The sequence below is a fragment of the Peribacillus sp. NPDC101480 genome (assembly GCF_050277335.1).
Taxonomy (GTDB): Bacteria; Bacillota; Bacilli; order Bacillales; family DSM-1321; genus Peribacillus.
The window spans coordinates 1,270,906-1,328,576 of the sequence record NZ_JBNNSB010000001.1; the positions used below are offsets into that span (position 1 = coordinate 1,270,906).

Here is a 57,671-nt window from a genome sequence, read left to right on the forward strand (position 1 = left end):
GCAATCCTAACGAGGGATGAACAAAATGCTTACGCATTTTTGAATAAAGTAGATGCCGCAGCAGTTTATCACAATGCTTCCACCCGTTTTACAGACGGCTTTGAATTCGGTTATGGCGCAGAAATCGGCATTTCCACACAAAAGCTGCATGCACGTGGACCAATGGGGTTACCGGCCTTAACATCAAGCAAGTACTTCATATACGGCCAGGGGCAAATCCGGGAATGAAATTCATTTCTTTCATGGAAGGTTATTAAACCTCAATTAAGGGTATTGTACAATACATTACTTTTAAAGGAGCAGATACCATGGACAAGAGGTTTATAGCAATATATGATAATGAAAATGAAGCGACTACAGCAGTCAAAAATTTAAAGGAACAAGGATATACATCCGATCAAATATCAGTAGTGGCAAAAAATATCGATAAATTACCAACTGAAGCCGAGGAAGTCAGCCCGGCAAAAACTGATGGATTAGTAGCTGGGGCAGCAGCCGGCGGAGCTGTCGGGTTGACAGGCCTGCTTATTGGAATGAGTGCATTGGCCGTACCAGGAATTGGTCCGATATTGGCAGCGGGTCCGATTTTCACCACATTTGGCGGAGCCGCAGCCGGGGCAGCATCGGGAGCAGGCGGATTGAGGAAGCCATTATTGGATCTTGGACTGGAGGAAGCCGAAGTCGATCAATATATGGAGGATATTAAAGCAGGGAAAATCCTTGTCATAGCCGATCCTTTTTAAGTTCGCAAGTAAAACCACCTTGAATGAACAGACTTATGATGTTTGAGAACTAAACTCCATAAAAACTCAAAATTAAACAGCTCTTATTTATTTAAAAACCCCGTTCAGAATTCTTGAACGGGGTTAATCTTTTTGTAGGCTAATTTTATTGTCACTAACGATAAAATCAAAAGGAATTCCACATTGGTATGAAGAATAAAGGAATATAGTCCTATTAGCGAGAAAGGGAGGGGGATTATGGTGAAAAAGCAGAAGCCGATGCCACTTTAAGAAATTATAGATATTTTATTCATGATGATTTTCCCCTTGAGAATCATTATACTGATTATAATGTTAAAAAGCGTTTTCCAGTGATGAAAAGCAAGTTTTATTGAGAAGAATTGAATGACCATTCTTATTGTGATATTTAATACCAATCGAAATCCTTGTGATGAAAAAACCCACGATAACAGGGTTTTTTATTTTTAAAAGTGAAAGATGGAATATCTTGATAAAATGGGGAATTAATCTCATGCGTACTTAAGGCATTAACTTTTCATATTCTGGCATTGAAAAACTTTACGGCATTCTTAGCTAACTCGAACTATCAAGACCTTGTATGACCAGGGCTTTGAGCTTTATCCAATAAAGCAAAATGATTTTAGGTTGGAGGTGGGTGTTTTGATAAAAATAAAACTCGTTGTTCCTCGAAAAGGGTATATTACGGACGCCTTTGAAAGATTTGAGGAATTCAACAAGTTGGAAGCATCGGAAAACAATGATAACGGATCGGTGAAGTTTGTATTAGAGGAGGTAGTTGAGGATGCCGATAAGATTGGAAAGCTGAAGCTTGATGCTGATGTAATCATCTCAAGGGGGTTAATCACGAAACTTTTAAAAGAAAGCAATGAATTCATTCCAATCGTTGATATACCAGTGCAGGGTATCGATCTCATTCGTTCCCTGTATGATTGCAAGGCTCGTTTTGGCAGTAAAAAAGTGGCTGTCATAGGTGCGTTAAATATGATTTATGGTGTTGAAAACCTTTCGGATATCGTTGATTTGCCAATTCAGTCCTATATATTAAATGATATCGAGTCCTCAGTCAGTTTAGTGGATTTAGCAGCCAGAGATGGCTGTGAGGTTGTGTTAAGTGGTTTAAGTACATGTAAATATGCCGAAGAAATAGGGTTGGGAGCCATTCTGGTGGATACTGGAAAGGAATCATTTCGGCAGGCGTTGATTGAGGCGAAACGAGTAGCTCTTGTCAGCAGAAGGGAACAGGAGAAGACCAAGCGTTACCAAACGATTCTTAATTATGCCTATGAAGGGGTTATTGCTATAGATTTAAAGGGACAAATATCCGTATTTAATACGGCGGCTCAGGAGATTTTGTCCATTGCCAAGGGGAGCTTAATTGGAAATTCCATATACGATATAATAAAGCCCGGGAAATTTCGTAATATGCTTTTAAGCGATGATGAATACGAAAAAGATACGGTTGCTTACCAATCCATTCAATTATCGGTAAAAAAAGTCGGGATATTTTTAAAAGGTAAAAAAGTGGGGGATATGGTCGCCTTTCAAGATGTTACCCGCATTCAGGAGATGGAAGGGAAGTTCTTTAGAAAGCTTCATTCACGCGGACATGTGGCGAAGTACACATTTGATGATATATTGTATCGGAGTTCGGAAATCAAGAGGACGATTGAAACGGCTCAACGTTATAGTGAAGTAGATTCAAACATTCTTATAATTGGAGAAACTGGAACGGGCAAGGAAATATTCGCCCAAAGCATACATAATCATAGCAACCGTAAAAATAACCCGTTTGTAGCCATTAATTGCGCAGCCCTTCCCGAAAATCTATTGGAAAGTGAGCTTTTCGGATATGCAGAAGGAGCTTTCACGGGAGCCATGAAAGGCGGAAAGCAAGGATTTTTTGAACTGGCCCATAGAGGTACGATTTTTTTAGATGAAATCGGAGAAATCTCCCCGAAAATGCAAAGCCGGCTGCTACGTGTCCTGCAGGAGCGGGAAATCATGCGCATCGGTGATGATAAAGTAATTCCGGTTGATGTGAGAATTGTGTCTGCAACGAACAAAGACCTCATGCAAATGGTAAAAAGTAATGACTTTCGGGAGGATCTGTATTATCGCTTGAGTGTGCTGGACCTTGTATTGCCTCCGCTTCGGGAACGCAGAGAAGATATTCCGTTATTGGTGAATGCCTTTATTCGGAAAGGTCATTCGGAACAAAAACAAATCAAGATCACGGATAGTGCCATGAAAAAGCTAAGTGAAGGGAATTGGGAGGGGAATATTCGCCAATTGCAAAATTTTTGTGAGCGATTATGTGCTCTTTATAAGAACAAATTAATTGATGTGTACGATATCGAAATGTATTTTCCGAATATAGTTAAAAAGAAAATACCGCTGTCGCAAACTGACGGAGAGAGCGATATGTCACCCGGAATACATTTATCCGAGCGTGAAAGAATTGTTCAAACGTTAACGAAGGTTAATTTTAATAAAGGAAAAGCCGCCTTTGAGTTAGGCATGAGTCGCACGACATTATGGAGAAAGATGAAAAGCTTGAAGATTGAAATAAATTGAAACGTATTGAAACAAATTAATTCATTATGAAACAAATTGTTTACTTTATTTATCTCTTAATTTGAGGACTAATTGGCTTCTTTCTTGAATAAACGGATGTTTTTTATGTTGGCACAATAATTGTATATAAACAATGTAGTAGGAAAGGTTTTTCCTTCAAGGTTAACATGAAAGGTTGGTGGGAATGTGAGTCATTTAGTGTATATTCCTCAAGATATTGAGAAAGAGGGGAAAAGTTATTTAGTAGAAAAAGGCTTTAAGATTAAAGTAGGGTCTGATTTGTCGCAAGAAATTCTTATGGAAGAAATCAAGGGTTGTGATGCAGTATTAACGAGATCAACGGCTGTAATAAATAGAGAAGTTATTACAGCAGCTGAAAACCTCAAAGTAATAGCTAAGTATGGAGTGGGCTTGGACAATATCGATATCGAAGCCGCTACAGAGCGTGGCATATATGTAACAAATACCCCAGAGGCGAATGCGAATTCTGTAGCTGAACATGTAATGGCATTAATTTTATCATTGTCCAAAAACTTAAGCTTGGCTGATAAAGAGCTGCGCAGCGGGAATTTTGCTATCCGTAATCAACTTTTTGGCATGGACTTGGAAGGCAAGACTTTGGGGATTATCGGACTAGGGAGAATCGGTAGAATACTGGCAAAAAAGGCTTCCGAAGGCTTCGATATGAAAGTGATTGGCTACGACCCTTATGTTACAGCCAGCCCGAATTCAGAGCTGGAGATAGCAACAGATTTAGAACGGGTATTCAGAAACTCTGATGTTATTAGTCTACATCTGCCGTTAACGAAAACAACAAAAGGAATAATAGGAAGCCGTGAGTTTTCCTGGATGAAACCTTCCTCCTTTTTTGTAAACGCTTCCAGGGGCGGAGTGGTGAAGGAAATTGATTTAGTAAACGCTTTGCAAGCAGGCGAGATTGCCGGAGCTGGAATAGACGTATTTGAAGTTGAACCTCCTGATAAATGGAATCCCCTTTTTAAATTGGATAATGTGATTGTCAGTCCTCATAATGCGGCATTGACGAAGGAAGGTTCCGTACGCATGGCTGTACATGCAGCTATGCAGGTGGAACAAGTTCTTACTGGCGTAAAACCGAACTGGGCTGTAAATGAGCCCTTAACTAAAGGGGTGTCAATGTAATAATACAGTGATAATTATCTGTTTTTTCTGATAAAAAAGGTTTGGAAGATTCGAGTTTAGCATTTGTTGATAAGGATGATTATGCCAATTTATCAAGTAATCATCATTTTTTCGTTATTTATTGGTTTTTCTGCGATTCTCCAAGTTCCGAATTTACAGGGAGCGGAAGCAGACTTAGCTTTATTTAAAATGGCGAAGATGTCATTTGATCCCTGGTTTGTCGGAGTTATTGGAGCATCAGGGGCGATGGCCGCCCTTATACCCAGTTCACTCGTGTTGACGGCTACGGCCACGATCCTTTCAAAAAATGTATATAAGGTGTGGAAGCCGAATACATCAGATGAGCAGCTTCAAAGACTGAGCAGGATGTTAGTACCTGTCATTTCTATAGTGACTCTATATTTTACGTTCAATGGCGGGGAGTCGATTTTTACGTTATATCTTATGGCATATAGCTTCATGGCACAGTTGTTTCCAGCACTTTTTTTCAGTCTGTGGAAAAAGAATCCGATTACCGTTCAAGGAGCTTTTGCCGGAATGATCGTTGGAATCCTAATTGTCATATACTCGACTACTTCAGGTACGACGCTTGCTACTTTATTTCCATCTCTACCGCAAGGAATACAAGATCTTGATGTGGGGTTAGCTGTATTATTCATCAACATTGCAGTAACTTCGGGAGTGAGTGCCGTTACTGGAAAAACTTCAATTCGGATGGAAGAGAAAAAACAAGTTTCCAGTATGGAAAAACTTATTAAATGATAGTGGGAATGAGTTCAATATTAATATAATCATAAATTACGAGAACAAAAACACGTACTTGAAAGCGGGAGGCTTGATTATGAAAGTCAGTGGAGGAAGAGCAGTCGTAGAAGTAATGGCTATAGAAGGGGTGAAAAAAGCTTTTTGTGTACCAGGTGAAAGTTATCTTAGTGTAATGGATGCACTATATCAACATCCTGAAATAGAACTTATTTCCGCCAGGCATGAAGGCGGTGCCTCTTTTATGGCGGAAGGTTATGCCAAGGCTTCAGGGGAGGTAGGAGTTTGTATGGCAACGCGTGGAGTGGGGGCTACAAACTTAGCTATCGGCATTCATACTGCTGCTCAAGATTCAACCCCTTTGGTTGCGCTTATTGGCCAAGTCGAACGCCCTTTTAAAGAGAAGGAAGCATTTCAGGAAGTGAATTTGACGGGTTTTTTCAGTCATTTATGTAAATGGACGATAGAGATCGATCGTGTGGAAAGAATCCCGGAATTATTGCAGCGGGCTTTCCATATTGCGCGATCGGGTCGGCCGGGCCCTGTATTAGTGGCTTTACCGCATGACATGTTAGAAGATGAGGCAGAGTTGAACATTAATCCATCTTATCGCCCGCGTCCTCCTCAACCACATATGGAAGATGTGAAGCGGGCGATGGATACGATACGAAACGCGGAGCGCCCCGTATTGATTGCAGGCGGAGGTGTGATTCACGCTAAGGCCAACAGGCTGCTTGTACAATTTGTAGAGACAATGAAACTTCCTGTCGTTACAGCTTTCCGTCGATTTGACGCGTTTCCGAACTCACACCCTTGCTATGCAGGATGGCTTGGGTTTGGGACACCTCAATATTTACTTGATGCAATCCGTGACGCAGATGTAGTTTTGGCATTAGGGACACGATTCTCTCAAGTAGGAACCCAAGATTACACCTTGCTTTCTAAAAATACTAAACTGATCCATGTGGATATTTGTCCGGAAATTTTTGGTAAAGTGTATGCTCCTTCCCTTGCCATTGAAGCAGACGCCAAGAGCTTCTTGGAACAAGCAATGCTAACGCCAGAATCAGAATCTATTTCAAGCGAGGATCATTTGAAGGAATTGCACGATAAATATATGGAATTTTCTGAACTCAAGGCCGACTATACAGAAGATTTCGTGGATATGGACGGATTGATGCATGATCTTGCCGTCGGTCTGCCGAAGGATACCATCATTACAAATGATGCAGGAAACTTTTTTGGATGGCTATCCAGATATTATCGTTTTGAACAAGAAAACACATACGTGGGGCCAACTTCGGGTGCGATGGGATATGGACTGCCTGCTGCTATTGGGGCAAAGCTGGCGAAGCCTCACAAACATGTTGTTTCTATTTCAGGAGACGGCGGCTTTATGATGACTCTCCAAGAGATTGAAACCGCTGTACGGTATAAAATTCCGACTATATCAATTGTTGTGAACAACAATATTTACGGAACAATTCGTGTACATCAAGAAAGGCATTTTCCAAATCGGGTCGTTGGAACTGACTTGTCCAATCCTGATTTTGCTGAATTGGCGCGTTTATTTGGAGCACATGGTGAAAAGGTTGAAAAAAATAGTGATTTTGCGCCAGCGTTGCAAAGGGCGATTGCTTCAGGGCTGCCTGCTGTAATCGAAGTTGCAGTCAATCCAAAGATTCAATCTGTAGGCCAAGACAAGAAGGAAGTCCACGAAAAGCTAATGTCGAACAATTAACATTGGAAGTTAGCAGGAACCAATAAAAAGAAGATAATTAGGGAGGTTTCATAGTTGTTAAAACCATATTTAGTAGTGGAATGGAATGATACGGAAACAGATGCTAAAGGCTGGCTGGTCGTCCATAACTTTGTCAAAGGTTACACAGGCGGCGGTACTAGAATGCACCCAACGGTTACAAGAGAAGAGGTCGAGAGGTTGGCCGAGGCTATGGCTTATAAGTATGTAGCCTGTGAGTCTGAGACGACTGGCGGTTGTAAAGCGGGCATTGCCTATGATTATAAAGCGCCAGACGCATATGCAGTGTTAAGAAGATTTCTGATTGCGATGATGCCTTATATAGATATAGGGGTATCGTTAGGAAGTGATTTAGGTACCAAGTATGAAGATGTGCTCAAAATATTTAATGAATTTGGCATTGATATCCCATTAACGAAATCAATGAAGCAGAATCCGGATGTTCTGCAAGGGATAAAAGACTTCGATGAATTATTGACGAAAAAAATCGACGGGTTGTTTTTAAACGATGTCGTAACAGGCTATGGTGTGGCTTTTTCCGCAGATGAGGCATGGAAATTTAAAAGCGGAAAAGGTGGAGCGAGAGTTGCCATTCAAGGATTCGGCTGTGTAGGGGCAAGCTGCGCATTGAAAATGTCCCAGTTAGGATACAAAGTTGTGGGAATTTCCGATGCAGCCCTTTTGGTTACGTGTGAAGAAGGATTGGATGTCCAAAAGCTTATTGATCATAAGAATATGTACGGGGAAATGGATAAGGCCTTTTTTGAACCGCATTATGATGTAAGGTCAAACACGGAATGGCTCGACATAGATTGCGACATTTTAATTCCGTCAGCATTGGAGGATGTCATCCACATATCCAATGCCAAAAGCGTAAAAGCGAGCTTGATCGTTGAGGCGGCAAACATTCCCCTTTCTTCAGAGGGAGACGAAATCATAAAACAGAGAGGAATAGATGTTGTCAATGATTTCGTTGCCAACCTTGGGGCGATAAGATTTTATGATGTGGTTATTTTCGGACTGGTTAAACCAAATCCACAAGCTGTCGTTGATGATATAGAAAAACTATGCAGGAAAAATACGTATCATTTATTTACACAAGCTAAAAAACAAAAAAAATATCAAAGAGAAGTAGCCTATGAAATATTTAAACCGACAATCAGCGACCTTCCAGAATATGCAGTGCCTTCCGAAGCGTTATCGTGGAACTCTAGTTAACTTGTGTTAATCATAAAAGTGTTTAAGCTGATTATCGATCAGAAACGGGGGGGAAATCATGCAAACAGAACATGAAAATCAGCCAAAAGAATTACAGCGTTCAATGAAGAGCAGACATTTATTCATGCTCTCCTTAGGTGGGGTAATTGGAACAGGTCTTTTCCTGGGCTCAGGATATGCCATAGGTGAAGCTGGACCCTTAGGAGCGATTGTTGCCTATTTGGTCGGTGGTTTATTAATGTACTTGGCGATGATTTGTCTCGGTGAATTATCGGTAGTGATGCCGGTATCCGGATCCTTTCAGGTTCATGCAACGAAATTTATCGGTCCCGCCACTGGATTTGTCATTGGCTGGATTTACTGGCTGAGCTGGGCTCTTTACGTAGGCCTGGAATTTGTAGCGGCCGGTTTGCTCATGACTAGATGGTTTCCCAATACACCAGTATGGATATGGTGTGTGATATTTACGGTACTTTTATTCACTATAAATGCATTAACAACGAGAAGTTTCGCTGAGACAGAGTATTGGTTCTCCGGGATTAAAGTACTTGCCGTCATTCTATTCATAATTATCGGTGCAGCAGCGATGTTTGGATTGATTCATATGGAGGATGCACAGCCTGCCCCGTTCTTTTCCAATTTTATAGGAGATGGACTATTCCCTACAGGATTCACGGGTGTGTTTATATCGATGATGACAGTTGTGTATGCTTTCCAGGGATCGGAAATCATGGGTGTTGCAGCAGGAGAGACGGAAAACCCGCAAAAAAGCATTCCTAGAGCGATTAGAAATATCGTAATACGTGTGCTGCTTTTCTATGTACTGGCAATCTTTGTTCTATCGGCCATCGTTCCTTGGAAAGAAGTTGGGGTACTGGAAAGTCCATTTGTTACCGTGTTTGAAATGGTAGGCATTCCTTATGCAGCTGACATTATGAATTTCGTAATTTTGACGGCGGTCCTCTCTGTAGGAAACACGGGTCTGTTTGCTTGTACAAGGATCCTTTTCTCCCTTTCTCAAAACGGTATGGCGCATTCTGCATTTGGAAAGCTCAATCGGCGCGGTGTACCTTTTAACGCCTTACTTGTCACCATGGTCTTTGCCTTGCTGTCCTTACTTACTAGTGTAGTAGCGGAAGAAACGTTATTCGTTGTACTACTTTCCGTAAGCGGGGTTGGAGGGGTGCTTACTTGGATGGCGATTGCGTTCGCACAATACAAATTCCGTAAGCAGTATATCAGAGCAGGCGGAAAGGTTGAAAATCTGAAGTTCAGAGTACCTTTTTTCCCGTTTGCCCCGATTCTCTGCATCATTATGTGTCTAGGTATTTTCGTGTTCACCGCTTATGATCCGACACAGCGAACCTCGTTGTATTGGGGATTAGGTTTCGTCATTGCTTGCTATATCTTTTACTATTTTAGATATGCGAGAAGGAAAGTGGAGGTGCCAGCCTTAACAAATGATCAGCCCAATGATTTTGTTCAATAGGAGAATATTCCTAATGTGCCCGACAAAAGAAAACGTTAGGGTATGCAGGAGTCGTTGAAGAATCCATTTAGAAGTTACCAGTTATAAGTAATCCTATTATTTAAAAGTAGAAAAATAGAATACGGAGGAAATCGTATGCGTTACTTAAATTATATTAATGGAAAATGGAAAGAACCCACTACAGGTGAATATAAGGAAAATCTTAGTCCTCATAATGGAAAAAATTTAGGGGAATTTCCATCAAGTGCTGCGGCTGATTTACATGATGCAGTGGCAGCCGCAAAAAATTCATTTCCTGACTGGAAAAAGCTGTCGTTTCAGCAACGGGCTTCATACTTGCAGAAAGCAGCTGATATTTTGAAAAAGAATATTCAGGAAGTAGGTCAAGATTTGATAAAGGAAGAAGGAAAAACATTCTTGGAAGGGATGGGGGAAGCCAATCGTGCTGCCAGCATACTTGAATATTATGCTGCTGAAGCCCGACAGCCAATCGGGGAAGTAATTCCTTCAGCAAATGCCAATACATTTTTATACACTATTCGCACGCCGCTAGGTCCGGTGGGGTTGATTACCCCATGGAACTTTCCTATCGCCATCCCTGTATGGAAATTGGCGCCGGCCCTGATTTACGGGAATACAGTCGTGATTAAGCCGGCTGATTTTACACCTAAGTCGGTCTACCATGTGATGAAAGCCTTCGATGAGGCGGGTCTTCCGCCTGGTGTCATCAATTGTGTATTCGGAAGGGGCTCCGTCATTGGTGCTGCTTTAGTGGAACATCCGGATGTGAAGGCCATATCTTTTACCGGCTCGAATCAAGTAGGTCAGCAAATTCAAAAACAAGCCATTGAGCATGGAAAGAAAGTGCAAGCGGAAATGGGAGGGAAAAACCCTCTTGTCGTCCTCGCCGATGCTGATCTTGAAAAAGCAGTGGAAATAGCTATAGGCGGAGCTTTTAAATCCACAGGGCAAAAATGCACAGCCACTAGCCGGGTGATTGTGGAAGAAGGAATTTATGAAGTATTCCGGGAACGGCTTGTCGCGCGTACGAAAGAATTAAAAGTGGGCGACCCGCTCAAAGAAGAAACATATATCGGTCCCGCGGTTTCTAGATCACAACGTGATGGCGTGCTTGAAATGATCGATGTTGGGAAATCAGAAGCTACGCTGTTGTGTGGAGGGGAGATTCCGGCAGAAGAGGAATTGGCGAACGGTTTTTATGTCCGGCCGGCTATCTTTGAAAATGTTCCACAACATGCCCGCATTGCACGTGAAGAAATCTTCGGACCAGTCATCGCCCTTTTTAAGGCCGTAAATTATGAGGAAGCAGTTAAGATGGCCAATGATACAGAGTATGGATTGAGCGCAGCAATTTGTACAAACAATTTAACGTTGGCTCAACGGTTTATTGAAGATGTGGAGGTGGGTCTTGTTCATGTCAATTCGGAAACAGCAGGAACCGAACCGCAAATGCCATTTGGCGGATGTAAAAATTCAAGTGCAGGCAGCCGTGAACAAGGGAAGAGTGCCGTTGAATTCTATACAGAGGTCAAGACAGTCTATATGGATCGGGTATAACTAAAATGGTTCCATGCATTTTTTAAACTTTTAAATTAGATGATAATCAGGAGGGATTTTCAATATGTCTATTAAAGAAAATGTACAGTTCAGCCCTACACTCCCTTATTCACGGTATGTCGAACCAGAGGCATTCAATGAAGAAAGAAAAAAAATCTTTAGAAAGAGTTGGATATTAGCTGGTCATGCAAGCCAAGTTGAAAAAGTAGGCGATTTCATGACAATAGACATCGCCGGAGAGCCTATTATCGTTTCTCGCGGTACTGATGGTGAACTGCGTGCTTTCTATAATATTTGCCCTCATCGCGGAATGAAAGTAGAAAACTCCGATAAAGGAAATAAGAAAATTTTACAATGCGGTTACCATGGATGGACGTTCAAATTAGATGGAAGTGTGCATAAAGCTCCTAATTTTAAAACGAATGAACTGGGAATACACAGTTGTATGAAATCCATTCGCTTAGAAGTTCAGAATGCTATGATTTTTGTAAATCTAGATAAAAATGCACCTTCTATGGCAGAAGCATATCAGGAATTTTTAGAGGAAATGAAAGAGTATCCCTTCTTTGATTCACTGAAACTAGTTAGGGAAACTAGACGTGTAGTAAAAGCTAATTGGAAAGCCGTTGTTGACAATTACCTTGAATGTGATCATTGTTCCATTGCTCATCCTGGCTTTGCAAAATCCTTTGATATATCAAACTTTTGCACAACGACACACGACAAATTCACCTATCAATATATGACAGCAAGTAAGAATGGCGAAGGTGATCAAGCGCGTTTTTATTGGGTTTGGCCAAATATGATGATTAACGTTTATCCAGGAGACGGGAATGTGAATACCATCCAAGTAATTCCTGTTGATGCCGTGACGTCGTTAGGAATTTATCGTGATTACTCCCTCGATGAAAAAATAACCATAGAAAAAGAAGAATATTTTAAATTTGTTGATCAAGTACGGCAGGAAGACTTTGAACTGGTGGAAAAACTGCAAAAAGGATTAAGTTCCGAGGCATTTACAAATGGTATCTTTTCTCCAACTGAACATGCTGCAGTCTATTTTCATGAACTTATTGATAAAAAGCTCCAGAACTAACAACTAAGCTGCAAATGGAATGCACTTAAAGAAGAAACGTGATACAGAGGATTTTTGAATTCAATAGCCTAAGCAACCAACAAGTGTGATTCGGCAGTTTATCGGATCACACTTGTTGAGTTGTTTTTTTCGTGCTGAGTTTTTTGCTTATTTCTACCGATATTATTCCGGGTGTGAGGATTTGTTCTTCCATTGTTGTTCTTCAGCAAGAAACTCAAAAAAAACATTCATGGCAGTAAGCGGATGCTCATTTACTCTTTTAAAGTAGTTACTTTTTCTGGCATCTGTTAAATAGCTGCTTTTTTTGATTCTATCCAACATATATTGTTGACTAATTTTCACTATTTCTTTTTGGTTGTGTTTGTTTTCTTTTAAAAAGGCAAATCCTACAGCTCCCACCATTGCATAGATTCCAAGTGCAATTTTCGAGATGGGTAAAGATTCGTTCTTAAATAAAAGGAAAAAAAGATTAATGACGGAAAAGCCTATCATCACCGTCGAAAAAAAACCGTATTTCATATTTTTCTTCAACAAGGGGGATAATTTTGATTGAAGTTGTTCAATTTCGGCTTGCATGAAACTCGGTATATTATTTATTTTAATATTCATTGTATCCTCCTTAATATTGTTCAAAAATGGCACTGAGAAATCGTACCTATTCAATGAAACAGGAAAAGGAACCTAATAATATATATCTTATCGTTTGGTAACGTGTTTGTCATTTAATATAACCCTTGGACTCTTTTAAAGGGAAAAGTACAGCAGTGATGTGAATAAGAATGCCATGTATACTTTGATAACCCAGTTAGACAGCGTTATTGAAGTATGTTGCCTTAATATACTAACAATGGTATTAATGATGAATGGATTATGGTAAAATGGTCCTCAAATGGAAGTTGTATTTTTCGTTTTTTGCTTATTATTAGTTATGGATGGCCTTGCCGCGCCTTTTTTTGTCATAAATACGTGACTATTGTGGTATTTAGTACTTTTAAATCGAGTTTTGGAACAAATCCATATATAATTAGAAAGCGAGATATTAGATTCAAAGATTAAGGAGGGACATAAAATGATGGAATGGGCTCTGATCATTTTGTTTGCTGCAGCAGTATTACTGTTCATTTTATCGTTTATTAAAAAGGATTCTGCAAAAGTGGATAGTCAATTGGAACAGCTTGCTATCACTTTTGGAGATGAAATGAATGTATTACAGGAAAAAATCAGGAACATCGAGATAGATGCTGAAATTACGGTGCAAGAGGCAGGCGTTCTAGCAATGACTTCCGAAAAGCGGAACTTGTTGCGTGAAGTACTCGACCTACATAAGCGAGGCTACTCATTTGAAAGCATCGCACTAAAGACAAAACAGCCGGAAGATGAAATTGAAAGCATGCTTACTCCTTACATAAAAACGAAGAATGAAAGGAGAATTGTGGCCAATGACATCTAAATCAATGCGCAGCTTTGCCGGAGGCCTTGTTGTTGCAGCAGGTTTATGCGGTGCAGTGTACTTCTTTGGTCCAGGAGAAGCGACCGGCACATCAGAGAAACTATCAGAAGATGAAATGAAAGAGTCTCTGGCTTCAGAAGGGTATGTCATACATTCAGAAAAAGAATGGGAAGATCAGATTGCTGAAGCACAGTCGATTAAAGCGGAAGCGGAAAAAGAAGCGGTAAAAGAACCAACAGAAAAAATCATATACCGTACAGTTCTAACTGTGTCTAAAGGCTCTACAAGCATCGATGTGGGTAAAAACCTACAAAGGGCAAAGGTCATTAAAAATGCCAATGAGTTTTCTGACGCGGTTGAAAAGAAAGGCAAGGCCAACGGTTTACGACCTGGAACATATGTGGTGGATAGTGCGATGACGACGGAAAAAATAATTTCCATCATATTTAAATGAACATAAAAACGACCATCGATAAGATGGTCGTTTCAGTTTGTCTACAAAAGGGATATCGTTATCCCCAACCCTTTGGCAGACAGTCGGCGTAAAGGGAGCAGGTTTCTGAAATCAACTGGAACGTTTTTTTATGTTTTCTTTAACTTAATCTTTGTCCGCACTCCGGCCCATACTGCAATGATAAGCCCTCCAACAGTATCTGCGATTAAATCTATCATTGTATCTTTATTTCCCCCGCCTTGCAGGGTCATTCCGAATAATTGATCAGAACTAAATTCGTAAATCTCCCAAATGATACCACCAAGTGCTGAGAAGGAGAGGGTAAACAAAAAGACAAACCAAGGGGATATATCTTTGCCTGCATTTCTGTATACCAATCGTTCATATAAAGCAATTCCCGTAAAAGCTAGAAGGGAACCGCTTAGTAAATGTAAGAGTGTATCCCACCATCCCAGTCCATACCAGCCTAAAATAGATCCTAAATATTGTGAACCGAATAAGAAGATTAAATAGGAAATGATAATTGGCAGATTGAATTGAAGCTTGGTAAATAGGGCCAATAAAAGGGGAATTGCTCCACATACCACACCGCCTATCGAAACCAGTGATTTAAAATTTTCATCGTCTGTATAGTAAAAAATAGATAAAGCTGCCATGAAAAGTACATACACTGAACTTATAGAAATAACTAGCTTACGATTCATATGATTACCTCAATAAATTATAATTTTGATTTTTGTAAAATAGAATAAACGGAGATAAGCAGGCCGCCCGTAAGACCGAAAATTATATCGTACATGGTGTCTTTATTACCGCCTCGTTGCATGGTATGAGTAAAAGTGAGATCTCCTACGAACTCATATATCTCCCAAAGGACAGTGGCAATGGCTGAAAGTGAGAGAGCAAAAAGAAAGGTGACCCACCTTGAAACATCTTTTCTCGCTTTTTGAGGAATGAATTGTTTATAAAGAGCAATTCCAACAAAGGCCACGAAAATGCCTTTGTAGAAGTGAAGGCCAGAGTCCCACCATTTAAAATCCACATAAAAATTTGCGATGGACCCTAAAAATGTCGTACAGAAAATAAAAACATAGTAACCGATTATGATTGGAATGTTAAAAGGATTATTTTTTACAAACAATAATATAATGGGCAGGGCACTTACCAATATTCCTCCAAGAGCTACCATCCATCGGGAAGAATCATCTTTTATGAGGTAAAAGATGAGTAAACCAGTCATGAACGCTATAAAAACAACACTAAAAATGATGATTATTTTATGTTTCAATATACTCACCTCATTCGTAAATATTCATTACCCGGTAAATTAGGACTTCTGGAATATTTTTATTATGTTCTTTTTAACCGTTATGGATATTATCATTGTTGGTGCCATGGTGCTTTTTAATGATGTTTTTAAATTTAGCCGTGATAAATAATAATAAAGGCATGACCAGACCAAAAGTCGCTGCATGGAATAACCATATATTTTTATTGAATTCCCCGGATGAAGGGACCGTCGGAAAAACAATCAATGAATAAAAAACCATTATCATCCCTAAAGCCGTAGTAAATGGACGATAATCTTTTATATTGAATATGTTTGAAAATACAACAACCGAAACATAAAAATACATAACCGTCCTGGTATAGGTTGTAAAGATCCAAATCGTGGCAATTATAGCTTCGATTCGCATTAGGAAATTCCCTACATTTATTTTTTTTGCCATCGTATAACTTGGAGCGATATTTCTTGCTGTGTTATCGGGTCCAAGAACCAAAATGTCCAGCATGATAACTAGAATTAAAATGATTCCACCGATCAATGTGCCAATATAAAAGGCTTTACCCCCTTTTTTACTATCATTGACTTTTGAAGGGAAAATCATTAAAAACATAACAGGAGACAGCGTGAACACGCTGATGAAAAAAAGTGTCCCCCGTATGACAGGTTTGGCTCCATTTTCAAATACTGGCTGAATGTTTTGGATATTGGCTTGAGGAATGATGGATACCAAAAAAATAGTCAGTAATATTAATACGGGTATGAAGAATATTTCCAACGTGCGTGTAAAAGTTTCAATTCCAAGGCGAACTGTCAAGATCACAACTGCAGCTAACAATAAATTCAATGCTGCAAGTGGGGTATCTGGCATCCAAAAAGTTTCAATGAACTTCCCCACATAATAAATAGTCTCGGCAGCAGTTGAAAAAGACCAGATAAAAAATGTGAAATTGATCATCTTTCCGACTAACTTACCAAAAACCTTTTCATTTATTTGATCTAAAGGGAGATCAGGATATAAATTACCAACCCTCATGTAAAACCATACAAAAATTAATGCGATTCCTGTCCCAAATAATGCAGCAAGCCACGCATCCTGCTTTGCAAAACCAGCTAAAGGAGAAGGAGTATGTAAAATAACCGTTCCTACCGAATACAAAAGGATTAAAATCATCATTTGATGTGATGAAATTTTGAAACTACCAGGCATTATTTTTCACCTTAATGTTTGTTCCTTCCTACTTAATACCCCTTAGTTTTGGCTATTCATGTTCAAGTTATTCACACGGAAATTAACTTGAATCGTCATGGCTTTACTTCGACAATCCATTGCCATTTCATTATTCAGGCTCGATTTTGCTGCTTTTTATATTATTCTTATTTCTTATTCCGGAATCAAAATCAAAAATAAACAATCTGTATTTGAAATATGTGTAAACCTCCTTATCTAAAGTTATATGGCCGTTAATCCGAGACAAAATATACAATTGTCAAACACATAGGAAAATAATTTGAAAACGAGAGTTGGGTAAATTACTGGAAAAAACATAGCAGAATAATTTTACTTGTCCCACTTCCATTATGCAGCTTCTCCTATTGGTCCAAGAGAAAGTATTTAAATTCCCCCACATCATAATTTTTTAGGAACTGAATATTTGATTTGTAATAGATTTGAGTTGGCGCGATTCTTGCATATTATTTATGTGTATATCTATGTGTGTATTTCTAATAAATATGGAGAAAGGAGAAGAATGGGATACTGTTAGACACACAATTATTGAAACATTTATTTGATGTTTAGTTTGCCCTTGGTTATATGTCAGAAATTTAATCCGGAAGGCAAATCCATTAAAGTAAAAAAGGTAGGGGAACTTTAGAATGAAAATACCAGTAGAAAATATAGTAGAGTTAACTGTAGAACATCAATTCTTACAGGCTTATCCTATATTAAGTCAGTTGCGTACTGATTTGACTTTTAAGGAATATCTAGAATTATTAAATGATATGCGTAAGGAGGGTAAAAAGTTATTTGCTTTATATCATGATACGAGCATCGTAGCGTTAGCAGGTATTAGCTGGCGTGAAGATTCACATAATGAGCGCTATGTTTATGTTCAAGATTTGGTTACTGATGTAAATCATCGTCCTAGTGGCCTTGGATATAATCTGCTAAGTTATATACATAATTGGGCAAAAGACCAGGGAGCTGAATATATTACATTGGAATCTTGAATTCGGCCCCTTGTTACCATATATAGTTCGTCGCCATTCGCCTTTTCAAAGGCAAGGTGCCTGCACCAAAAAATTAGTTAAAAGCTTAAAAATTAGTTAAAAGCTTATAGAAACTCTGTGGAGATATCTCTGCAGGGTTTTTCTTCATTTATCTTTTTTCGTGCCCCTAAACCAGCCAACTTCATACTACTTTAGTCCAACAAGCATAAGTTAAAATCGTTGCCTCGAAAATGATAATAGATTATGCGAATATTGGCAATCTATGCATTTACTCATAGGATACTTTTAAACATAACTTCCAATAAATTTCATTAGTTGTGCTTCAGCAAGAAAGTTTTAGATTAATAAAAGACAATTAATATACAAAATTACCTTAAGGCATTTTCATCGGAAAAAGCCTACAACGGGGTTGTCAAAGAAAATCCATTTTTAATGTTATGCCTACTGAACTGACTCCAAAAGAGAAGTTGCTTCCAAGTTTGCAGGGATGACGGGAAGTGGTTAATGTAATTCAATTTTGTTGGAAAAAATAGGTCCAAAAAGGTTAATATCCGAGGCATCTTCAGCAACCTTTAATTGAATTTTGCGCTTGAAAATTAATTGCAATTTATTTTACTTAGATGGATATAATTGCTGCCAAGGTGAAAACATAATTTTAACAGGCTTTTGGTTATGAGGGGGTTAGCATTGAAATCTCGAGTTCCTATCCCATTGAGGAAATTAATTGAAGATAAACAATCGGTGAAAAGTAAAAAACAAGAAGCAGACCCAAAGCAAAGCGAACATCCAAACTCCAGCAAAACTAATAATCACAACCAAAATCCGGTTCAAGCCCAAAACCGAAGTGAAGACTCAAAGAAACTTGAAACAAAACTTATCTCTTCTGACCTTCAATTTAACTTAAACCATATTAAGAAAACGGTAGGAAATAGCTCAGACATAGTTATAAGGGATTTTCAAGCAGGTAAAAATGGGCAAATTAAATTAGGCGTCGTTTATACAGATGGATTAACGGATTCAGCTTCCATCCAAGATTTCATCCTCGACACTTTGATGGTTGAAATTCGGAATTCGGAGTTGGACGTAGCGCTCCTTAATCACACTGACTGTTTTGAAATGATAAAATCACATATTCTTCCTGTCGGGGGGATAGTGGAAATAAATGATTTTCAAAAGCTTTTTAACCATGTCTTATCGGGAGACACGATGTTATTGATTGACGGCTCCCCAAAAGGAATGGCACTCGGATCACGAGATTGGGCCGATCGCGGAGTTCAGGAACCTTCCTCCCAAACAGTAGTCAGAGGACCAAAGGATGGGTTCACTGAAACGCTGCGAACAAATACTGCTTTAATACGACGGAGAATAAAAGATCCTAACCTATGGCTTGAAACAAAACAGATTGGAGAAAAAACGCAAACAGACGTAGCGATTATGTATTTAAAAGGTGTTGCCAATGATAAAACGGTTTCAGAATTGCAAAGCCGGATAAATCGAATCAATATAGATGCGATTCTAGAGAGTGGTTACATTGAAGAGCTTATTCAGGATGAAGTATACACTCCTTTTCCAACCGTTTATAATACGGAACGACCTGATGCTGTAGCCGCTGCCATTTTAGAAGGAAGGATTGCGATACTAATTGACGGAACTCCGTTTGTCCTTATCGTTCCAGCACTGATGGTGCATTTTTTCCAGTCCAGTGAAGACTATTATCAACGGGCGGACATTGCAACATTAATTCGAGTATTACGGTATTTATCCTTTTTCCTTGCTTTGCTTACACCGTCTCTTTATATTGCTGTTTCGACCTTTCATCAAGAAATGCTTCCTACTCCTTTACTCATAAGTCTAGCCTCACAGCGAGAGGGTGTTCCTTTTCCAGCTTTTGTAGAAGCGATGCTGATGGAGGTAGTATTTGAAATCTTGCGTGAGGCAGGTGTGAGGATGCCTAGGGCAATCGGGTCATCCATTTCCATCGTTGGTGCATTAGTTATTGGACAGGCTGCTGTCGAAGCAGGGTTCGTTTCGGCAACAATGGTTATCATCGTGTCCTTAACAGCCATCTGCAGCTTTGTGTTCCCAGCCAATAGTATGGCCATGGCTTTTCGGATGCTTCGATTCTTGTTTATGATTCTTGCCGCTACATTTGGGTTATACGGGATCATTTTGGGGCTGATCGTGATGGTCCTGCATTTAAATAGCATAAGATCTTTTGGTTTACCATATTTAGCTCCAAATGCACCATTCATTTTACAAGATCAAAAAGACAACATCATTCGTATGCCACATTGGTCATTATTAAAGCGGCCTCGTTTGATCAGTAAAAATGATACAGACAGAGGAGAAGTAAGTCCTCCTAAACCACCTAGATAAAATGATGAGATTATGAGGGTTCATGATGAAAAAAATGCTAAAGGTATTTTTAATGCTACCTATAATTTGTTTATCCGGCTGTTGGAGCAGCATTGAGTTGAACGAACTTGCCATCGTTACTGCCATGGGAATTGATAAAAAAGAAGATGGGTATCTTGTAACCGTCCAAGTTCTAAATTCGAGTGAGCTTGCAGGTGATGCCAGGTCCGGCCGCACGGAAGTTGTAACCTTCAGGAAAAGCGGTGCAACCATTGCTGAAGCAATAAGAAGCCTATCAACTGATGTACCAAGAAGGTTATATGTCGCACATCTTCGTGAAGTTGTCTTTGGTGAGGAAATGGCCAGGGCAGGAATTGCAAAGCCTCTGGATGTCCTTTCCAGGCAAAAGGAGTTGCGTTCCGATTTCTATATGACCGTTGCGAAGGGTTCAACTGCTTATGATACGCTTAATGTGCAAACGGCCCTTGAAAAAATACCGGCAAATAAAGTTTTTGATGCCTTGGAAAATTCAGAGACAAGATGGGCGCCTACAAGGACGGTCACTTTGGATGAGCTGGTCAGCAGTATCGTCAGCAAAGGCAGACAGGCCATGCTAACGGGAATTCTCGTTTATGGTGATCCCGAAGCAGGAAGCAATGTAACGAATGCACAAGATATCTCCCCGAAATCCGGCCTGCGATTGGATTATCTTGGAGTATTCAAGAAGGATAAACTTGTCGGCTGGTTAAACAGGAACGACAGTAAAGGTGTTAGTTACATTACGGATCATGTTAAGTCCACCGCGGTAAATATTCCATGTGAAGGTGACCAAATTACGGTCAACACGACAAGTACAAAAACGAAAATCAAGGGAAAAATGGAAAAAGGAAATCCGAAAATTGATATAAATGTCACGTCAGAAGGGAGTATAGGGGAAGTAGAATGCACAATTGATTTAACAAAACCCGAAAAAATCGAAGAATTGAATAAAAGATACGCAAAAGACATTAAGGATAAAATAGAAGGATCGATAAAAACGCTTCAAGAGAAGTATCAAAGTGACATCTTCGGTTTTGGTGACGAAATTCATAGAACCGATCCTAAAGCATGGAAACGTTTAGAAGGAAATTGGGATCAGGAATTCGCAAAATTGGACGTGAATGTAACCGTTAAAGCAAAGATTCGCAATTTAGGCACCATATCAGAATCCTTTCAAAAAGAAATCGAGGAGTAAAGATCAATGTGGGCAATTATTGGAACAGTGTGTACTGGAGCTATTATTTCATTTTTCGAAATACCACCCCTTATCAAAAAGAAATGCTGGAAGGAAATTGTCATTTTCATTTTATTGCTTTTAGTTGGCATGACGTTGAGTATTTTAATTATCAAGGATGTTACCATTCCCACTCCTATAGACTGGATAACGAAAATATATAGTCCACTCGCTCATTTCATGGATCGTATTTTATCCTAGGGAGGTATCGAATATGCTCGAAAAAGGAAAAATCAGCTCTGGTGAATTTCTAATAATGGTCATCATATTCACCATAGGAGGAGCGATACTTACTTTACCTTCCGTACTTGTCTCTTTAGCAAAACAGGATGGCTGGATTGCCTATATCTTAGCTACTCTCATCGGTTTATGTTTCGTTTTCTTATTTACCCGGCTCGCATCACTTTACCCATCCATGACTTATATAGAAGTTAATGAAAAAATATTTGGGAAATGGATCGGGAAGATCTCTGCACTCCTTTTCCTATTATATTTATATTACCTTTCTTCAGCGTTACTTAGTGAAATTGGGAATTTTTTTTCAACACAGGTTCTGGTTGAGACACCTTTGGAAATGATTATGATCTTGTTTATATTAACAAGCTTATTTGGTGCACGGCTAGGATTGGAAGTTATCTGCCGGACTGCATTAATCTTTTTTCCTTGGCTTGTACTGCTGCTTTTCATATTATTCGTATTTCTTATCCCGGATATCAAAATCGAAAATTTGCAACCTATATTTGAAAAAGGCATGAAACCGATATTGAGGGGATCATATCACTCCTTAGCACTGCCTTATGTTCAGCTTGTTTTCTTTTTAATGATCACTCCATATGTAAACGAAAAGGCTAATGTGAAGAAAAACTTTTATTTAGGGACAATTTTAGGTGGCAGCGTTCTATTCTTGGTGATCCTTTTCAGTATCCTAGTATTGGGTGCTGATAATACAGCGAGATTGTCCTATCCTTCTTATAAATTGGGGATGAGGATAAGCATCGGTAATTTTTTTGAAAGGGTCGAGGTCATTGTTGCCTTCATTTGGGTTTTTACAGAGTATTTTAAGTTGACCATATGCTTTTATGGACTCGCTTTAGGAATAGCTCAATTGCTAGGATTAAAAAATTACAAAATTCTACTATTCCCATTAGCTTTTCTAATTCTCACTTTTACCATCTTTTCGCATCCAGATATCGTGCATTATCAAAACTTTATGGCTACAGCTTGGACACCATTATCCTTAACGATTTGTTTTATTCTGCCGTTGATATTATTAATGGTTGGGAAAATCAGAAAAAAGTAAGAAGTGTAGCACATTAGATGTCCTAGTGGAAGGGGTTATTTAAACAAATAAATTTTAATGAAAATCTTGATGGAAAAAAAACTGAGATATAGTAACTAACTGATTCAAGAAAAAGTAATAAATAAAATATTCTGACAAATAGATTGACTAAAGAAAGCTCATGATTTAATATAACAATATATAACATTACATAATGTTGTATATCAAATATTGGAGGAGTGGGAAAATGAGTAAATCGGTTATTAATGTAAAAAGTAATGTAAAAACAGTATTGGATCAATTAAAGGGCAAGAAAATTAACAATATTTATTTTGTAGCATGCGGGGGATCTTCTGCCATCATGTATTCAGCTAAGTATATTCTGGATCGTGAAGCTGAAAATATAACTTCTGATCTATATAGTTCAAATGAGTTTATACATCGTAATCCACAACAACTAGGGAAGGAATCCTTAGTAATTTTATGCTCTATGTCTGGAACAACTCCCGAAACGGCAGAAGCGGCTAAGTTTGCAAAAAGTAAAGGTGCGTTTACAGTGGCATTAACGAACGAACCAGAATCACCATTAGCCCAAAATGCGGATATTTTCATTAAATATGAATGGGGTAACGGTGTAAACGCCTTTGATACAAACCTGAGTGTTTTATATCAACTAGTTTTTGGTGTACTTCATATAGCGGAAAACAATGAGAAGTTTGGAAAACTAGTATCTAGTTTAGAGAATTTACAGCCAGTGTATGAAAAAGCCCTGGAGCAAGAAGCTTCTAATTCAAGAGTATTCGCCCAATCCCATGCAAAAGAACCTGTTATCTATACAATGGCAAGTGGTTCCAACTACGGGACAGCCTATTCTTTTAGTATTTGCATCTTAATGGAAATGCAATGGATACACTCACATGCCATTCATGCGGGCGAGTACTTCCATGGACCATTTGAAATTATTGATGAAAATGTACCGTTTATCATTCTATTGGGATTGGATGAAACAAGACCATTAGAAGAAAGAGCTTTATCTTTTTCTCAGCGTTATGGCAAAAAGCTAACGGTGCTAGATGCAAAACAGTATGATCTTGATGGTATCGATGAAGAAGTAAAAGGATATATTGCGCCGCTTATCTTAAATCGTGTATTGCGTCAATATGCAGAAGAATTAGCGGAAGCGCGTAATCATCCTTTAAGCAAGAGGCGTTATATGTGGAAAGTAGAATACTAATAATTAAAGAAAACTTAATATTCTGTATATTTTTTACGAATTATACTATAATGTTTTATAACATTATAGTATAATTTCCTGATGATAAAAGCATTTATAATAAGGAGGGTATTCATGAGAAAAACAAAACTTATAATCGCATCATTTTTAAGTTTATCTTTAATGCTAGGGGGATGTTCTGGTGAAAAAACATCTTCAGAATCAGATGTTGGAAAAACTACCTTAACATTTTTCCATAGGTGGCCAAAGGAACCTGAAAAAACTTACTTTAATGAAGTTGTAAAAGAATTTGAAAAACAAAACCCCGATATCAATATTAAAACCGAAGCAGTGCTAAATGATTCGTATAAAGACAAAATTAAAGTAATGACTGGTACAAATAATCCACCTGATGTTTATTTCTCATGGAGTGATGAATTTGCCAGTCAGTTTGTGCGAGGGAATAAAGCTTTGGATTTAACTTCTTATTATGAAAACGATCCGGAATGGTCTTCACAACTCGTTCCATCCCAAGTCAAACCGTATACATTTAATAATAAGGTGTATGGTGTCCCCGTAACAATGGATGGGAAAATGTTTTTCTATAACAAGGATGTCTTCGAAAAATTGAACATAAACCCGCCTAAAACCTGGAATGAATTAATCGACGTGTTAAAAGTGTTAAAAAAGAATAACTACACAGCCATTCAATTCGGCAGTCAAGACACTTGGACAATTTCACATTATTTGGGCACATTGAATCAACGCCTTGTTAGACCGGAAGTGCTGACAATGGATTATAATCGAAAAACCGGAAAATTCAAGGATGACGACTACATAAAAGCGCTTGAAAAATTCCAAGAGTTATTACCTTATTTTAATGAGAATACGAATTCAATAGATCACGAATATGCTAGGCAGCAATTTTCAAACGGTAAAGCACCCATGATTTATGCTGAATCGGCAGAAATCAAGCTATTTGGACCCACTAAGTTTGAACTTGGAATGTTTAACTTTCCTGAAGTAGAAGGTGGAAAAGGCAATCAAACAAATCTAACGGGTTCGCCTGAGGGCTTTATGATTTCTTCCAAGACAAAGCATCCTAAAGAGGCGATGGAGTTTTTAAAGTTTTTAACCACTAAACAGATGGGAGAGAAACTAGTCACTGATGTGGGCAAGTATAGTGCAGTTGAAGGTACAGTGAATGAAAATAATTCTTCCCCGGAACAGCTTGAAGCGGTTCAAAGCATATTGAACGCCAATGAAATGGCTCCATGGTTTGACATGAGTATTGATGCGCGTATTGCAGATGCTTATTTAACAGGAGCACAAATGATGTTAAATGGAGATAAAACACCTAAACAAATCATGCGTGATGTTCAAAAAGCTGCCGATACTGTTAGAATCGAAGCGGGAAAATAAGGGAAATCATTTTTCCGTTTTATTAAGGGAGTGATCTTTTAATGATAAAACTCGATAAATTTGTACCTTATCTATATCTTCTTCCAGCGTTAGTTTTTTTACTGCTAGTTTATATCCCCATTTTCCAGAATATTGGCGACAGTCTGTATAATTGGAGTACTTTTTCACCAAATAAAGCATTTGTAGGGTTGGACAACTACTTTACTTTGTTTAAAGATCCCGTATTTTATGAAGCTTTAAAAAATAATATTCTTTATGCAGTCATTTCAATTGTTTTCCAAGTATTTGGAGGGTTAATTGTTGCAGCTGTTTTAGAAGATAAATTGATCCGTAAATTTTCACCCATCTTTCGTACAGTCTATTTCTTACCAGTCGTCGTTTCAATGACAGTCATAGCGTTGCTGTTTTCATTTTTTTACAACCCGGAAGTGGGGTTGTTAAATCAGTTTCTTAAAATGATTGGATTGAATAATTTAGCACTGCCATGGTTGGGCGATAGTGATACGGCAATCTATGCAGTCATTGCTGTCTCACAGTGGCAATCGATTGGTTATATAGCCATGTTATATATCGTATCCATTCAAAAAATTTCACCTGAGCTATATGAGGCAGCTGAAATGGATGGAGCGAATAAAATAAAAACGTTTTTTCACATTACGGTTCCAGAAACGAAGGAAATGACATTTGTAGCCGTAATCTTAACACTGACAGGTGCTTTTACAGTGTTTAATGAGCCATATATCTTAACCGGAGGGGGTCCGGGAACTTCTTCGGAAGTCCTAAGTACCTATTTATATAAAACGGCTTTTTCAAAAGATATGATGGGATATGCTTCAGCCATTGCAACGGTTATCCTAATTATTACGTTACTTATTTCTCTTGTTCAAATGAAAATATTTAAAACAGGAAAGGGGGACTAATAATGGAGATGCCTAAATCAACGATCAGAGTACCGGAATTAGTTGTTAAAAATCTAAAATATGCAAGGAAAAGAAAAGACTATAATATGAGAGTAGCACTAGTCTATGCAGGTTTAATCGCATACTTTCTTGTTGTAGCCTATCCCTTATTATGGATGGTCATCAGTTCTTTTAAAAGCACAGAGGAAATTTTTAACCATAGTTGGTCCCTTCCTCATACATGGTTGTTTGAAAATTATGTAACAGCCTGGAATAGTGGGATTTCTTCCTACTTTTTAAATAGTGTCATGGTTACTGGTTTGACAAGTATTCTAACGGTATTAGTAAGTGCATTAGGTGCCTACGGATTATCTCGCTTTGATTTTCGTGGAAAGGCTTTCATTTTGGTCATATGCTTAGGGGGGTTGATGCTATCTCCCCAAGTAAGCCTGATCCCTTTGTATAATATAATTCAGAAGCTAGGTATATATAACACCCATTGGGCATTAATCTTACCTTATGTAGCATACAGAATTCCGCTAACCATCTTGTTGATTCGGGCCTACTTCCTGTCCATTCCGAAAGAACTTGAAGAGGCTGCCCGGTTGGATGGATGCACAAACCTTGGAATCCTTTTTAGAATTTTCATTCCTATGAGTAAGCCTATTTTATTAACAACGGCAATTTTAACAGCTTACTATACATGGAATGAATTCATGTTCGCGATCATCTTTATAGATGATGATAGTTTACGTACGATACCTGCCGGTTTAATGCAATTTCGGGATGCACTGCAAACAGATTGGGGAGTGTTACTTTCTGGATTAACGATTTCAGCGGCACCTATCGTCATTTTATTTTTATTCATGCAGAAGTACTTTATCCGTGGAATTGCTAGTGGAAGTGTAAAATGATAACAGGGGGAACAGGTATGAAATTAATTGGAATTGGCGATAACGTAGTAGATTTTTATAAAGATCAAGGAAAGATATATCCTGGCGGCAATTCATTAAACGTGGCAGTATTGTGCAATCGTTTAAATGATGAGCAATCTTCATATATTGGCATTGTAGGAAATGACGGGGCAGCAGACCATGTGTTAGAGGCATTGCAAAAAGAAAAGATAGAGATTAGTAGAGTAAGACAAGCAGTAGGAGAGAATGGTATGGCAGTCGTCGCGTTGGATAAGGACGGGGACCGAATTTTTATTGGTTCGAATAAAGGGGGAATTCAATCCAGATTGGGAATCGTACTGAATGACAAGGATTTGGATTATATTCGGCAACACGACCTTCTTCATACAAGTGTATATAGCCGTATAGAGCATAACCTTCCAATATTACACCAATTTATTGAAATTTCTTTTGATTTTTCGACAAATCAAGAGGATCACTATTTACAAAAGGTTTGTCCGTTTGTGAATTATGCATTTTTTTCCGGAAGCAATTTAAACGAGGCAGAGTGCAACGCACTTATTCAAAAGGTTCATTCATTCGGCACAAAGGTGATATGTGTTACTCGTGGGGAAAAGGGGGCACTTTTATCGACTGAAAATCAAATATATGAACAAGCTATTATCCAAACCAAAGTTGTAGATACGTTGGGGGCGGGAGATTCCTTTATTGCTGGTTTTCTCTCATCGTACGTTCAAGGACAAGATGTATATAAAGCTTTACAAAAAGGAGCATCAGTCGCCTCCCAAACCTGTCAGGATTATGGTGCTTTTGGGTATGGCAAAGTATATAATCCAGATCATATGATGGTTTAAAATGATGCATGGATGAATAAAGGTAACGAGATCCCGGATTAGGAGGGGGATTCGTTACCTTTTTCTTGCGATATTGAACTATCAATCGTAAAGGTCACGCGATTAGCAGGATAATATAGGAAGGATGAATGGATAGGCTGCTTCTTACCGTCATATGCCACTTTCTCCACTTTGAAAAGGGGATCTCCCACTTCGCATTCTAAATATTTTGCTTCATCTGCATTTGCCAATACCATATTTAAAAGTTTCGTGTTATGAACAGGAGTTATATTATATTTATGCTTTATGATATCATACATGGAAACAGAGTTATGGACATGTTGATTTAAATTTGGCAGGATCTTTAAGGAATAATGTGAAATTTCTAAGGTGAGAGGTTGATTATCATAGTATAAGATCCGTTGTAATTCAAGAACATCACTTTCAGGAGTAATCTCCAAGGATTTGGAAATATTAGCCGGTGCAGGCAGTATTCCAAATGAAAGGATTTTAGTTTGAGGTATCTTCCCTAATTCTGACATATATTCAGCATGCCCATTTACAGCAAATAATTCTCTTTTTACTTTAGGGTATTGGACAAACGTTCCCTTTCCCTGTTGGCGTATTAGCAGTCCCTCTTCCACCAGATCCAAAACCGCTTTTCTTACAGTAATGCGACTAACTCCATATATGTCGCATAAATCTGTTTCGGTTGGCAATCTTTCGCCAGAAGAGTAAATCCCTTTGTTTATATCTTCGATGATAGATTGCTTTAATTGCATGTATAATGGCGTAGAACTATTAGTGTTGAGTTTCATGTTTTCCCCTTTCTTGTATTTTTCCTTTAATTATAACGTAATGTGATGTTATAGTACAAATCATCAATTCGACAGACCGCGAACAACAATCCTCGATAAAAATGTCACGTTTTTTTTTGCGTGAACTTAAAGCAGATGCCCAAATCATAAAATAGCCATAATACGACATCAAATTCCAACAAATTTCTACTTTCCCATTTTGTATAATGATATAGAAAAATAATTTAAGGGAGAGTGATTGTTGTAATATGAAAAACAGGAAAGTTATTTCAACTCTGGGAGTTGCCATTTTATCGGCGAGTATTGCGGCACCAACATTTGCAGCTAATGAAACAGCCCCGGGAACACCCATTCAACAAACTTATTCGGTTTCAGGTTTTACAGATCATGCTGAACTAGGGAAAAAGCTAGAACAAATTGCGAGTGATAGCCAAGGTAAAGTAAAAGTGGATGTAGCTGGATATTCCAATAGAAATAGAGAAATCTATAAAGCAACCGTGGGAACTGGCGACAAAGTCGTTTTAATTCAAAGTGAGATTCATGGAAATGAGAAAACCGGTACGGATGCCATCTTGAATATCTTGAAGTTTTTGGGGACCAACTCTCCTGAAGCAGAGAAAATTCGTAAGGAAATTACCCTGGTCGTTTTGCCTAAAATGAATCCGGATGCTGCTGAATTGAACCGTCGGGGAAATGATATGACCTGGGCAGAGGTCGTGGAACAGTTTCCACAGTTAGCAGGAGCGAATCCATCTTGGAACTATTATACATACAAAAATGAATCATTCGATTATGAGTCCAAACCTGGTTTCGATGTCAATCGTGACTTTAATCCTGATTTGAATTATATTCCCCAAGCTAAAGACTTCCCTGGAAAATCATCCACCCCTGGCTGGTTCATAACACCTGAATCACAAACAACACGTGATGTTTACAAGTCTCTACTGAAGCAATACGGAAAGGTGGAGATTTTTGTGGACTTGCATCACCAAGCTCCCTATTATGAAGTTGATGGAACGGATGATTTAGTCACATACTCGATTTCCGCTCAATTTGTTCCAGATCCAAGCTCGCCTTCAGGACAAGATTATGCCAAATATGCAAAAAACTATAATTATGATTTTTCCAGACAATTGAATGTAGCGGTATATAATGCTATGAAAGAACAAGGTAATTCTCCATATGGAAATATATCCTTATATCCGCAAAACCAAAACCTTCCTGGAACGGCTTTAGGAGCCTTTGCTTTAAATGGAAGTGGGACAGTGCTCTTTGAAGTTAGAGGCCAAACACAGTCCTTTGGCCAAAAGAAAAAAGGCATGCTCATTAAAGCAGTTGAAAGAGGGTTATATGGAATTATTGATGGAGTTACTGATGGATCTGTATATAAAATCAATCCGGAACAATACGAGTCAATTCCATTAACGGAGGGCAGGCAATAATAAATATTTGGTGAGTGTATCAACTTCCAGCCTAGATTGAAGTAACCAGACGGGTGTCCGCCTGGTTTTTCTTCATCGGGAACATTTGAATATCGCCTTTGCAGAAGTAATTCCTTCAAGTTATATTGTGTAGAAGAAAACTATTTGGAAACATAGTTATTTTTCACTATTAACATAAAGTAGTAAAAATGTCAGAATATTATTAATAGTTATTTTTCTGATTATTATATTTTATAAGGAGGGTTTTTATTGAATTTTAAAAAGAAGGTTCTATCAGTTTCATTATCTAGTTTAATGACCTTAAGCGCAGTAACAGCTGTTGCGCTACCAGTCGGAGCGGTTGGAAATGGCCCCAGTGCTGGAAATGGACAAGTTACAACTTCAAATCTTCATACATATGAAAGCCTTGTAAGCTATCTTAAAACGCAGGATGCAAAACAAGAAAGGCTGGCACTGGAAGTAATCGGGGAAACGGTAAAAGGGAGGGATATTTACCTAGCGAAGTACATCTCAAATCCTAAGAATCCTACTATACTATTTTTGACTCAACAGCATGGAAATGAACAACTGACTACTGAGGGTGCACTCGAATTCATTAAACATCTAGGCACGAACAAGACTAAAGGTATTTTGGAAAATGTTAATATACTGATCATTCCCATGTTAAACGCAGATGGGGCCATGGGAGATGTTAATTTCCCCCTTGATGACTATTTAGCAAAAGGTGATCGGCATCTAACACGGGCAAATGCAAATGGGATCGACTTGAACCGTGAGCATGATAAAAAAACTGATAACATGCAAGTAGAGGTAAAGGCTTTACACGAAAATGTATTTGCGAAATACGATATAGACTACATGATAGATTTACATCATCAAGGGACGCTAAGCGAAACGGACGGTGAACTTGTTTCAGGTTCAATTCTTTATCCTACAAACGCAAACGTAAAGCCTGAAGTGTTAGAAGCCTCAAAAAAACTGGGTGCTGTTGTATATAACTCCATTGAACCAACTGGTTGGGGGCATATTGGCAGGTATGATGGCGGTTCTGGAGAAAATATAGGCCGTAATGGTGCAGCCGTTCGCTATGATATTGCTACACTTCTTTTTGAGATGCGAGGTATGTCGGACCACAATGTCGAGTCAGTAGCGCTTGGACAAAAAAGTAATGGCTATCTAATAAAGCAAACGGTAACCACTTTGGATGCAGCTGTCAGAGCTATTGCCGATGATTCAATTGAAACGGTTGATGCAAGCTTTTGGGACACCCTGCCAACACAATCCAATCGTCCCGGGTTAGAATCGGACGAATAAAATGAAGACACATTCCATTCTTTCAGATGGGATGTGTTTTTTTATTTTCCTACACCCTAGTAGCTTGAACTTGTTCATCAGACTATATGAAATGATTTATAGTGGAAATAGCAGGACAAGATAAAAGATTACATAGAAAAAAGGCATCTGCTTTCACTAAAAGCAGATGCCTTTTGAACGATTACAGTTTGTACCTGATTTGTCCCTACGTTAATAGTGGGTGTTTGCTCCTATAAGCTTTTTTCGGTTGAATTCTCCTTTTTTTGTTCTTCTTTTAGTTGTAAGGCTACTAAACTGGCAAAGTCATGAATGATGGTGGCTGCCAATAGTGAAGTAATTTGTGTTGGATCATACGGCGGGAGGACTTCCACCAGGTCGAACCCAATAAAGTTGAACCCTTGCAGAGAGCGTATCATCTCTAGGGTTTCAAAGCTATTTAGACCGCCGACCTCCAATGTGCCAGTTCCAGGAGCGCAGGATGGATCAACAAAATCAATATCAAAGGTCAAGAAACATGGTGTATCCCCAATGGTTTTCTTGACTTCCTTCACGACATCTTCGATTCCTCTCTTCTTCAGCTCGGGCGTTGTTATTACATTGTAGCCTAGATCTGTACTGGAATCTAAATCTCCTGGATGATTGAGCGTACCTCTGATGCCAATCTGGAAAACTTTATCCGTTTGGAGCAAACCTTCCTCATATGCACGGATAAACGGCGAACCATGCCAGTATTTTTCTTCATAATAAGTATCCCAGGTATCTGTATGTGAATCAAAATGAAGAAGTGCAACAGGACCGTGTATTTTTGCGGCTGCTCTTAGATTAGCCAATGTTACTGAATGATCTCCTCCGATTCCTATTGGAATGATCCCGTTTTTCATCAAGTCTGACATGGCCTTTTCAATTAACTCATAGCTTCGATGTATATTATGGGGAATCACCGAAACATCCCCAATATCAATTGCATTACATTCGTCAAACGGAAATACCTTGTGAATGGGATGATAAGGAAACAACGTCATGGATGCTTGGCGGACTGCCTGTGGAGCAAAACGGGCTCCTACCCTGAATGAAGCAGCTGTATCAAAAGGCATACCTACCACTGCCAATTTGGCATTTTCTCTTGTAGAAGGTAAGCGCATAAATGACCCTGTGGTACAAAACTCTGGTTGAACATCAGGTGATAAAGGATATTTCATTTTTCTATTCCTCCATTTTCTTATAACTTAATAGGTTTTGAAACTCATATAGGTATTTATGCAATTACCATGCCAAGTCACAGGCAGTGATTTCTTGCGGTTTCTAACCAGGTAACATGTGCTTGGAATATGCAAAGACGAATAATTTATGGGAGATTGAATCGCAGATGGAAGAGATGCTGAAAGACTTCATTTCTATGAATCAATCTTTTTCGATTAAAAATACAGGAATTAAGTAGCATTTTAGGCGTTTTTCGTTTGTCGAAGTAAACAGAAATCATGTGGCACAGAAATTGCATTTAGGTATATAGGTAAAACTTTTAAAAAAGAGGGAGGCATGGAGATTTATCTAGTTAAGAAAATGAACCCACTAGTTTGAAAGCGGTTTCAAGGAGGAATGATAGGTGGAAAATGAGGTTACATTGAAAAGATCACTGAAGTTATGGCAAATCGTTATGATGGGGTTAGCATATATGACCCCCATGGTCGTATTTGATACATTCGGCATTGTATCTGGGATTACGGGCGGCCATGTGCCGACTGCCTATATCGTTGCATTGGTGGGGATGCTTTTTACAGCTGCCAGCTATGGAAAACTTGTAAAGGTTTTTCCTGCTGCAGGTTCTGCCTACACTTATACACAAAAGGCCATAAACCCGCATTTAGGATTCCTGGTAGGATGGTCTTCTTTGTTAGACTATTTATTTTTACCTATGGTAAATGCATTGTTAACCAAAATTTATCTGACAGCATTATTTCCAGGAGTTCCCACGTGGATTTGGGTAGTATTATTCGTAGCAATCGTCACCATTCTCAATCTCAGGAGCGTCAATGTACTTGCTAACTTTAATGCGCTTTTTGTTTTAATTCAGATTGCCATCATGGCAGTGTTCATCATTCTTGTTGTCAAAGGTTTGAATGATGGGGAAGGTACAGGAGAAGTGTTTACATTAATGCCTTTCGTAAATGAAGGGATGGACTTCTCGGCCATAATAACCGGGGCCACGATCCTTTGTTTTTCCTTTTTGGGATTCGATGCGGTAACGACACTATCTGAGGAAACGCCGGATCCGAAAAAAACGATTCCAAAAGCGATATTTTTAACTGCACTTTGGGGTGGAATCATCTTCATTACCGCATCTTTCTTTATTCAGCTCTTTTTTCCGGATATATCCCGTTTTAAGGAACCGGATGCTGCATTACCGGAAATCGCCCTTTATGTAGGCGGGAAGCTATTTCAATCCATTTTTCTTTGTACGACTTTCGTCAATACGCTAGCCTCGGGACTAGCATCACATGCCAGCGTTTCCCGTCTTTTGTATGTTATGGGCCGTGATAAAGTGTTTCCGGAAAAATGGTTTGGATTTATTCATCCTAAGTGGAAGACACCAGCGATTAATGTACTCATAGTTGGAGTCATTTCATTGTCGGCTTTATTCTTTGATCTAGTGACAGCAACGTCACTGATCAACTTTGGTGCATTAATGGCATTTACCTTTGTAAATCTGTCAGTGATCAGCCATTTTATCATTCGGGAAAAGAAGCATCGAACGATAAAGGGGTGTATTCAATACTTAATCATGCCTTTAATTGGTGCTATAGCAATTGGAATTCTTTGGATCAACCTTGAGACAAGTTCCCTAATAATGGGGACAAGTTGGTTCATTATTGGTTTTTGTTATCTATTATATATCACAAAGGCATTCCGGAAAGCTCCGCCCCAATACCAAGTTGAAGAAATTCAGCTATAAGATCTTCCAAGAAAAAACGCATCCGATAAGGATGCTTCAGTTTATAGACAAAAAGGTTTCGGAATGGTTTCATTCCGAAACCTTTTTGATTTTTTAATTGGATTTGAAGCAGGTATAGAGAATAGATGACCGCAACCATTTTCGTCCCTTGCCTGTCAGTTGGAAATCTTCTTTAAATTCATGGCAGCTAAAGTAAGCGTCTCCCGGGTCTCGGCTAGCCACTATTCGGCAGGAGTGTCGCAAATTTCTTCAATCCAGCGAGTTTTCATCATATAAAACAGTAAAAATAAATAAAGGATAACCAATGGTTTAGTTTTAAGAATGTGGTAAAAATCGCTTCGATATCCAGTTTGTAAAAAAAGGAGTTCTAACTAAATTTTAATACAAATTTGATAGGAGCGAGTGCCTGGAGGCAACTTTCAAATTGTACAACCCCTTAAATGACTGTAGACAAACTCGATGAAAATCGAGTTTGTCTACAATCTGACGCAACCTAAAAAGGATGCTTTTTTTATGTATTTAATCATTACTGTTTATATATGCAAATCTGAATTGCTTATGAATTAATACATATTTCCTGATGATTGCATGATGATGCTGATGATTGGGAAATGGCGGTATATTGCTATCCACATAATATCCTCAAAGCTGGCATGAAAGTTGCTTAATAAGTTATAAGAATATAAGTGAGGTGCTAAGATGACAGAGAAAATTAAGGTAATTGAAAAACGTCAATTGGATAATCCACTGCAAGAATTCCAGGATATCTTAAAAGAAGCGATTCATGTTTTGAACTATCCAGATCAGGTTTTTGATTTTCTAAAAGCGCCAATGCGTTTTCTGGAAGTCTGTATTCCTATTCAAATGGATAATGGGGAGACAAGGATGTTTCAAGGATATCGGGCTCAACATAATGATGCAGCCGGTCCAACTAAAGGGGGGATTCGGTTTCACCCGGATGTCACTCCCGAAGAAGTTAAAGCATTGGCCGGGTGGATGAGCTTGAAATGCGGAATAACAGATCTTCCATATGGAGGTGCGAAAGGCGGCATTGTGTGTGATCCCAGACAGATGAGTTCATCTGAGCTTGAAAGATTAAGCAGAGGGTATGTCAGGGCAGTAAGTCAAATAGTGGGACCTACAAAAGATATCCCGGCACCTGATATGTATACGAATTCACAAATCATGGCCTGGATGCTGGATGAATACGATCACATCAGGGAATTTGATTCACCCGGCTTCATTACAGGAAAGCCTCTGAGGTTAGGGGGATCGAAGGGCAGGGAAAAGGCCACTTCCAAAGGAGTATTATACACACTTCAAATGATATGTGATTTAAAGGGGATTCCTATTGAAGGCATGCGGGTAATCATTCAGGGATTCGGTAATGTTGGCAGTCATTTGGCCATGTATTTACATGAAATGGGGGCTAAGGTTGTCGGAATAGCGGATGAGCTTGGAGGTTTATATGATCCGAATGGCCTGGACATTCCTTACCTTTTGGAGAACAGGGACTCGTTTGGGGTCGTTTCGAACTTATACAAAGATTCGTTATCCAATCAAGAATTATTGGAAAAAGAGTGTGATGTGCTGATTCCTGCAGCCATCAGCGGAGTGGTGAATAAAGATAATGCAATACGATTAAAATGTGAAATCCTGATTGAAGCAGCAAATGGTCCGACCACAAAGGAAGCAATCAAGATTCTTGATGATAAAGGTATAGTGCTAGTTCCGGATATTTTGGCGAATTCAGGAGGGGTGATAGTCTCGTATTTTGAATGGTGCCAGAACAACCAAGGCTATTACTGGACGGAAGAGCTTGTGGATGAACGATTGAAGGAAAAGATAACGGCCAGCTTTTTGAATGTCTACCATACTTCACAAAAATATTCCGTGAACATGAAAGTTGCGGCTTATATTGAAGGGATCCGCAAAATAGCTGAAGCATCCCAGCTTCGGGGTTGGATCAGGTTCTGAACGAATTAGGGCTTACAAGAAAGGAGGCAATCCGTTGAATTTTGATATTCTTTCCGAAAATAAAGAAAACCAGGCTATTCATCATTATTGCTTATTGTCACAAGATTATAGATATGATGTGACCATTGTATATTCGGGCCAGTTTTTCGGTAAAGCAATGGTGACTTCCATGCAAAGCGGAAGAATGATCCTGCTTTGTGCCAATGATATTAATTTAGATCAGTACTGGGCTCCGACCCTGGGCATTGAACAAGAAGATATACCTGAGTTCCAAAACTTTCTCAGGTTAGTGTTACAAACCCCATTTCATTTTGAAGAATACTGAAGGAAGGAATGATTTAAATGTACGTTGATGTGATTCTAAGCCCTTGTGAAGGCAGGATTGAAAAAATTTCAATATCCAAAAATTCCAGGTTTTATGAATGGGAACAATTATTTCAGATTAAGAAGGCAGATGGCTGTGTGGAAATCATTGATATTGGTGTCAGCGGAAAGATAGAATCATTAGAGGTATTGGAGGGAGAACCTGTTGTGGCCGGCGAGGTCCTTGCCTATTTCAGGGAAGATTTATTCGTGACCGGCAGCGATTAATATAAAAACGAAAAGAAGATGAAATGATTCATCTTCTTTTTTTGGCTTATCCGATAATCCACCACTGCCCGCTTATTCATTGTCCCCTATACCCCAATTTTGCAGAAACCCGATTGCCAGTTTCCATCACATTCTTAATGAGGAAATCAAGTCTTTCTTCTGTCAGGTTAAAGCTGACAAAACCTATGCTCACCGCACCATGAACTTCCCCAAAATGGTTCAATATCGGCACGGCAACAGAACATGTTCCCTCTGTTCTTTCACTGTGACTGATTCCATGTCCCTTCATTTTAGTCTCTTGCAATATATCCCAAAAAGCTGCTCTTTCTTGAGTTGGCAGAAGAGCATCTACAATTTTTTTCGCTTGTTTATATGGCATATAGGCGAGCATCGCTTTATTGGCTGCCCCAATATGCATAGGAACTCGTGAGCCAAGCTGGTCATAAACCCGGATTTGGCTTTTTTCACTGTCGATTCGTTCGATAACAAGTGATTCCATTCCGATTGGCTGGCTAAGATAGACGCTTTCCTCCACATTGTTCATCAGTCTTTCCAGTTCAGGCCTTATTTGGCTGATGTAATCCATTTTGTCATACATACGTAAACCGTATTCGAGCCAAATATTCCCCAAACCATATTGTTTGGTTTGCCCGTCCTGTTGGATTAACCCATGCGAGGACATCGCTTTTAACAAACGATGCATGGAGCTGACAGGAAGATCACACTCTTGAGAAAGTTCCGTAATTGACAGCCAGTTTTCCGATGAATTGGAAACGAGCACCTTTATAACGTTCATGGCACGGTCGATCGATTGCATAAACAAACCACCTATCTTTCAAGTTGTATAAAACGTTGATTTATTTGAATATTTAAAACATATTGACATTATACCAAAACTAATTTTATAATAAAAGAAAATATTCCTATTAGCGGAAACGTTTTCCGGTATGCGGAAAAGGAGGGAGAGGCAGTGACTTATTGTTCGTCCATGTACAAACCATTGGAACGTGTCATTGTAAAACATCCGAAAGAAGCTTTTATTAGTCAAGAGCATTTAAGCCAAGCATGGCGGAACTTCAACTTTGCGGAAGAGCCAGATTTTAACGAAGCTCTAACCGAGTATGGTGACTTTATTTCCATTTTGGAGAAATATGTTCCAAACATCGATTATTTACCAGCATCTTCGGTAGTCGGGATTGACTCCTTATATGCGCATGACCCGATCAAATTCACAAGCCAAGGGGCCATTATTTTAAAGTCAGGGAAAGAATTGAGGCAGCCTGAAGCTAATGTATACAAGGAATTTTGCAAGGAAAAGAACATCCCGATTATTGGGTATTTAACGGGTGATGCGGTCGCGGATGGCGGTGATATCATTTGGCTTGATGATAAAACCCTGGTTGTCGGACATGGTTATCGTACAAACGCAGAAGCCATTCGGCAATTAAAGGAAATGACCGCACATCTTGTGGATGATTTCATCGTAGTTCAGCTGCCGCATGATCAAGGAGAGGGAGAGTGTCTCCATCTAATGTCTTTCATCAGCCTTGTCGACCATGATTTAGCCGTAGTTCATTCCCGCCTTATGCCTGTCTTTTTCAGAAAACTGCTTATTGAACGAGGCATTCAGCTTATCGATGTGCCGGTTGATGAGTACTTGAACTTGGGCTGTAATGTGCTTGCCATCGCTCCGCGGGTTTGCGTTATATCTTCTGGTAACGCTTACACGAAGCGACAGCTTCTTGATGCCGGAGCAACGGTTTATGAATACAAAGGAACTGAAATCAGTTACAAAGGCACTGGCGGTCCAACTTGTTTAACCTGCCCGGTGGTTCGTACAAATATTGATGAAGGGGGATTGAAATGAGTCAATTACTATGGGGTACTCCAGAAACGCTTCGTGCTTTGTTGTGTGAACTTGTTAGCTGGGAAAGCCGTACTCTTACACCAGGGGAGCTAGTGTTCCCTTATAAGGTTCAAGAGAAATTGAGGGAGCTTGAATATTTTAAAAGGAATCCGGCGTACTTATCGCTTCACGAGGCTGATTTAGGGAGGAACTTTGTCAATGCCTTTTATAAACATCCCGATAGCAAGGAGACCGTTGTATTAATCAGCCATTTTGATACGGTTCATACTGAAGAATACGGTGATCTTGAGACTCTTGCATTTCAGCCGGAGGAGCTCACAAAAAAACTTCATGACCGAAAAGATGATTTACCGGAAGAAGCGCGCATTGATCTTGAATCAGGAAAGTACTTGTTTGGTAGAGGAACAATGGATATGAAAATGGGGCTTGCCCTTCATATGGCTATCATCGAAAAGGCAAGCGTTGAAAAATGGCCGATCAATCTCCTGCTGTTAACCGTTCCTGATGAGGAAGTGAATTCTGCGGGAATGAGGGCTGCAGTTAAAGAACTTGTGTCTTTACGTGATAAATATGACCTTTCCTATAAAATGTTTTTTAATAGTGAACCTTCCTTTTCACAGAAGCCGGGCGATAATAGACATTATATTTATTCCGGAACTTTGGGGAAAATCATGCCCGCTGCCCTTTTTTATGGGAAAGAAACTCATGTGGGTGAGCCATTAAAGGGCATAACGGCTAACTATATAGCCTCATTCCTTACGCAGCTCATGGAGTGGAACACTCTTTTTCAGGAAAGTGATCTTGGCGAGGAAACACCTTTACCAGTATCGCTTCAGCAAAAAGATCTGAAACTACAATATTCAACACAGACACCCTATCGTGCAGCAGCGCTATATAATGTGTTCATTATGAAAAGGACAGCTGCAGAAATAATGGATTTATTCGAGCAGGTTGCAAACGAAGCAGCGATAAAATGCAATGAATCTTATAAAGCTCTTTGTCTGCGAGAACATATTGAAGGTGTAGGTGAAGTACAAGTATTGCGCTACGAAAAGTTACTTTCATATGCCGAGGACAAATTTGGCGGCAGTTTTGTTGAGCAAATAAAAAGTGAAGTTAAAGGAAACATGGATTTGGATGAGCGGGAAAAATCATTTAGGATCGCAGAAAAATTGATGATACAATGTCAGGAGCTTTCACCCGCCATCGTATTGCTGTTCGCACCGCCATATTATCCAGCCGTCAATACGTCCGATGATCCGCTTATCATGGAATCTGTGAAATTAATGAAGGAAACTGCTAGATTGCTTGATGAAGAAGTCAGCCAAATTCATTATTTTAATGGCATTTGCGATTTAAGCTATGTTCAATATACTGATGAGTCTGATGGCTGGACGGCTTTTGAAAAAAATACACCGGTCTGGGGCGATACTTACAGCATTCCTTTTGCTGATATGCAAAGGCTTCAGGCACCCGTACTTAATGTGGGGCCGTTCGGCAAGGATGCCCACCAGCGTACTGAGCGCCTTCACATCGATAGTGCCTTCGTCCATACGCCCGTTATGCTGGAGAAGTTAATAAAGAGTATGTTTAAGTGTTTGGTTGAGAAGTGATGGTCCGACAGGAAAACTGGATTAGTAGTATAAAACTTTAACTGGGGGTATTTATATGAATGACCTGCCTAATGGTCAAATCACTTCCGAGCCGCTTAATCAGAATAATAAGCCACTTAACCAACTAACGGAGTTACCGGAAAAAGGGATTAATCCCTTTGTCTTAATGTTTATCGTAATTGTAATCGTGACGGTTTTAACCTATATCTTGCCTGCAGGCCAATATGAAAGAATTGAAAAGGATGGCCGAAGTGTAGTCGATCCAACTTCATTTGAATTCATTGAATCAACACCAGTGGGATTATTGGAAATGTTCAGCAGCATTCACGCAGGGATGATTGAAGGAGCATCAATTATCTTATTCGTCTTTTTGTTTGGCGGGGCATTGGGAATCATGCAGGCAACTGGAGCACTGGATTCTTTCATTAAGTTTGTGGCTGTCCGATTCGGAACAAAAGTGAAATTGCTCATTCCGTTGATGGTATTGATCTTCGCTTCATTAGGGACACTGATCGGGTCTGCTGAAGATGCATTAGTTTATATCGCAATCATTGTTCCGATGACGATTGCATTAGGCTTTGATGCACTTACGGGTTTTGCGATCGTCATGCTTGGGACATTGGCGACTGGATTCATTTCGGGCATTACGAACCCTTTTAATGTAGGAGTTGCCCAAAGTATTGCAGAACTGCCCATGTATTCGGGAATGGGATTGCGAATCGCTCTTCTTGCAGTGTTTTATATCGTTACAGTATTGTACATCTATTTCCATGCAATGAAGGTTAAAAGAAACCCTGAACTGGGGGAGTATGGGAAATTCAGGCGTGAAGATCATGCACATTTTGATAAAAACTTTAGGATAAGTAAAAGACATAGCGCCGCTTTAATTATTTTATTGGTGAATTTCATCCTATTAATATACGGAGTTATTAAATTAGGATGGTATATAAGTGAAATTGGCGGCTTGTTTTTATTAAGCGGGATCATTATGGGCATAATTGGAGGCTTAACTCCATCCAAGATGGCTAATGGTTTTATTTCAGGAGCAGGCGATATGGTTTCTGGGGCATTGATAATAGGAGTTGCGCAGACAATCCTGGTCATCATTACAAGTGGCGGATTGTTGGATACCATTCTATATTATGCTGCAGGATTGGTTGAACAACTTCCTCCCGCCATAAATGCAATCGGAATGTTCATTGTCCAATTATTTCTTAACTTCATTGTTCCATCCGGAAGTGGGCAAGCTGCATTGACGATGCCGATCATGGCTCCATTAGCGGATTTAATGGGTGTGACAAGACAAACGGCAGTATTAGCTTTCCAATTAGGGGATGGGATTTCGAATATGATATTTCCGACTTCTGGAGTGCTATTGGCTGGATTGGCAGTGGCAGGCATATCATTTACGAAATGGGTAAAATGGGTGTTTCCATATCTTCTGATTCAGTTTGCGATAGCGATTATCTTTTTGGTCATTGCTCAAAGCATACAGTATGGACCTTTTTAAGGATCTTAAAAATCTGAATATTGGCACTAAAAGGAGGCGTTTATGATGAAGACAATACAGGAGACGGTTGTGGATGAAGTGATTTCATGGAGACGACATTTTCACGAAAATCCGGAGCTCTCATACCAGGAGCACCAGACTTCTGAATTTATCTACAGGAAATTAAAAACCTTTTCAGGATTGGAAGTGACGAGACCAACCGAAACGAGCGTTTTAGCGGTTCTTAAAGGAACTAAAAAATCTTCCCGAAAATCGAATACCATATCTTTTCGTGCAGATATTGATGCTCTCCCGATTGAAGAGGAAGCAGAAATTGAATTCAAATCAAAAAATCCTGGGGTTATGCATGCATGCGGACATGATGCACATGCTGCGATGTTATTAGGTGCTGCTAAAGTCCTCACCGGAAAAAAAGATTCGATTGATGGAGAAATCAGGTTTATTTTCCAACACGCAGAAGAGGTACTGCCTGGTGGAGCTCAGGAGTTGGTGAAAAAAGGGGTAATGGAAGGAGTGGATTATGCCTTTGCACTGCATGTTACTCCTTATGAACGAACAGGAACGATATGTTTAAGGGAAGGGGTATTCTGTGCTGCAGCCGATGATTTTGAAATTAAAATCATTGGTCAGGGCGGTCATGCGTCGACTCCGGAATTAACGGTAGATCCGCTGATCATTGGTGCAGAAATTACGACGAATATTCAACATATCGTTTCCAGAAAAATTTCAGCACTTAGGACACCAGTCATTTCAGTCACTCAGTTCCATTCCGGAAGTGCGCTCAATGTCATACCTGAATATGCGGAAATCGGTGGTACCATTCGTTCCTTGGACTCGGATAGCCGAGTGAAAGCAAGGGAGCATCTTGAGCAAATCGTTAAGGGGATTTCGGAAGCGCATGGGGCAAAATGTGAAATTACTTGGTATTTAGGGTATCCAGCTGTGGTAAATGATAATGCTGCTGTTGATATTTCAAGAACGGTCATGGAAGGTATTTTTGAAGAGAATAACATCATCAAGGTTGATGATCCCATGTTTGGAACAGAAGATTTTTCGGCTTTTTCCGAAATCGTTCCATCTTCCATGCAGTTTCTAGGCGTCCATAATAATGAGTTTGGAAAAGCTTATCCTTTACACCATCCTAAATTTAAAATCGATGAGAAGGCTTTAGGGTACGGTGTAAGCTATTTTGTAGGAATAGCGGATAAATTGTGCAGTCATTAAAATAATTGAGAAAGCATGGGCTAAGAAGAGGCACCCGTTATAGTTTAAGAGAGGAATTTGGTTGTCTCTTCTCTCTATCATGCCTATATTTTTATAATTCCGCTTCAGGAATAAAAGAAACTCCATTTAAAGTACGGCAGGAGCAAAAAGGTATTAAGATAAACTACCTATTTAGGAGGAAAATATATGTTTAATCACGCGATTGTAAGAAAGATTGGAAAAAGTTTTGTAAATGGCTTAACAACATCGGATTTAGGAAACCCGGATTATGAAAAAGCGCTTATACAACACGAGGCTTATGTAGAAGCATTAAAACGCTGCGGTGTGAAAGTGACCGTTCTCGAATCGGATGAAAGATACCCTGATTCTACGTTTGTAGAAGATACCGCAGTGTTGACCCCAAAATGTGCACTTGTAACCAATCCTGGTGCAGATAGCCGTAATGGTGAAATTATTGAAATGAAAGAAGTTTTGAAGGACTTTTATGAAACAATCGAATATATTCAATCACCAGGTATGCTAGATGGCGGAGATGTAATGCAAGTTGAAAATCACTTCTATGTCGGCCTTTCAACCAGAACGAATGAAGCAGGTGCTCTGCAGTTCAAAGATATCATGGGTAAGTATGGTTATGATACGACCATCATTCCCCTTAAGGAATTCTTTCATTTAAAAACGGGTGTCAATTACCTGGGAGACAATAATTTATTAGTGGCCGGGGAATTCATTAATCACGAGGCTTTTTCTAGCTTTAATCAAATCATCGTAAAAGAGGAAGAAGAATATTCGGGTAACTGCGTCAGAATGAACGACTGCGTTATTGTCCCGAAAGGGTTTGATGGTACAAAGAAAAAAATTGAAGATTTGGGATACACAGTGATTGAAGTGGAAATGACTGAATTTCAAAAACAAGATGGCGGCCTTAGTTGTCTCTCATTGAGGTTCTAAGATGGTTTGGGAGAAGGCATAGGCTAATAGATAAGATAAGGACGTGATTTTATGGGGTATGGACTGGAGAATAATGATCAGCTGCAACGCTCAATGAAAAGACGCCATTTATTTATGCTTTCACTTGGCGGCGTAATTGGTACAGGCCTTTTTTTAAATGCTGGCTATACAATTAACCAAGCTGGGGCAGGAGGAGCCCTGATCGGTTATCTAGCCGGCGGTCTTATTTTGTATATGGTCATGGTCTGCCTTGGCGAGCTAGCCGTTCATATGCCGGTTACAGGTTCATTCCAAAAATATGCTGCCGAATATATTGGGCCTTCCGCTGGTTTCTCTCTAGGATGGATGTATTTCGTAGGCTCAGCAGCAACTGCAGGAGTTGAGTTTACGGCAGCAGGAATATTGATGAAACAATGGTTCCCCCATAGTCCTACCTGGATTTGGTGTGCTGTGTTCATAGTGCTTTTATTTACATTGAATGCATTAACGACAAGAGGTTTTGCAGAGGCGGAATATTGGTTCGCTGGAATAAAAATCGTTGCAGTGATTTTGTTTATCTTGATTGGAATCGCTGGCATCTTTGGTTTTGTCTCTTTATCTGATCGTCCAACCCCATTCTTTGAGAATTTGGCACCTTCTGGTCTTTTTCCAGCAGGAGGCATTACAATTATCTTTGTAACAATGATGAATGTGATATTTTCTTATCAAGGCTCAGAACTAATAGGAATAGCGGCAGGGGAAAGTGAAAAACCTGAAGAGAACATCCCTAAAGCCATTCGAAACGTACTAGTTAGAATCATTGTTTTTTACATTTCGTCCATTATCATCCTTTCCGCCATATTCCCTTCTTCGGAATTAGGCTTATTGGAAAGCCCTTTTGTAACTTTAATGAAGATAGCGGGGATACCTTATGCAGCAAGTATCATGAATTTCATTATTTTGACAGCCATTCTTTCTGTGGGGAATTCATGTCTGTATGCTTCCACACGTTTGCTTTGGTCGATGGCCCATGATGGAATGGCACCTAAGATGTTTGGTCTATTGTCCAAAAGGAAAGTGCCATTGAATGCCCTTCTTTTTACGATATGCTTTTCGCTCCTATCGTTATTGACCAGCTTCATTGCGGCGGATACTGTGTTCGTGATACTAATGTCCATAGCTGGAATTTCCGTCACGATTTCTTGGATGGGGATTGCTTTATCGCAATATATGTTTAGAAGGAAGTTTATAAAAGCGGGTGGTAAAACGGCAGATTTACAATACATAGTACCATTTTACCCATTTGTCCCGTTATTCTGTTTAGGCTTTTGTTTACTGATTCTAGTATTCCTTGCCTTTGACCCTACTCAACGAGTTGGACTGTTTTATGGAATAGGATTTTTGGTAGCCTGTATATTATTCTATAAATTTAAATTGGCTAAGAAAGTAGAGTCAAACACTAACTTTGAAAATGGAAAAATATTGTAATTGAGTTGATCGAAGGCTAGCCAGTTTTTACTGGTTGGCCTTTTTAAATCTTGTAATTGCGGTAACTTGGATGATTATTTACTGAATCGGAAAGATGATACTGTCATTTTCACTAAAAAGAAGGAATACCTTACAAAATAGGGAGGGAGAAATAACAAGTCCGATTACAAAGTGACTAACAACATCACAACGAGCCAGTGGAAAATTAACTTTTTTACCGAGAGAAAACAATAATACCAAAATTGGGGGAAGTAATGAAGATCAATCATTTAAATTTAACTGTTAATGATGTTACAGCTTCACGTGATTTTTTAGAAACATATTTTGGACTAACATGTGCAGGAAGTCGAGGAGATGGGTTCGCTGCAATGAAAGATGATGATGGTTCCATATTGACTCTAATGAAAGGAAGCGATGTACAATACCCCAAGACATTTCATGTTGGATTCATACAAGAAAATGAAGAACAAGTTAACAGGATCAATAAGCGTTTGAAAGATGATGGATACAAGGTAAAACTCCCACAACACTTACACAGATATACTTTCTACGTAGAAGCGCCCGGAGGATTTAATGTTGAAGTACTATGTTAAATTGGAGTAAAAAACGCAGTTCTGTGAGGTACGGTGAACCGTATTACAAGTTAAGCATTTAACAACTGAAGTATTCAATGTTTTTCAGCATCAGGCTCATTATAAGAAGCCCAATTCCTCAATTTAAATGGTAAGAAATTGGGCTTTTTATATTGGTATTTTCCTTAACGATGTAAATCCGCATTTTCCTGACGCTACCCCTAAAAGTGACAATAAATTATTAAATATTTAGATATAGACCTCGCTAGAATATTTAATTTGATAATACACAAAGCGGTGGTTTGTAAATATGTAAGGAAAACAAAGGGTAGACAACAAAAGAGTTAAGACAAAACATCTCTGGTAAAATTCTATGTCCATTAATGCGTGAATGGGTTTTGAGTCAGCGGATTGTTACTGGTAAGGGTGTCTTCATGATCCGCAATGCGATCTCTGCTAGTGTTTCCTGAGATGTCACCTCAATCTCTTCTTAGCGTTTTATCTGGGGAGGCGTAAAGGAGGTAGATCGGACGTTGTTCGCATACTAAATCTATTCATGATAAGATAAATAAATCAAATACTAGTAAGGCGGGGTGGAGTCAGTCAATTCTGGCTCCTCCCTGCTTTTTTTGCCCACCCGATATTTGGAGGTTTTATTTTGAATGTTATCGTAAATAAATTTAAAAAAATGGGTTACAAGCATGTTTCTTTGTACGCCGTCATAGCACTTTGTTTTGTCGCTTCTGTTTTCTTTGTTCATCACAATTATTCATTCTATGAACTTCCAATAGCCAAAGTCATCAAAACAAATCTGGAAAATACAACTGAATTGAATGATATGTATCAAAATGAAGATCGACTATTTACCCAGAGTATAATAGCCGAAATACAAAATGGAGAAGAAAAAGGAAAACTTATTCATTTAAAGAATGAATATTCCTCATCCGGGGCTTATGATCAAGAATATCGAGTTGGAAATGATTTATTTGTTTCGATTGATACAAAGACAGAAGAAAATTCAGAGTTAACTGGAACCATAAAAGACGTAAAGCGTGATAAATTTGTGTTGATTGTAGCATGGGTTTTTATCTTTACATTACTTATTGTTGGAAAAAAGCAAGGCCTGTTTTCAATTATAAGTTTGGCAGTCAATGCCATATTGTTGTCATATGCATTAGATTTTTATTTGAATTCATCAAACATTGGTTTGGTATTGATATGCAGTATAAGTATCATTCTATTTACGGTCTTTTCCCTTTTACTCGTTAACGGTTTTAATGAAAAAACATATGCAGCTATTATTGCGACACTGTTAGGGACTTTTTTATCGCTGTTCATTACTTATCTTGTTATGTGGGTAACTTCCGAAAATGGCCTTCGATATGAAGAGATGCAATTTATCACTCGTCCTTATAAAATGGTGTTTATGGCAGGGTTATTTATCGGATCTTTAGGAGCCGTAATGGATATAGCCATTACCATGTCTTCTTCGATTTTTGGGTTGTATGAAAAGAATAACCACATATCAGTAAAAGCACTTAAAACTTCAGGATTAGAGATTGGAAAAGACATTATGGGAACCATGACAAATATTTTGTTTTTTGCCTATATAAGTGGCTCAATACCTATGATTATTTTGTATTTGAAAAATGCTTCTGCATTGGGATTTACCCTTTCCATGAACCTTACATTGGAATTAGCCCGTGCCCTAGCTGGTGGTATTGGAATCGTGTTAACTATTCCGATAGGTCTATATGTCTCTATTTTTTTCATTAATCGAAAGAGGGAAAGACAATGAATGTATTATTGTTGCTAGCGTTTGTACTATTAATATTGATGATCTTGATTGGCGGAAAAAAAGGGGCACGTTCATTTTTTGCTTTGTTCCTAAACTTTGGTGTGTTACTTTTTACCATCATTTTTATGACAAATCCAAATAATGATCCGTATATCGTAACATTGATTGCATGTACGGTGATTAGTTATATTAATTTATTTTTTATTAACGAAGTGAACAGTACAACAAAAACGGCATTCATTTCTACTATTATCACGATTGTTATAGTACTCTTTTTTATTGTCATTGTGACGGAAAATGCGATGATACAAGGTTTCGGTGAAGAAGAAATAGAAGAGCTTAGCATCTTTTCCCTTTATATTGGAGTAGATTTTGTTAAAATTGGAGCTTCAGTAATTATTATGAGTACTATTGGCGCGATTATCGATACAGCCATGGCCATTTCATCTCCCATGCGAGAAATGTTTCTTCACCATCCATCCATTAGTAAGAAAGATTTATTCGCATTTGGATTAAGTATTGGAAGGGATATCTTAGGTACATCTACGAATACACTATTTTTTGCTTTCTTTGGAGGCTATTTGGCACTGCTTATATGGTTTAAAGATTTATCCTATTCTGTTGGGGAAATCGTAAACTCAAAAATATTTAGTGCTGAAATGATTACTATATTTTGTGCTGGAACAGGTGTAGCCCTGATAATTCCTATTACTGCCTTGATTACTGCTTATTTTTTGGTGAAAAATAGAGAAAATAAAGAGAAAGTTATATAGGTTTCATGGCAATAAGGCTTATGAGCACTCATTTGTATAATAGGAATAAGTCATTGGGTTGTTCCATTAAATCATTGAATGAGTATCCATATCTCTGCCAAATCCTCTTAACAGTTTATATTTAGTGGAGGAACAACATATAAAATTGCCTATATAGGCGTGGTCAATTTGGGAAAACCAGTTAGACCGAAAAATGGGTGGCGTTACTGCCATTTTAATTCCTCCATAACGTTCATGATGTATATGGTAATAATGAAAAAGCTGACTGCAGAAGCCCGTTCTAGACGGCTCCTGTAATCAGCTTTTCTTTTTTTACCCTAGTATTCAGTTGGTCTAATAGACTCACCGCATGACTGCATTCCGAAATCAAACATGTATATTGAGTTGCTTACGGAGACGCTGCATTTCCGAATTGAAATAGGCTTTGCTGTAATCACATCCGACAATACCTACGATAGTGCCATCATCATCAATGATTGGCGCAAAGCTTGTTTTCCACTCACCGTACCTGTCTTCGTATATGGGAGTAACACCCGCTTTACCATTAAACGCCTGGTAAGCGACATTAACCATTTCCGGGGGACCCATATATTCTTCCCCCGGTTCAATTACAAAGCCCTTGTCGGCAACGAGGTGAATCAGACGTCCATCATCCGTCATGATAAATATAAAGACCCATTCAATTACGCCTTCCTTTTCTTGAATCATGGTAAGTTTTTGTTTTAATTTCTGGGAATAGGAATTTTGCCGGTTCATATTTTTTTGTAGACTGATTACCTCCTCAGCTGGAATGATAGCTGCGGTTACAACGGCTATGGATCGAAGCCGCTGGTTTATTTGTTCTTCTAAAATGGCCCGTTTATCCACTGGTGAAAAGCTTGCCTCTTCAATTTTATTACGTAATTTTTTATATTTCCTGCTCATCGTCGGCTGGCTGACTTCCAATACCTTTGCCGCTAGTTTTAATGATTTGTATTGTTCCATCGCCATATTGATCAGCTGTTCCTCCACAAGGTCGACTGCTTCCTGCAAAGGCATTAGAAAATCGATGACAGGTAGTGAAGTGGGTTTGTTGGGTCCTTTAAAAGGAAGCACCTCTCTAACCAACGCAACATCCACTTCCGGTATTCCGCTAGTAATCACAAGCCTTTCAACTGTATTTTCAAGCTCGCGCACGTTGCCGGGCCATTGATAGATACATAGCAAGTCGATTGCATCCGGTGTGAAAGCTACCTTTCGATTGTATAGTGTATTGTACTTTTGTAAAAAAAACTGAACCAGGTGAGGGATTTCATCTACACGATTCCTAAGCGGCGGAAGATGGATAGGCACGACATGAAGACGATAATATAAGTCTTCTCGGAATCCTCCTTTTTTTACCATTTTTTCGAGCGATTTATTAGTTGCGGCAATCACTTGAATGTCAACAGGGTGTGAGGCCGTGCTCCCAATTGGCGTGACAATGCGCTCCTGAAGGACGCGAAGCAGTTTTACCTGAACATTAAGCGGTAATTCGCCCACTTCATCCAAGAATAAGATACCTTTATGGGCAAGTGTGAATTTTCCCTTGGCGCCGTCTTTCCGAGCGCTGGTAAAAGCCCCTTCTACATATCCGAACAGTTCGCTTTCAATCAGGTTTTCCGGGATGGCGCCGCAATTGACAGGTATAAATGGCCCGTCACTTCTATTACCCATATTATGTATGGCCCTGGCTGCTATTTCCTTTCCTACACCGGATTCCCCCAATAATAGGACTGTTGCGCTGACATCACAAACCATTTGCATTTTATGCAGAACATCAAGCATCGGTTTACTGCGGATCACAAATGGAAAAGATGGCTTCTTCGATTCCAATAAAGGCCCCGATTGCCCCCTTGATGTATCTGGATAAGAATCTATGAGTTCTTTGTAAGCCCATACCCATGCCCCGGATTCAATCGGGTATGCCGTCATCAGCAGCTCTGGCCCCTGCCATGTAGACTGCATGAAGGATCTTTTTTCATTTTTGCCCATTATCTCTTCTGCAAAGTTTGTAGCAAATAAATCTTGTTCAACATCCTTGATGGAACCACCGATATTGGCGGATTTGATTGTATGGAATAAGGTATTCCCTGTTCCGGTCGATTTCAGTATTGTGCCATTTTTATCTGTCACAATAAGCTGATCGTAAATAGACAAGAGTGCAGAGGTGAAGTGATCCATTTATGTCTACCTGCCTTTCATTTAACTTCCTAGTTTTATATTACAGAAATTTCACAATTGTTCAATAGTTTCAAAAATGAATATTCCTCCTTTTGAAAACCCTGTTAGCATAGTGTTTTCTGATTGGCATGGTTATTGCAATAAAGTAAAGAGAAGGGACCAGAAAGCATGATTGCAAAGGAGGGAGAAGCGATTTTGAATAAAGAGAATCAGTTTCAACAGAATATCAATTCAGAAGATCCCTTTATTAAAAATCTATATTCAGATTTGAATGAGCGGATCAATGCGTATGAGCAGGAAGAAGCCGTGAAAATCGACAAAATGAAATGGAGTGATGCGGCCGGTTCTATTTTTTTCATGATTTTAATCATCGCTTACCTAATCTATTCACTTGTCTAATGTAGTTGTTTCGATCACCCAGAACTATATCAGCCTTATTCCAAGTAATACAATCACTATTCTATAGTTGGGAGAGAAGCGTGTGAGCAAAGAGAATTCCTCCATTTCAAAGGATGTGGCCTTTGGGTTCTTACCGGCAAGTAAAAATGACCGGATTTTTAACCTTCGGGATTTAATTTTAGTTCAAGTTGTTATTGGCCTCTCATCTTTTGGGCTGTTAACTGGTGGATACACAGGTACAATGCTTGACGCGAAGCAGTCACTTGCAGCGATTTTATTCGGTAATGCCTTCCCTATGCTGTTGATAGTTCCCGTTACCCTTTATTTTGCGCGTTATGGCATAGACACTTTTGTAGGGTTTCGAAGTTCACTTGGGTATTTAGGATCGAATATCTTTTTCTTTGTTTTTCTTATTTTAACTCTCGGCTATATTTCCATCGCGCTTTTTATGTCCGGCCAGGCGTTAGCAGAGGCGGCTAATTGGATGGGCATGCCCGCGATTTTCTCAAGCCAAGCAACGGGAGCGCCGTTTTTCTCGATTTTGCTTTTCGTCTGTGCATTCCTTGTAACGGTGAGGGGACCGGTAGCGATTCAAAAATATACCGCAGTAGCCGTTCCAGTTTTTATGGTTCTCATGTTTGGCCTGCTCGCAATAGTCTTGTTTGGACAGGGGTTCACGGAAGTGGCTCATATACTTCCTTCTGAGCCATTTGAAACGAGTTCTCGTTCATTCGCGACAGCCCTGGAGTTAAACATCGGTCTCGGCTTTTCATGGCTTCCGTACCTTGGCCAATACAGCCGTTTATCTAAAACAGAAGGAGGAGCATTTAAAGCGGGATTTTACAGCTATGGAATCATCGTCTGTATCGCCGCATTAGTTGGGGCACTTGCTGCATTAGTCACTGGTTCTCTTAATCCTTCTGACTGGATGTTTTCCATCGCAGGAAGTTGGGGCGGCTTCATTGGCTTGATTTTACTTTCGGTAGGGAATGTCGGTGCAGCCATATTCCTTATGTACTCACAAGCTGTCAGCTTTAAAACTGTATTCCCGAAAAAGTCATGGATGATTGCGATGGGTACAACCGTACCGACTATATTCTTACTTCTAAGCTCAACGTTCTACGATGCCTTTGGTTCATTCATTGCTGTCATCTCTTTTATAATGGCTGTTCTCGGCGGGATTGTCGTTGCAGATTACTTCTTTGTAAAGCGCCAACGCATTTCAATAAGGGATTTGTATGACACGCAAGGCTCTTATACCTATTGGAAAGGCATTAACCCGTCGGCCGTTCTCACGGTGGTTATCGGAACGACCGTTTACTGGGCACTCTATAATCCATTGACTTTTGAAGCAAGTGGCTTTTTCCTTTATACAGCTGCCGGAATTCCAACATACTTTGTCGCTTTAGTCACCTACTATGTTTCATCTAAATACATTTTCCGTTATGAAGTTGACATGGAGCGTCCATCCGTGGAATTAAAGGAAGCTAAATAGAAAAAAACTCACTTTAAAGAATCTAGGGAACGAGAGGAGATTGTTCAATGTTTACACAAAGTTTAGATTTCAAAACAACAGATTTAGATACATTCCCATTTCCATTCACTTCAGGTAACTATCGTTATTCAAACGACTTGAAAAAACTCTCAAACGTTAACTGTATTGAAGTTACACCAGAATACAAACTCCAAGTGGAAACGAAGCGTCGACTCCTTCAAGAACAGCCGCATATAAGGTTTCAATCTTTTTCACACACAATGGAAATGCAATGGGAAGTATTGGAAATGCTGATTGACATGGCAGCTGATCGCTACCCGGAGCATTTCGAGGTCATTAAAGATGGTGACAACTGGACTTTCAAGAACCACATATTCGGGGAATCCGATTCATTCGTATATGGCGATGCCAGCACGCTTCCAAATGAGCCGCTTGATTATATAGGCCGCCATTTCCATAATGATTTTGTTTTAATGGTTCATCGCGATAGTAATTTCTACTTGGAAGTGGGGCAAGTTTCATACGCTGCACTCTTCTCGGCTAACTGGAATAAAGGCATGTCCTTTGATGAGATCCATGCACCTGTTCCATTCGTATCACGGAAAGGTGATGAACTCGCAGATCGCGTTCGTAAGTTTTTATTATCCATCGAGCCAGGAAAGCCATGGACACGCATTAACTGGAACCTGATGGCGGACCGTTGGGATGTCAACTATGAAACGATGGATGTATGGGGACCGCAGCGCTCTGAAATAACACCGGAAAATGCAGGTAAACTTGTTCGTTTGCGCGTTGAAGAACAAAAATTTTATCGCATGCCACGAAGCAACGCCATTCTATTCGTATTGAATACTCAGTTCCTGCCGCTGGAGGATTTGACAATGCGCCAGGAGTGGTTTGATCTGACATATAGCGTACTGCAGGATATTCCGGAACCTATGGCTGAATACAAAGGAATTGCCCCGTTTCTTTCGCAATCGGTCGAATATTTGAGGAGTATTGATGAAAAACAAAAAAGCGAAGATAAACAATAAGTAGGAGGATAGGGCCTTGTACAATAGTCCAGTATTGTTTGATAAATCCATTACGATCGTAAATAAATTTACTCCTCGGAATGAACGAAGAAAGTTTGTCGTCATTTCTGATCAAGCCGGATATGAAAAGGCGAAAAGTTTCACTTCTGAAATCGCAGGAACAGTGCCTGTTGAATGTCTTTCCATTAATGGAATGGAAGATAAAGAGGAGATAAAGAGAGTCATCTTGTCACAAAAGATGGGCACCCAATTTTATATTGCGGCAGCTTGGAACAATGCCGTAATGATCTTCTCGCTCGGGGTGGAAGCTGGTCTATCTGAAGCTGAGATCCAGACGGTGATTATCGGCCCTAAACGGCGGTATGTATATTGCATGAAATGTTTCGAAGTGTCGGAAATCGCAGAAGAAGCCGAAATTGCAGAATGTGACCATTGCAAAGCCAGTCTTGAAATAGGACCATTTTATTCAATCGTACGGGAAGGTTATATTGGTTACCCATTCATCCCAATCGGAAAAGAAGAAGTAGGGAGCTGATCATCATGCGGGTAGTAGGAAATATTCAAATGAAAGTAAACAAGATCATTCAAGAAACTCCATTCGTAAAACTGTTCGAATTGATTCCAGTTGATGGAAAACCATTGCCTGCTTTTACTGGCGGTTCGCATTTGACCACTTTCATGCCGGTAGGGGATACGATAATCGAGCGAGAATATTCCCTTATCAGCAACCCAAGGGACCGTAAAAAATATGCTATTTCCATTCGGCGTGATGAGGCGTCACGCGGAGGTTCCGCTTTCTGGCATGATCATGTAACAATAGATTCCAGATTGGAAGTCAGCTTCCCTAAAAACAACTTCCCTCTCAGCTTTCGAGCTAAGCATCATGCATTTTATGCAGCTGGAATCGGCATCACTCCATTTCTGGCAATGATGGAAGATATGGCTGCCGAAGGACAAACCTTCGAACTTCATTATGCAGCACGCACACCGGAATTATGTGCTTTTTATGATCTGTTGAAAGCCGAATATCCTGATCAATGCACCTTTTATTTTTCGCAGGCAGAAGATAAACGCAGAATGATGCCTGAGACGATGATGGATCATCGCATTGGCACGCATGTATATTTTTGCGGACCAATCGAGATGGTACAAGAGTACCGAAAAGCTGCCAGTTCATATGGTTATCCGGAACATGCGATTCACTTTGAATTATTTGCGACAAAACATGACGGGCCGCATGAACCTTTCATTGTCGACCTTACAGACAGCGATCGGTCCATCCGTGTTCATGAAGGTGAAACACTGCTTGATGCGCTTTTAAGGGAAGGCATTGATGCACCTTATTCTTGTAAAGTGGGCGGGTGCGGAAGTTGTGAGGTGGATGTTGCAGAAGGTGAAGTGGATCACCGTGATTTCTTCCTTAGCGAAGAAAACCGCCAAACACGCAACTCAATCCTGACATGCTGCTCACGTGCGAAGGACGACAGACTTGTTATAAAACTTTAACGGTTCCTTAAAGATAAAACTAAAAAATAATGAAAACGGAGGAATGAAACATGACAATTTTAGAAACGGCAGTTTTAGAGCTTAAAAATTACATCGACGGTAAGTGGCAGACCTCATCTTCAAATGAAGTAATCCCGGTAATCAACCCTGCAACACAGGAAGTCATTGCAAGGGCTCCGCGTGCCACCAAGGAAGATACTGAAAAGGCAATCTCAGTTGCAAAGGCAGCTTTTGAAAGTGGAATCTGGTCAGGCCTAACAGCACAGGAGCGTGCTTCCTACCTATATAAAATCGCTGATAAAATAGATGAACGTGCTGAAGAGTTAACGATTCTCGAAACAATGGACAATGGGAAACTCAAAGCAGAGGCAGGTTTCGATATTGCCGATGCCGCCGCGTGTTTCCGTTACTATGCTGGTTTGGTGCTTCATCCAGAAGGGGAAACTTATCAAGTTCCCGCTCCAGTACAAGCGATGGTTGTTCGTGAGCCAGTAGGTGTAGCCGGTTTGATTGTACCTTGGAATTTTCCTCTTCTAATGAGTGTCTGGAAAATCGCACCGGCCCTTGCGGCAGGTAACACTATTGTATATAAACCGGCTGAAGTGACACCTGTTACAGCAATGAAATTATTTGAAATACTGGAGGAAGTAGGCATCCCTAAAGGTGTCGCTAATATGGTGATGGGCCGCGGCACTGTTGTCGGTCAAACCATTGCAGAAAGCAAGGATGTGGACATTGTTTCATTTACAGGAAGTACGGATGTTGGCCGAACAATCATGAGGGCGGCCGCGGGCAACTTAAAGAAAATTTCACTTGAGCTTGGCGGTAAATCACCTAATATCGTTTTTGCAGATGCAGATTTAGAGACGGCCGTCGATTACGGATTATTCGGCATCTTTTTCGGTGCCGGTCAAGTATGTTCATCAGGCAGCCGCATCCTGGTTGAGGAAAGTATTTATGATGAATATGTAAAACGCTATGTGGAACGCGCAAATAAAATCAAAGTAGGACCTGGACTTGCGGAGGACAGCAACATGGGGGCAATTGTCAGCGAAGCGCAAATGAATAGCATTTTGAACTATATTGAAATCGGCAAACAGGAAGGTGCGACACTTGCAGCAGGCGGTTACCGTCTTGTTGATGAAGACCTTGACAAAGGATACTTCATTGCACCGACTGTATTCACCGATGTAACACCTGACATGCGCATCGTGCAGGAGGAAATTTTCGGTCCGGTCGTTGTCATTCAAAAGTTTAAAGATGAAGAAGAAGCTATTAAACTTGCAAATGATACAGACTACGGCCTTGCAGGCGGCGTCTTCACTAACGATGGGGCAAAAGGATTGCGAGTGATCAAGAAGGTACGGGCAGGCATCACATGGGTTAATGATTATCATCCAACATATGTCGAAGCGCCATGGGGCGGTTACAAACAGAGCGGGATTGGACGCAGTTTAGGAAAATACGGCTTGGATGAATACCAGGAAATTAAACAAATCAACATTAATCTCGATGTAAAACCGGTCGGCTGGTTTCCAAATTAAGCATCTGATTAGAAAGGAAGCAAATTACTATCTTTAATCAAATCAAAAAACCTAATCCAAATAAGTATTAAGTTTCAGTTTGGCTACAAAATGGGGTTAGGAGTCCGATTAGAGAGAATGTTTTTTACTGTAATCCTCATTGGATTGAAGAGATTTGCGACACTCCTGCCTAATTACTGGCTAGTCATGACCCTATAGGCGCTTGCTTTGATGAGGCTTGGCAGACAAGTCGACGGAAAGGGAGCGGATTTCCCGAAAGGGTTATGTGTAATGATTTCCACTCCAGGCACTCGCTTTCCGCGGGCGGTCCGGGAGCCTCCTCGGCTGTTCGCCTGCGGGGTCTCCCTTGGCCACGCTTTTCCCGCAGGAGTCTCATACCTTACGTTCCAATCAACCGGAACTACTTTTTAAGAAATATTGTAGGGAAACTGGCTCTTCTTCTCCAATTCGTTTACAGTCTGGCGGTTTCATCAATTTTTTGGAAAAAGGAGTTTCGAATTGCACTCGCCCTGAACCAAGATATTAAAATTAAACTTGAGTATCTTTCATGTTTTTTACTAGTTTATACGGATGTAATCCTCACTAGATTGAAGAGATTTGCGACACTCCTGCCTAAT

Annotated in this window: 51 protein-coding genes (1 of these 51 running past the window's edge); 43 read left to right on the forward strand and 8 right to left on the reverse strand. The window is 39.5% G+C overall.

What is annotated here, in order from left to right:
* The 10 genes from ACQKMF_RS06355 to ACQKMF_RS06400 form a co-directional block, all read left to right on the forward strand.
* Positions 1–228: the final stretch of a glutamate-5-semialdehyde dehydrogenase gene (locus ACQKMF_RS06355; protein ID WP_252266974.1), read on the forward strand. 1,020 nt of this gene lie to the left of the window's left edge; only the last 228 of its 1,248 coding nucleotides appear in the window; the start codon falls outside the window, past its left edge; its stop codon occupies positions 226–228.
* A gap of 80 nt (positions 229–308) precedes the next feature.
* Complete coding sequence (locus ACQKMF_RS06360; protein ID WP_402937996.1) at positions 309–743, forward strand: general stress protein; 435 nt, start codon at positions 309–311, stop codon at positions 741–743.
* Positions 744–1,403: 660 nt separating this feature from the next.
* Positions 1,404–3,338, forward strand: a complete 1,935-nt coding sequence (locus tag ACQKMF_RS06365; protein ID WP_427572182.1) for a sigma 54-interacting transcriptional regulator — start codon at positions 1,404–1,406, stop codon at positions 3,336–3,338.
* Between the two features lie 186 nt (positions 3,339–3,524).
* Entirely contained in the window at positions 3,525–4,499 is a 975-nt protein-coding gene (locus tag ACQKMF_RS06370) for a hydroxyacid dehydrogenase (protein WP_260358966.1), read from the forward strand.
* Between the two features lie 81 nt (positions 4,500–4,580).
* Complete coding sequence (locus tag ACQKMF_RS06375) at positions 4,581–5,261, forward strand: sodium:solute symporter family transporter (RefSeq protein ID WP_402937988.1); 681 nt, start codon at positions 4,581–4,583, stop codon at positions 5,259–5,261.
* Between the two features lie 79 nt (positions 5,262–5,340).
* A complete protein-coding gene (locus tag ACQKMF_RS06380) occupies positions 5,341–7,002 on the forward strand; it encodes a thiamine pyrophosphate-dependent enzyme (RefSeq protein WP_402937985.1) in 1,662 nt (553 codons plus the stop codon).
* A gap of 54 nt (positions 7,003–7,056) precedes the next feature.
* A complete protein-coding gene (locus ACQKMF_RS06385; protein ID WP_427572185.1) occupies positions 7,057–8,238 on the forward strand; it encodes a Glu/Leu/Phe/Val family dehydrogenase in 1,182 nt (393 codons plus the stop codon).
* Positions 8,239–8,296: 58 nt separating this feature from the next.
* Positions 8,297–9,727 carry an amino acid permease gene (locus ACQKMF_RS06390; protein WP_402937979.1) on the forward strand — a complete coding sequence of 477 codons (1,431 nt, stop codon included), beginning with the start codon at positions 8,297–8,299 and terminating at the stop codon, positions 9,725–9,727.
* Positions 9,728–9,862: 135 nt separating this feature from the next.
* On the forward strand, positions 9,863–11,305 hold the full coding sequence (locus tag ACQKMF_RS06395) for an aldehyde dehydrogenase family protein (protein ID WP_260358962.1): 1,443 nt from the start codon (positions 9,863–9,865) through the stop codon (positions 11,303–11,305).
* 64 nt (positions 11,306–11,369) lie between these two features.
* Positions 11,370–12,401, forward strand: coding sequence for an aromatic ring-hydroxylating oxygenase subunit alpha (locus ACQKMF_RS06400; protein ID WP_137019950.1), 1,032 nt, complete (start codon positions 11,370–11,372; stop codon positions 12,399–12,401).
* Between the two features lie 162 nt (positions 12,402–12,563).
* On the opposite strand, the gene ACQKMF_RS06405 is transcribed toward ACQKMF_RS06400, so the two are convergent.
* Positions 12,564–13,010, reverse strand: a complete 447-nt coding sequence (locus ACQKMF_RS06405; protein WP_402937974.1) for a DUF5392 family protein — start codon at positions 13,008–13,010, stop codon at positions 12,564–12,566.
* Positions 13,011–13,470: 460 nt separating this feature from the next.
* On the opposite strand from ACQKMF_RS06405, the gene ACQKMF_RS06410 reads away from it, so the two are divergent.
* Together ACQKMF_RS06410 and ACQKMF_RS06415 are read left to right on the forward strand one after the other, a co-directional pair.
* A complete protein-coding gene (locus tag ACQKMF_RS06410; protein ID WP_260358960.1) occupies positions 13,471–13,851 on the forward strand; it encodes a hypothetical protein in 381 nt (126 codons plus the stop codon).
* Entirely contained in the window at positions 13,841–14,305 is a 465-nt protein-coding gene (locus ACQKMF_RS06415) for a hypothetical protein (RefSeq protein ID WP_427572189.1), read from the forward strand. The genes ACQKMF_RS06410 and ACQKMF_RS06415 overlap by 11 nt, the downstream gene beginning before the upstream one ends.
* A 128-nt stretch (positions 14,306–14,433) precedes the next feature.
* Here the strand turns inward: ACQKMF_RS06415 and ACQKMF_RS06420 are convergent, their stop codons facing one another.
* The 3 genes from ACQKMF_RS06420 to ACQKMF_RS06430 form a co-directional block, all read right to left on the reverse strand.
* A complete protein-coding gene (locus tag ACQKMF_RS06420; RefSeq protein WP_402937969.1) occupies positions 14,434–15,009 on the reverse strand; it encodes a hypothetical protein in 576 nt (191 codons plus the stop codon).
* A 17-nt stretch (positions 15,010–15,026) separates the two neighbouring features.
* Entirely contained in the window at positions 15,027–15,593 is a 567-nt protein-coding gene (locus ACQKMF_RS06425) for a membrane-spanning protein (RefSeq protein WP_427572191.1), read from the reverse strand.
* 73 nt (positions 15,594–15,666) lie between these two features.
* Positions 15,667–16,800 carry a GerAB/ArcD/ProY family transporter gene (locus tag ACQKMF_RS06430; RefSeq protein WP_402937965.1) on the reverse strand — a complete coding sequence of 378 codons (1,134 nt, stop codon included), beginning with the start codon at positions 16,798–16,800 and terminating at the stop codon, positions 15,667–15,669.
* A gap of 668 nt (positions 16,801–17,468) precedes the next feature.
* Here ACQKMF_RS06430 and ACQKMF_RS06435 point away from each other — a divergent pair.
* The 10 genes from ACQKMF_RS06435 (at position 17,469) to ACQKMF_RS06480 (ending at position 28,031) form a co-directional block, all read left to right on the forward strand.
* Positions 17,469–17,822 (forward strand): GNAT family N-acetyltransferase, encoded by a 354-nt coding sequence (locus tag ACQKMF_RS06435; protein ID WP_101222333.1) that lies wholly within the window; start codon positions 17,469–17,471, stop codon positions 17,820–17,822.
* A gap of 741 nt (positions 17,823–18,563) precedes the next feature.
* A complete protein-coding gene (locus ACQKMF_RS06440) occupies positions 18,564–20,198 on the forward strand; it encodes a spore germination protein (RefSeq protein ID WP_427572426.1) in 1,635 nt (544 codons plus the stop codon).
* 25 nt (positions 20,199–20,223) lie between these two features.
* Positions 20,224–21,411, forward strand: coding sequence for a Ger(x)C family spore germination protein (locus ACQKMF_RS06445; protein ID WP_402937961.1), 1,188 nt, complete (start codon positions 20,224–20,226; stop codon positions 21,409–21,411).
* Positions 21,412–21,417: 6 nt separating this feature from the next.
* Positions 21,418–21,651 carry a hypothetical protein gene (locus ACQKMF_RS06450; RefSeq protein WP_063575803.1) on the forward strand — a complete coding sequence of 78 codons (234 nt, stop codon included), beginning with the start codon at positions 21,418–21,420 and terminating at the stop codon, positions 21,649–21,651.
* A 13-nt stretch (positions 21,652–21,664) separates the two neighbouring features.
* Positions 21,665–22,750: a GerAB/ArcD/ProY family transporter gene (locus ACQKMF_RS06455; protein WP_427572194.1), complete on the forward strand. Its 1,086-nt coding sequence runs from the start codon at positions 21,665–21,667 to the stop codon at positions 22,748–22,750.
* A 226-nt stretch (positions 22,751–22,976) separates the two neighbouring features.
* Positions 22,977–23,963, forward strand: a complete 987-nt coding sequence (locus ACQKMF_RS06460; protein ID WP_402937956.1) for an SIS domain-containing protein — start codon at positions 22,977–22,979, stop codon at positions 23,961–23,963.
* 114 nt (positions 23,964–24,077) lie between these two features.
* Positions 24,078–25,364, forward strand: coding sequence for an ABC transporter substrate-binding protein (locus ACQKMF_RS06465; RefSeq protein ID WP_402937953.1), 1,287 nt, complete (start codon positions 24,078–24,080; stop codon positions 25,362–25,364).
* 41 nt (positions 25,365–25,405) lie between these two features.
* The gene (locus tag ACQKMF_RS06470; protein WP_101222327.1) at positions 25,406–26,284 is read left to right on the forward strand and encodes a carbohydrate ABC transporter permease; all 879 of its coding nucleotides are present in this window, start codon (positions 25,406–25,408) and stop codon (positions 26,282–26,284) included.
* Positions 26,285–26,370: 86 nt separating this feature from the next.
* A complete protein-coding gene (locus ACQKMF_RS06475) occupies positions 26,371–27,177 on the forward strand; it encodes a carbohydrate ABC transporter permease (RefSeq protein WP_427572428.1) in 807 nt (268 codons plus the stop codon).
* A gap of 17 nt (positions 27,178–27,194) precedes the next feature.
* Positions 27,195–28,031 carry a PfkB family carbohydrate kinase gene (locus ACQKMF_RS06480; protein WP_427572197.1) on the forward strand — a complete coding sequence of 279 codons (837 nt, stop codon included), beginning with the start codon at positions 27,195–27,197 and terminating at the stop codon, positions 28,029–28,031.
* A gap of 38 nt (positions 28,032–28,069) precedes the next feature.
* Here ACQKMF_RS06480 and ACQKMF_RS06485 read toward each other — a convergent pair whose 3' ends face one another.
* Positions 28,070–28,828, reverse strand: coding sequence for a GntR family transcriptional regulator (locus ACQKMF_RS06485; protein ID WP_101222324.1), 759 nt, complete (start codon positions 28,826–28,828; stop codon positions 28,070–28,072).
* Between the two features lie 248 nt (positions 28,829–29,076).
* On the opposite strand from ACQKMF_RS06485, the gene ACQKMF_RS06490 reads away from it, so the two are divergent.
* Entirely contained in the window at positions 29,077–30,270 is a 1,194-nt protein-coding gene (locus tag ACQKMF_RS06490) for a M14 family zinc carboxypeptidase (RefSeq protein ID WP_402937943.1), read from the forward strand.
* A 249-nt stretch (positions 30,271–30,519) separates the two neighbouring features.
* Entirely contained in the window at positions 30,520–31,584 is a 1,065-nt protein-coding gene (locus ACQKMF_RS06495) for a M14 family zinc carboxypeptidase (protein ID WP_101222322.1), read from the forward strand.
* 230 nt (positions 31,585–31,814) lie between these two features.
* Here ACQKMF_RS06495 and speB read toward each other — a convergent pair whose 3' ends face one another.
* Positions 31,815–32,783: an agmatinase gene (speB, locus tag ACQKMF_RS06500; RefSeq protein ID WP_230176897.1), complete on the reverse strand. Its 969-nt coding sequence runs from the start codon at positions 32,781–32,783 to the stop codon at positions 31,815–31,817.
* 404 nt (positions 32,784–33,187) lie between these two features.
* On the opposite strand from speB, the gene ACQKMF_RS06505 reads away from it, so the two are divergent.
* From ACQKMF_RS06505 to ACQKMF_RS06520, 4 genes are all read left to right on the forward strand, one after another.
* The gene (locus tag ACQKMF_RS06505; RefSeq protein WP_402937938.1) at positions 33,188–34,534 is read left to right on the forward strand and encodes an APC family permease; all 1,347 of its coding nucleotides are present in this window, start codon (positions 33,188–33,190) and stop codon (positions 34,532–34,534) included.
* A gap of 699 nt (positions 34,535–35,233) precedes the next feature.
* On the forward strand, positions 35,234–36,511 hold the full coding sequence (locus ACQKMF_RS06510; protein WP_230176896.1) for a Glu/Leu/Phe/Val family dehydrogenase: 1,278 nt from the start codon (positions 35,234–35,236) through the stop codon (positions 36,509–36,511).
* A gap of 34 nt (positions 36,512–36,545) precedes the next feature.
* A complete protein-coding gene (locus tag ACQKMF_RS06515; RefSeq protein WP_101222319.1) occupies positions 36,546–36,836 on the forward strand; it encodes an SAV0927 family protein in 291 nt (96 codons plus the stop codon).
* A gap of 17 nt (positions 36,837–36,853) precedes the next feature.
* Entirely contained in the window at positions 36,854–37,102 is a 249-nt protein-coding gene (locus ACQKMF_RS06520) for a hypothetical protein (RefSeq protein WP_101222318.1), read from the forward strand.
* A 76-nt stretch (positions 37,103–37,178) separates the two neighbouring features.
* On the opposite strand, the gene ACQKMF_RS06525 is transcribed toward ACQKMF_RS06520, so the two are convergent.
* The gene (locus ACQKMF_RS06525) at positions 37,179–37,919 is read right to left on the reverse strand and encodes an IclR family transcriptional regulator (protein ID WP_101222317.1); all 741 of its coding nucleotides are present in this window, start codon (positions 37,917–37,919) and stop codon (positions 37,179–37,181) included.
* A 171-nt stretch (positions 37,920–38,090) separates the two neighbouring features.
* Between ACQKMF_RS06525 and ACQKMF_RS06530 the strand changes: the two genes are divergently transcribed.
* The 9 genes from ACQKMF_RS06530 to ACQKMF_RS06570 all read left to right on the forward strand — a co-directional run bounded on the left by ACQKMF_RS06530 (position 38,091) and on the right by ACQKMF_RS06570 (position 48,874).
* A complete protein-coding gene (locus ACQKMF_RS06530) occupies positions 38,091–38,969 on the forward strand; it encodes a dimethylarginine dimethylaminohydrolase family protein (protein ID WP_427572430.1) in 879 nt (292 codons plus the stop codon).
* Complete coding sequence (locus ACQKMF_RS06535; protein WP_101222315.1) at positions 38,966–40,582, forward strand: M20/M25/M40 family metallo-hydrolase; 1,617 nt, start codon at positions 38,966–38,968, stop codon at positions 40,580–40,582. Before ACQKMF_RS06530 ends, ACQKMF_RS06535 begins: the two co-directional genes overlap by 4 nt.
* A 166-nt stretch (positions 40,583–40,748) precedes the next feature.
* The gene (locus ACQKMF_RS06540) at positions 40,749–42,092 is read left to right on the forward strand and encodes a YfcC family protein (RefSeq protein WP_427572432.1); all 1,344 of its coding nucleotides are present in this window, start codon (positions 40,749–40,751) and stop codon (positions 42,090–42,092) included.
* Positions 42,093–42,137: 45 nt separating this feature from the next.
* Positions 42,138–43,316, forward strand: a complete 1,179-nt coding sequence (locus ACQKMF_RS06545) for an amidohydrolase (protein WP_427572202.1) — start codon at positions 42,138–42,140, stop codon at positions 43,314–43,316.
* A gap of 186 nt (positions 43,317–43,502) precedes the next feature.
* Positions 43,503–44,264: a dimethylarginine dimethylaminohydrolase family protein gene (locus tag ACQKMF_RS06550; protein ID WP_230176892.1), complete on the forward strand. Its 762-nt coding sequence runs from the start codon at positions 43,503–43,505 to the stop codon at positions 44,262–44,264.
* Positions 44,265–44,315: 51 nt separating this feature from the next.
* Positions 44,316–45,731, forward strand: a complete 1,416-nt coding sequence (locus ACQKMF_RS06555) for an amino acid permease (RefSeq protein WP_402937921.1) — start codon at positions 44,316–44,318, stop codon at positions 45,729–45,731.
* Between the two features lie 254 nt (positions 45,732–45,985).
* Positions 45,986–46,324 carry a VOC family protein gene (locus ACQKMF_RS06560; RefSeq protein WP_230176890.1) on the forward strand — a complete coding sequence of 113 codons (339 nt, stop codon included), beginning with the start codon at positions 45,986–45,988 and terminating at the stop codon, positions 46,322–46,324.
* Positions 46,325–46,961: 637 nt separating this feature from the next.
* Entirely contained in the window at positions 46,962–48,101 is a 1,140-nt protein-coding gene (locus tag ACQKMF_RS06565; RefSeq protein ID WP_427572205.1) for a YibE/F family protein, read from the forward strand.
* Positions 48,098–48,874 carry a YibE/F family protein gene (locus tag ACQKMF_RS06570; protein WP_402937915.1) on the forward strand — a complete coding sequence of 259 codons (777 nt, stop codon included), beginning with the start codon at positions 48,098–48,100 and terminating at the stop codon, positions 48,872–48,874. The genes ACQKMF_RS06565 and ACQKMF_RS06570 overlap by 4 nt, the downstream gene beginning before the upstream one ends.
* 366 nt (positions 48,875–49,240) lie before the next feature.
* On the opposite strand, the gene ACQKMF_RS06575 is transcribed toward ACQKMF_RS06570, so the two are convergent.
* Positions 49,241–51,076 carry a sigma 54-interacting transcriptional regulator gene (locus tag ACQKMF_RS06575; protein ID WP_427572207.1) on the reverse strand — a complete coding sequence of 612 codons (1,836 nt, stop codon included), beginning with the start codon at positions 51,074–51,076 and terminating at the stop codon, positions 49,241–49,243.
* A 168-nt stretch (positions 51,077–51,244) separates the two neighbouring features.
* Between ACQKMF_RS06575 and ACQKMF_RS06580 the strand changes: the two genes are divergently transcribed.
* From ACQKMF_RS06580 to ACQKMF_RS06605, 6 genes are all read left to right on the forward strand, one after another.
* Positions 51,245–51,475, forward strand: coding sequence for a hypothetical protein (locus ACQKMF_RS06580; protein WP_063593935.1), 231 nt, complete (start codon positions 51,245–51,247; stop codon positions 51,473–51,475).
* A gap of 82 nt (positions 51,476–51,557) precedes the next feature.
* Entirely contained in the window at positions 51,558–52,970 is a 1,413-nt protein-coding gene (locus ACQKMF_RS06585) for a purine-cytosine permease family protein (RefSeq protein ID WP_427572209.1), read from the forward strand.
* 47 nt (positions 52,971–53,017) lie between these two features.
* The gene (locus ACQKMF_RS06590) at positions 53,018–54,004 is read left to right on the forward strand and encodes a heme-dependent oxidative N-demethylase family protein (protein WP_101222305.1); all 987 of its coding nucleotides are present in this window, start codon (positions 53,018–53,020) and stop codon (positions 54,002–54,004) included.
* Between the two features lie 16 nt (positions 54,005–54,020).
* Entirely contained in the window at positions 54,021–54,539 is a 519-nt protein-coding gene (locus ACQKMF_RS06595) for a hypothetical protein (protein WP_101222304.1), read from the forward strand.
* Positions 54,540–54,544: 5 nt separating this feature from the next.
* Complete coding sequence (locus ACQKMF_RS06600) at positions 54,545–55,510, forward strand: PDR/VanB family oxidoreductase (RefSeq protein WP_427572212.1); 966 nt, start codon at positions 54,545–54,547, stop codon at positions 55,508–55,510.
* A gap of 50 nt (positions 55,511–55,560) precedes the next feature.
* Positions 55,561–57,054: an aldehyde dehydrogenase family protein gene (locus ACQKMF_RS06605; RefSeq protein ID WP_260358942.1), complete on the forward strand. Its 1,494-nt coding sequence runs from the start codon at positions 55,561–55,563 to the stop codon at positions 57,052–57,054.
* Positions 57,055–57,671 lie beyond the last annotated feature (617 nt).

Coding starts and splice junctions, on each gene's coding strand:
- ACQKMF_RS06360 (WP_402937996.1), top strand. CDS start 309: ATGGACAAGAGGTTTATAGCAATATATGATAATGAAAATGAAGCGACT.
- ACQKMF_RS06375 (WP_402937988.1), top strand. CDS start 4,581: ATGCCAATTTATCAAGTAATCATCATTTTTTCGTTATTTATTGGTTTT.
- ACQKMF_RS06380 (WP_402937985.1), top strand. CDS start 5,341: ATGAAAGTCAGTGGAGGAAGAGCAGTCGTAGAAGTAATGGCTATAGAA.
- ACQKMF_RS06390 (WP_402937979.1), top strand. CDS start 8,297: ATGCAAACAGAACATGAAAATCAGCCAAAAGAATTACAGCGTTCAATG.
- ACQKMF_RS06395 (WP_260358962.1), top strand. CDS start 9,863: ATGCGTTACTTAAATTATATTAATGGAAAATGGAAAGAACCCACTACA.
- ACQKMF_RS06400 (WP_137019950.1), top strand. CDS start 11,370: ATGTCTATTAAAGAAAATGTACAGTTCAGCCCTACACTCCCTTATTCA.
- ACQKMF_RS06405 (WP_402937974.1), bottom strand. CDS start 13,010: ATGAATATTAAAATAAATAATATACCGAGTTTCATGCAAGCCGAAATT.
- ACQKMF_RS06410 (WP_260358960.1), top strand. CDS start 13,471: ATGATGGAATGGGCTCTGATCATTTTGTTTGCTGCAGCAGTATTACTG.
- ACQKMF_RS06415 (WP_427572189.1), top strand. CDS start 13,841: ATGACATCTAAATCAATGCGCAGCTTTGCCGGAGGCCTTGTTGTTGCA.
- ACQKMF_RS06420 (WP_402937969.1), bottom strand. CDS start 15,009: ATGAATCGTAAGCTAGTTATTTCTATAAGTTCAGTGTATGTACTTTTC.
- ACQKMF_RS06430 (WP_402937965.1), bottom strand. CDS start 16,800: ATGCCTGGTAGTTTCAAAATTTCATCACATCAAATGATGATTTTAATC.
- ACQKMF_RS06435 (WP_101222333.1), top strand. CDS start 17,469: ATGAAAATACCAGTAGAAAATATAGTAGAGTTAACTGTAGAACATCAA.
- ACQKMF_RS06445 (WP_402937961.1), top strand. CDS start 20,224: ATGAAAAAAATGCTAAAGGTATTTTTAATGCTACCTATAATTTGTTTA.
- ACQKMF_RS06450 (WP_063575803.1), top strand. CDS start 21,418: ATGTGGGCAATTATTGGAACAGTGTGTACTGGAGCTATTATTTCATTT.
- ACQKMF_RS06455 (WP_427572194.1), top strand. CDS start 21,665: ATGCTCGAAAAAGGAAAAATCAGCTCTGGTGAATTTCTAATAATGGTC.
- ACQKMF_RS06460 (WP_402937956.1), top strand. CDS start 22,977: ATGAGTAAATCGGTTATTAATGTAAAAAGTAATGTAAAAACAGTATTG.
- ACQKMF_RS06465 (WP_402937953.1), top strand. CDS start 24,078: ATGAGAAAAACAAAACTTATAATCGCATCATTTTTAAGTTTATCTTTA.
- ACQKMF_RS06470 (WP_101222327.1), top strand. CDS start 25,406: ATGATAAAACTCGATAAATTTGTACCTTATCTATATCTTCTTCCAGCG.
- ACQKMF_RS06475 (WP_427572428.1), top strand. CDS start 26,371: ATGAGAGTAGCACTAGTCTATGCAGGTTTAATCGCATACTTTCTTGTT.
- ACQKMF_RS06480 (WP_427572197.1), top strand. CDS start 27,195: ATGAAATTAATTGGAATTGGCGATAACGTAGTAGATTTTTATAAAGAT.
- ACQKMF_RS06485 (WP_101222324.1), bottom strand. CDS start 28,828: ATGAAACTCAACACTAATAGTTCTACGCCATTATACATGCAATTAAAG.
- ACQKMF_RS06490 (WP_402937943.1), top strand. CDS start 29,077: ATGAAAAACAGGAAAGTTATTTCAACTCTGGGAGTTGCCATTTTATCG.
- speB (WP_230176897.1), bottom strand. CDS start 32,783: ATGAAATATCCTTTATCACCTGATGTTCAACCAGAGTTTTGTACCACA.
- ACQKMF_RS06510 (WP_230176896.1), top strand. CDS start 35,234: ATGACAGAGAAAATTAAGGTAATTGAAAAACGTCAATTGGATAATCCA.
- ACQKMF_RS06520 (WP_101222318.1), top strand. CDS start 36,854: ATGTACGTTGATGTGATTCTAAGCCCTTGTGAAGGCAGGATTGAAAAA.
- ACQKMF_RS06525 (WP_101222317.1), bottom strand. CDS start 37,919: ATGCAATCGATCGACCGTGCCATGAACGTTATAAAGGTGCTCGTTTCC.
- ACQKMF_RS06530 (WP_427572430.1), top strand. CDS start 38,091: ATGTACAAACCATTGGAACGTGTCATTGTAAAACATCCGAAAGAAGCT.
- ACQKMF_RS06535 (WP_101222315.1), top strand. CDS start 38,966: ATGAGTCAATTACTATGGGGTACTCCAGAAACGCTTCGTGCTTTGTTG.
- ACQKMF_RS06540 (WP_427572432.1), top strand. CDS start 40,749: ATGTTTATCGTAATTGTAATCGTGACGGTTTTAACCTATATCTTGCCT.
- ACQKMF_RS06545 (WP_427572202.1), top strand. CDS start 42,138: ATGAAGACAATACAGGAGACGGTTGTGGATGAAGTGATTTCATGGAGA.
- ACQKMF_RS06550 (WP_230176892.1), top strand. CDS start 43,503: ATGTTTAATCACGCGATTGTAAGAAAGATTGGAAAAAGTTTTGTAAAT.
- ACQKMF_RS06555 (WP_402937921.1), top strand. CDS start 44,316: ATGGGGTATGGACTGGAGAATAATGATCAGCTGCAACGCTCAATGAAA.
- ACQKMF_RS06560 (WP_230176890.1), top strand. CDS start 45,986: ATGAAGATCAATCATTTAAATTTAACTGTTAATGATGTTACAGCTTCA.
- ACQKMF_RS06570 (WP_402937915.1), top strand. CDS start 48,098: ATGAATGTATTATTGTTGCTAGCGTTTGTACTATTAATATTGATGATC.
- ACQKMF_RS06575 (WP_427572207.1), bottom strand. CDS start 51,076: ATGGATCACTTCACCTCTGCACTCTTGTCTATTTACGATCAGCTTATT.
- ACQKMF_RS06580 (WP_063593935.1), top strand. CDS start 51,245: ATGATTGCAAAGGAGGGAGAAGCGATTTTGAATAAAGAGAATCAGTTT.
- ACQKMF_RS06590 (WP_101222305.1), top strand. CDS start 53,018: ATGTTTACACAAAGTTTAGATTTCAAAACAACAGATTTAGATACATTC.
- ACQKMF_RS06600 (WP_427572212.1), top strand. CDS start 54,545: ATGCGGGTAGTAGGAAATATTCAAATGAAAGTAAACAAGATCATTCAA.
- ACQKMF_RS06605 (WP_260358942.1), top strand. CDS start 55,561: ATGACAATTTTAGAAACGGCAGTTTTAGAGCTTAAAAATTACATCGAC.